The following is a 54,532-nucleotide window of genomic DNA, read 5'->3' as shown; positions in this document are numbered from 1 at the left end:
CGTACGCCGCCGCCACGGCAGCGGCTTCGCGATGCACCTCTTCGGCTTCGCGAGCGACCTCGAACGGGTCGACCTCCTCTTCACCTCGCTGCTGGTGCAGGCCGCGCACGGCCTCGCCGGCACCCCGGTCCCGCCGGACGAGCACCCCGCCGCGTTCCGGCGCTCGTGGCTGGCCGGGTTCGCGCAGGTGATCGGGGAGCGGTTGCGCGCGGCGGAGGCGGAGGCGGCGACCGACTCGGGTGAGCCGTCCGTCGCCCTGGTCCTGGCCGACCGCTCCGACCGGGTGCAGCGCCGGCTCGCGGAGGTCTACCCGCGGCTGCGGACGGCACCACGGCGGCGGCTGGCCGGGACCGGGTTCCGATCCGGTGCTGCGGCCGGCCATCGCGCCGACCTGGGCGGTCGCGGTGTCACCACCGGCCCCCGCCCGGGTCTCGGCAGCTGAGGCGTGCGCTGCCGGCGCCGTACGGCGGTGCTGAGGCGGCGGCGCAGCCGTTGGGTGCGCCTCGTGGTGCTCAGCCGGCGGCGCGCTTCGTCACGAGGCTCGCGTAACGGGACAGCAGCTCGTGCCAGCCGGCGGTGAGCGCCTCGCGGTAGCCCTCCGCCGCCGCGCCGTGACGGTCGAAGTGCCGGTGTTCAAGCTCCGCCCGGGTGCCTCCGGACGGGTCCGGCTGGAACAGAACCTCGACTTCGCTGGCCTGGGCCGGGTCGGGAACCGGGACGCGGTCCGCGCCGATCTGCCAGGTGAAGACGAGCCGCCGGGGCGGGTCCCAGGTGAGCACACGGCCCCAGTCGTTCCGGAAGCCGTACGGGCCGATCTCGTAGAGCATCCCGCCGGCCCGGGGCTCCATGCCCAGCTCGGTGAGGAGACCGGGCCCTGACCACGTGTATTCCGTCACCCACCATTCGGTCATCGCACCGGTGAACAACTCGAATGCCTGCTCGGCGGAGGCGGGAACGAGGAGCGAGCTACGGAGCGAGAACCGTTCGACGTCCTGCCGGATGTCGGCGGGATCGACCATCTCCTGTCCCATAGGCCCGGACCATACCGGCTGATGCCCGGGTGTGCGACTTCGCGCGGCTGCCCGGTTCCGGACAGACCGGGACCGCTCCGGTACGGGATGGGCGGACGGAATGCGGGTAAGCGCGCCCGACGGTCCTTGGCAGCCGGCGGGGTGGAAGCGGAGCGGGGAGCATGAGTGACGAGAGGCAGCAGCGCGGCCCGGACCAGCCGGCCGACGGGCCGACCCGGTGGCTGAGCGCCGAGCCGGCCCGGCGGGACGTGGGTGGGGAACCGGCCCGGCGGGACGTGGGCGGGGCAGCGCGCCGGCGGGACGTGGGCTCGGAGCCGGACGTCCTGCTCGATGTGCCGGAGGTGTCGGTCGACTCGATCCGCCTGGCCGTGGAGGGACTGGACGCCGACCTCTCCCTGCGGGCCCGACTGGCCAACCTGCTCCAGCTCGACGCGGGTGTCCGCGTCCACCTTCAGAAGGTCGAGCTGGACATCACCGGGGTGCATGCGGAGGCGCTGCTCAAGGTACGCCTCGAGAAGGTGGGTGGAGATCCTCGACCGGGCGCTGAGCACCATCGATCGCAACCCGCAGATCCTCGATGCCCTGTCGCGGACCATCACCACTTCGATCGACGACGTGAACCGCGCCGCGCAGCAGGTCCTCCAGCACGGTGACCAGCTCTCGGCGACGGGCCGCCAGCTCGCCGGCGTTTCCGCCGAGGCGGTCCGCGCTACGGGTGACGTCGCCCCTGCCACCGCCGAGGCCGCCCGAGGCGTCACCGAGGCGACCCGCGCCGGCGAGGCCGCCCGCCAGGCTGTCGGTGGGACCGGCCGGGCTGCAGGCGGGGTGAGTCGGGCCGCGGGTGGGGTGAGCCGGCCCGCGGGCGGCCCAGGGGCCGCCCGCGGCGGCGGAGCAGCGGCTCGCGGGGTCGGCGGGCCGGGTGAGCCGGAGGGCGGTGGCGCCACCGACGAACTGGGCCAGCAGACGGGGGCAATTGGGGCCGTCGCCGACCGGACGCTCCGGGACCGAGCCGCCGAGCAGCCGGCTGGTGGTGGAGCCGGGCCGGGTGGCGCAGGTCGGGGTGAGCGGGGCGGAGACGCCGGACGCAGCCGAGGTGGAGCGGGCGGGGGACCGCAGAAGGAGCCGGGAGCGGGCGGGGGACCGCAGGAGGAGTCGGGCGAGGGACCGCCGAGCGCCGTGCAGCTGGCCGAGCAGGCCGGCGAAACCCTGCGGCAGGTGGGCCGCAGCGTGTGGGAGGCGATCCAGGGCGGGATAGGCCAGCGCCGGAACAACTGACCCGGGCGGCGTTTCCCTTGATCCGCTCGATGCCACCGGCATCGCGGCATCCGACCGTCCGGGAAGCCCCGATGCCGCCGATCCCGAGTCGATCTTGTGTACGTACCGCCGCGATCAGGCGGCTATCGGGGATCTCGGAAGACCTCGGCCCCTCCGGGGGCCGCAATCTTCCAAGGTGTGCGATCGACCTCGACGTCCCTCGGATGATGGCCGCATGAGTCCGGATGACCTGGACCGGGAAAGCAAGAGCGCCGACCGGCGTTTCCGCTGGTCGGCGCTCTAATAGCCCGGCGAAAGGCTATGTGGCCAGGGGCGGGGTCGAACCGCCGACCTTCCGATTTTCAGGCACCCGCATTTCCGCAGGTCATAGAGCCGCCGCACCCCGCCGTGCAATGGCCCGTGCAACTAGCTCCGCATCGTGATGTGCCGGGGTTGCCGTGCGACATCTCCGTCTCGGAGGGGCTGGGCAAGCTTGCGACCTTGACATCCCTTGAATGATGGCCGCATGAGCGTGAACGACCTGGGCCCGGAATGGATCGCCTTGCGCCTCGTCAGCGTGGTCCTCGGCCTTGTCGTGGTCATACTCGGCGTGCGTGTCGCGGTGACGCGACGTTTCCCCACGGCCTGGGTGCGGGTTGCGCGTCTAACGGCCAGCCAGCGATCCCAGCCCGTCCGCCGCGGTGGCTTCCTCGCCCTGCTCGGCACGGGCTTGCTCGTCCAGCAGGCACCGTTCCTCATCCCCGTGCCCCACGCGGTCGGACGGGCCCTGTTCGCAGTGGCACTGCTTCTCGTCGTGACTGCGGCGGGATGGTTCGCCCTGCTTCGGCACTAGCCATCAACTAGCTCCGCATCGTGATGTGCCGGGGCAGCCGTGCGACATCCCCATGCGCGGCCAGCTCCGACAGAGCCTTGGCGATCTCCCGGTCACGGCCGTCGACGGCGTGCAGGTACCGACGAGCAGCCGCCATAGACGAGTGCCCGAGTCGCTTCATCAGGTCGGCCAGGGTCGCGCCTGTCTGCGCGGCGAGGGTCTGACCGGTGTGCCGCAGATCGTGGAAGGTCAGATCATCAAGACCCACCTTCTTCCGCGCCCGGACGAACGCCTGATACAACGTGTTGCCCCGCAGCGGCGTCCCATCGCGGCTCACGAACAGCCGATCCGTGCCCGCGTACTGCTCTAGGTGCAGCCGGACCAACGGCACCACGTGCGGCGGAATGACAATCGTGCGCTTCCCCGCATGAGACTTGGGGTCCTTGTCGAACGCTTGACCGGGCGCGTGCAGGGGTTCGACTCGGGCTTTCCGAACGGTGATCGTGTGCTCGGTCAGGTCCACGTCCGAGACGCGCAGGCCGGCGATTTCACCGCGGCGCAGGCCGCACCAGGCGGCGATGAGAACAGCGGTGCGGTAACGCGGGTTGATGGCGTCGACCAGGGCGACGACCTGAGCGGGCGTAGCGACTGGCCGCTCAGCGACGGGCACAGTGCCCGCACCGGGAATCTGGCACGGGTTGCGGGCGATGATGCCCTCACGCACAGCAGTGTTCATGACCATGCGCAGGAAGCGGTACGACTGAGAGATAGAGGTACGCCTTGCCCTTGCCCCGCAGGGCGGCAGCATGCCACTCCCGGACCCGACTGGCCGTGAGTTCCCGAAGCGGCACTTCGACCAGGGGTGCCAGGTGCAGACGGAGGTTCCGTTCGCACGTTTCCCGCCACCGAACGCCGATCTTCGGACTGTCCCGCAGAATGGCCCGCGCGTAGTTGCCGAACGTCTCCGACGCCGCGCGATCGTCCAACCAGACACCGCGCGATATGTCGGCCTCCACCAACGTCAACCAGCGGTTGGCAAGCTGACGGCAGCTCATAACAGCCAGCTTGAACGCCTTCGCAAGTCAGGCGCGCGGACCGCCTGGTGGACATTCGTCCTCGGGTCCGTGATCGGGTTCCTACTGAACCTGCTCGCGGGCATGATCATGGCTTAGCGCACGGGGTCGCCCCGCTCGGCCCGACTGACAAGGCCCGCGCACTGCCGAATTCGCCTCTTAAGGATCAAGGCGGCCCGCAAAGCGGGCCGCGCCGGCCCGGCCCCGGCCTGCTGGCGACCTCCGGCCGGCATCGGCCGGCCACGTTGGTGTCCCTCCGGCTGTAGTTGGCACCACCGTGGCACCTGTCCGGATTGACTTGGCATCTACCCCAAAGGGCCCGCTGTTGCTCAGGACCCCGTAGCTTCCGCCCGCTGTCCACCCCCGGGGCACTCCTCGGGCGGGGCGTATGCGCGAATGGTGCCGTTGTGCCGCGCAACTCTTCCGTCAGAGGTAAGGGGTACGAGGCGTTTACAGACGGGGCAGTAGCCCCGCTGGTGCTGCGAGCGCTGAGTCACCTTGCCTCCTCGGGTCGGTCGTTGCACGTCTTCAGTTTCATCCGCCGAGCCATGCCGCCATCGTCGCCCATCGAGGCTCGGTAGCGGGCTGGCGACGGAAGGTGCCAGGTTCGGCCGGACGGGACGGGACGGTCGGCGGACTGCAAGAGTTGTCGCCCTCCGGGCGGGGATCTTCGACAGAGATGGGGGAGGCCCGTCCGGACGGTGCGGTAGTCGGTGGTTGCGTGGGTCGCCATCTCCACCATGAGTCCCAGGCAGAGCCGAGCAGGCCAGGGCCAGGGTGCCAAGGTCGTTCGTCCGGTAGGGCGCTCCACCTTGTCACCCTGGCCCTGGCCCGCTCCACGGTGTGTGGGACTCACGGCGGAGATGGCTCTGAGGCCGCCGTGTGGGGAAGGGCACAGCGTGCGATCTACGTGCGATACCGGGCGGCAATCGGCGGCCAAGAGGGGTCAGCCACGGGTAACACCGCTGGATGCCCGATGAGGGCATAAAGCAAGATCCCCACCTGCGTTTCCGCTGGTGGGGATCTCTGTAGCCCGGCGAAAGGCTATGTGGCCAGGGGCGGGGTCGAACCGCCGACCTTCCGATTTTCAGTCGGACGCTCGTACCAACTGAGCTACCTGGCCGTGCTCGGCTCATGCTACCCGGCCGTCGGGGTCTCCGCCGAGCAGGGCCACATGCTCCGATACGCAGAACGCCGCGCGTGATGGCGCGGCGTCAGCGCTGGCGGTCCTGACGGGACTTGAACCCGCGACCTCCGCCTTGACAGGGCGGCGAGCACTCCAACTGCTCCACAGGACCTAGCTCGCCCGGCCGAAGCCGGACCTGTGCCCCCAACGGGATTCGAACCCGTGCTACCGCCTTGAAAGGGCGGCGTCCTGGGCCGCTAGACGATGAGGGCGGCCCCGCCATCATTGCACACTCGCAACTTCAAGCGGACTTGCTCCCATCCGGCCCCGCCGGAGGCCTGGAAAGCATACGTGATGCCCCGCCGGTCGACCAAACCGGTATGGCTGGAGCCACAACGGGCCGGAGAACCGCAGCTCAGGCGCTGTCTAGCGGAGCCGGACGACCCCGTACCGGGTCTTGAGGTCGGTGATCAGCCGGGGGCACGCGGCCAGGGTGGCGGCCCGGTCGCCGCCCCCGTCGTGCAGCAGGACGACCGCTCCCGGCCGGGCGGCCACGTGTACCCGTTTGTTGATCGTCTCGGCCGGAGGTTTCCCCCAGTCCTGCGGGTCGACTGTCCAGTGCAGCGAGCGCATCCCGAGCTGCTTGGCCACCTGGACCACCTCGGGTGTCCAGCGCCCGCCGGGCTGGCGGTAGAACGGGATCCGGGCGCCGGGGGCGGCCGCCCGGATGGCCCGGTGGGTGCGTTGCAGGTCGGCCCGGATCTCGGCGACCGGTCGCCGGCCGAGGTCGACGTCATGGTTCCAGCTGTGGTTGCAGAGCTGGTGGCCCTCCCGCACGATGCGGCGGACCAGATCGGGGTGGCGGCGGACCTGCGTACCCACCACGCAGAAGGTGGCCGTGACGCGCGCCGCATGCAGCCGGTCGAGCACCTTGGGGGTCCAGACCGGGTCCGGGCCGTCGTCGAAGGTCAGCGCGACGCCGCGTACGCCGGTGGTGCGCTGGAGCCCCGCGGGCAGCGCGGTCGGCAGCGGCCGGAGGGGCCGGGCGGCCGGGGGCTTGCGGGTCGGTCGGGGTGCCGCGGTCGGTGTCGGCTCCGCGGGAAGGGTGCCGGAGGCCACCGGGCTGGGGTCGGGGGCGGCCCGCAGCCGACCCGTGTCGTCGCCGCAGCCGCCGGTGAGGACGACCAGGGCCAGACCGGCCGCGAGGAGAGCGCGCAGGCGCATCGTTCGCTCCCGAGGGGGTGTCGGGGTCGGCGGACCTCCCGGAGGCTACGGGACGGTTCCCCGCATCGGACACCCCGGCGGGACCTGCGTCACACCAGTGTGCCGGTTACGTCACAGCGGGTGACCGCAGATCGGCCTGGCGCCCCGGCGGGCCGACGTACCGGGACGGAGGGCGGTGGACGGGTCCTACTCGCCGGCCGACTGGTCCAGCGAGTCCCGGACGGCCACCGCGAGCGAGACCGCCTCGGCGAGGTCGACCGGCCGCACCACTCCCGCCGGGAGCGTGTCGGCCCGCCACCCCGGCCCGGCGGCGAGCACCAGCAGCGGCCGGCGGGGCGTCGCGAGCAGCGCGGTCAGCTGCGCGGGGTCGGCGGTGACGGGGGTGTGCGACCACACCACGACGGCGGCCGGGCCGGTGCGGTTGACCGCCTCCAGCAGCGCCTCCACCGGCACCCGGGCGCCGAGCATCCGGTACGCGACCCCGACCTCGGCCAGGGCCGCGCCGAGCGCCTCCAGTGGCAGGCTGTGCTGCTCCTCGTCGGCGCAGGAGAGCAGGATGCGCGGTGGGCTGCCGGGCGCGTGGGCGCGGGCCGCCGCGGCGAGCGCCTCGGAGACGCACCGGGACACCAGGTGCTCGACCTCGATCAGGGCGGCCGTGGCGGCGTGGCGTTCGCCGATCCCGACGAGGACGGGACGCAGGAGTCCGTTCCAGGTGGCGACGACCCCCTCGACCTGGATGGCGCGGGCGATCGTCTCACTGATGACGACCGAGTCCAGCCGCATGGCGGCGCGGGCCAACCCGCGGGCGGCCGGACCGGCCCGACCGACCGGGATGGCGCTGCCACCCCCGTCGCGGGTGCCGACGGCGCGGACCTGGGCACCGGGCACGGCCGGTACCGCCTCGGGCGCCTGGCGCGCCCAGCGGGCAGCCTCGGCCGGGGCGATCCCCTGGGCGGTGAGCCGCCGCATGATCTCCAGGCGGGCGAGGTCGGCCGGCGTGTACCGGCGGTGGTGCCCCGGGACGTGCTCGCTCGGCCCGAGCCCGTAGCGCTGGTGCCAGGTGCGCAGCGTCGTCACCGCGACCCCCAGCCGCCGGGCGACGGCGCCGGCGCTCAGCGCCTCATCCGTCACCCGATCGCTCCGGAGCCTCAGAGGCTGTCGGGCCTGACCGGAGCGCGGAGGGGCCGGCCGGACCGGAGGGACGCAGGAAGCGGTTCACCACCCCGCCCAGCCAGGGGGCGTACGCGTACGGGTCGGCGTCGAGATCGGCCTCCAGCTCGACGGGATCCACCCAGCACAGCTCGGCGACCTCGTCCGGGTCCGGGTGCAGCGGGGTGTCCGGCGGGAGGACGCCGCGCAGGACGTGGTCGTACTCGAACTCGACCCGGCCGGTGGCCGGATCCTCGGCGTAGTAGACGTACACCCCGATCTCGGTCAGCTCGACCGGGCCGACGCCCAGTTCCTCGGCGAGCCGGCGGTTGGCGGCGACGGTCAGCGACTCCCCGGGCGTCGGGTGCCCGCAGCAGGAGTTGCCCCACCGCAGGGGGAAGCGGGTCTTCACCGCCGCGCGGCGCTGGAGCAGCACCCGACCCGCCGGGTCGACGAGCAGCACGGAAAAGGCCCGGTGCAGCTTCCCCGGCGGCTGGTGCGCGGCCGACACCGTGGTCCGGCCGGTCGCCCGACCGGTGTCGTCCACCAGTTCGACCAGGTGGGCTTCGCGGGCGGTCACCGGCGGCTCTCCGTCACACGAGCGGCGGCGAGCTTGCCGGAGATCAGCACCATCGGCACGCCGACGCCGGGCTGGGTGCCGGAACCGACGAAGACCACGTTCCCCAGGCCACGGTGCAGGTTCGACGGACGGAACGGGCCTGTCTGGAAGAAGCTGTGCGCGGAGGCGAACGGTGTGCCGGCCGCCATGCCCTGCTCCGCCCACTCGGCGGGGGTGACCGTCCGCAACACCTCGATGCCGTCCCCGAAGCCCACGTAGCCGCGCTCCTCCAGCGTCCCCACCAGCCGGTCGGCGTAGCGGTCGGCGAGGCCGCCCCGCCAGTCGAACGGCGCCCGGTCGAGGTTGGGCACCGGCGCCAGCACGTAGTAGGTGTGCCGGCCGGCCGGGGCCACCGACGGGTCGGTCCGGCTCGGGTTGGTGACCAGCAGCGACGGGTCCCTCATCAGCTCACCGCGCCGGATGACCTCGTCGAAGGTGCCCCGCCAGGACCGACCGAAATGGATGTTGTGGTGAGCGATCTTCCCATAGCCCCGCGTCGACCCGACGTGCAGGACCACGCAGGACGGCGAGTAGGTCAGCCGGCGTGGCCGGGCCGGCGGGAGCAGGTCCCGGTAGGCGACCGGCAGGTCGGGGTTGAGCACCACCACGTCCGCCGGGACGAACTCGCCCTCCGCGGTCCGCACGCCGGTGGCGCGACCACCGGCGGTCTCCACCCGGGTCACGGTGGTGCCGTACCGGAGCTGTACGCCGTGCTTCTCGGCGGCGCCGGCCATCGCGCGCGAGACCGCGTGGACGCCGCCGCGCGGGAAGTACACCCCGGCCACCGAGTCGAGGTACGCGATGACCGCGTAGATCGCCAGCGCGTCATGCGGGGCGAGCCCGGCGTACATGGCCTGGAAGGAGAAGATCCGCTGGGTGCGCGGGTCCCGGAAGAACTGGTTGATCTTCGTCTGGAGTCGCCGGAACGCGCCGTTGGCGAGCAGCTTCAGCAGGCCGCCGGTGAGCAGATCGGTCGGCGCGTCGAGGTTGCGCTCGATGAAGTCGGCCCGCTCCAGCCGCCACAGCTCGCGCGCGTAGTCCACGAAGCGCAGGTAGCCGTCGGCCTCACGGGGCCCGCAGACCGTCGCGATCTCGGCGGCCATCCGTGTGGTGTCGGTGATGACGTCGAGCGTCGAGCCGTCCGGGTAGTACGCCCGGTACGCGGGGTCCAGCGGCGTCAGGTCGAGCCAGTCGTCCAGCTCCTCACCGACCGCGCCGAGCGCCTCGGCGATCAGGTCCGGCATGGTGAGCACGGTGGGGCCGGTGTCGAACTCGTACCCGTCGACGCTGAGCCGCCCGGCCCGGCCGCCGGGCACCGGCTCGCGTTCCAGCACCGTCACCTGCCGGCCGCTGCCGGCCAGGTGCAGCGCGCAGGCCAGCCCGCCGAGACCGGCGCCGACAACCACCACCCGGTCCGTACGCCCGTTCACGGTGCGCACGCGACCACCTCCTTGTGCGAAGTTGCCCATCATGCCCGCCGGTGCGTGGCGGCGGTGGCGAGACCGGTCAGCGCGGTGCGCGCCGTCCCGTCGATCGACCCACGACTGCCTCGTTGGTCATGTGGGCGAGCGTACCCTAGAGTTACGGGTTGCGTCGATTGGTGCGTCGATAAAGGGAGGGCCGGTGGACACTCATCTCGCCGCTGCCTATGACCGATGCCGTGACCTGCACCGGCGTCACGGCCGTACCTACTTTCTCGCCACCCGGCTGCTGCCCGCGTGGAAACGGCGGCACGTGCACGCCCTGTACGGATTCATGCGGTACGCGGACGAGATCGTCGACCGCACCGAGGACCTGCCGCCGGCTGAGCGGGCCGCCCGCCTCGACGACTGGGGCGGCCGGTTCGTCGCCGGCCTGCACGGCGAGCCGGTCGACGACCCGCTGCTCCCCGCAGTCCTGCACACGATCGCCGTCTTCGATCTCGACCCGAACGACTTCGCGTCGTTCCTCAAGAGCATGGCAATGGACCTGACCGTCCACTCGTACCGCACCTACGATCACCTGCTCGACTACATGGAGGGTTCGGCGGCAGTCATCGGCACGATGATGCTGCCGATCCTGGGCAGCTCCGACCCGGCGGCGGCCCGGGAGCCCGCCCGCCAGCTCGGATTGGCCTTCCAGCTGACGAACTTCATCCGGGACGTGGCCGAGGATCTCGACCGCGGGCGCACCTACCTGCCCGACGAGGACCTGGCGCGCTTCGGCGTCACCCGCGACGACCTCCTCGCCGCCCGTACGGCCGGACGCGCCACCGAGCCGATCCGCGAGCTGATCCGGTACGAGGTGACCCGCGCCCAGGCGCACTACGCCGCCGCCGCGCCCGGCGTCACGATGCTCGCCCCCGCCTCGCAGGCCTGCATGCGCACCGCGTACGCGCTCTACGGCGGGATCCTCGACGAGGTGGCCGCCCAGGACTTCGACGTCCTCGTCCGCCGGGCCGTGGTGCCGCAACGCCGCCGGATGGCGGTGGCCGCCCGCGCCCTGCTCACCCCGACCGGCACCCCGGTCACGATCCCCGGGCCGCCGGTCCAATAAGTCCCGTCAGCCTTTCCAGACGGTGACCTTGAGGATCAGCCCGCCGTCACCGACGGTGTTGACCGCCTGCACCCAGGCGTGCCGCCCCTCCGAGGTGGTGAAGCAGTACTGCTGGTTGCCACCGCCGATGTACTTGTGCGCGAAGGTGTCCCGCTTCGCCTCGCGGTAGGTCCGGCAGCGGGCGTCTGCGCCCTCCTCGGGGCCCGCGTTGCTGTCGTCGTACATCGCGCTGTGCCGGGCGCTGGAGTAGAGGATGTAGCCCCAGTCCAGGTAGAGGTCGACGGTGGCGTCCTGGGCGTACCGGCGGACGGCCCGCCCGTCGTCCAGGTCGACCCCGGTCTTCTTGTCCAACTGCACCACGTCGCTGAAGACGGTGCCCGCCGCGGCTGCCGTCGGGGTGCCGGACATGTCGACGGCGGGGCTGGTCGGCGCGGTACCGGCGGAGGTCGGGCCGCCGGGTGTTGCCGCACCGCTCGTCGGGGCGCCGGCAGCCGGGGAGCCGGACGACGGCGCGACGCCGGTCGCACCGACGGCGGCCGGCGTTCCGCTCGGCGGTCGGTCATCCGGGCGGATGACGGCCAGCAGCACGCCACCCCCGCCCAGGAGCAGCAGCACGGCGAGACTCACCGCCGCCGCCCGCCACCGCCGTTGCCGCAGGCGGTACGCCAGCACGCCAGCGAGGGTCAGGCCACCCGCCGTGACCCACAGCGGCCACCACGAATCGGCCCGGAGTGCCTGGACCACACTGATCAGCCCCGCCGCGACGGTGAGCAGGTTGCCCATCAGCATGGACCGGTTCCCGAGGCGCTCCTGCCCGACGGGCTCGCCGGTACCCGGTGTGTCGTTGTCCACGAGCATGAGAGCGTACGCAGCGTCAGGCCGCGGTGGCGGATTCGCCACCGTCCGGTATCCGTCAGCAGCGCCGCACGAAGGTTACGGAAGCAGGAATTCCCCTGTGGATCCTGGTTCGGCGGGCAGCCGGTGCGGAATGCTGACGGGATGGCGGAGCCGCAGATAGTGGACGTGGTCGTTGTCGGGCTCGGTGTCGGTGGGGAGGAGGTGGCCGGCCGGCTCGCCGAGGCCGGGCTGACCGTCGTCGGCGTCGAGCGGAGCCTGGTCGGCGGCGAGTGCCCGTACTGGGGGTGCATCCCGACCAAGATGATGATCCGGGCGGCCAACGCGATCGCCGAGGCGCGGCGGGTCGACGGCCTCGCCGGGACGGCGCAGGTCCGCCCCGACTGGGCGCCGGTGGCGAAGCGGATCCGCGAGGAGGCCACCGACACCTGGGACGACCGGGTGGCCGTGGAGCGGTTCGTCGGCAAGGGCGGCCGGTTCGTCCGCGGCAGCGGGCGGCTCGAGGGGCCCGGCCGCGTCCGCGTCGGCGACCACGTCTTCCAGGCCCGGCACGGGATCGTGCTCGGCACCGGCACCCGCCCGTCCGTCCCGCCGATCGACGGGCTGGCGGACACCCCGTACTGGACGAACCACCAGGCGATCGAGGTCGAGGAACTGCCGGAGTCGTTGCTGATGCTCGGCGGCGGCGCGATCGGGCTGGAGCTGGCGCAGGTCTTCGCCCGGTTCGGCGTCCGGGTCACGGTGGTCGAGGCCCTGGACCGGGTGCTCGCGGTCGAGGAGCCGGAGGCGTCCGAGGTGGCCGCCGCCGCGCTGCGGGCCGACGGCGTGGAGATCCACACCGGCGTGACCGCCGAACGCGTCGACCACGACGGGCAACGGTTCACGCTGCACGCGGGCGGGACGGCGTACACCGCCGACCGGCTGCTGGTGGTGACCGGCCGCCGGGCGCACCTCGACGAGCTCGGCCTGGAGAGCGTCGGCGTCCCGGCCGACCGGCGCTACCTGCCCGTCGACGACCGCCTGCGCGTCACCGACGGTATCTGGGCGGTCGGCGACGTCACCGGCGAGGGCGCCTTCACCCACGTCGCCATGTACCAGGCCGGCATCGTCGTCGCCGACCTGCTGGACCACGCCCGGCACGCCGGCGGCGAGCCGGACCCGAGCGGCACCGCCAGCGTGATGGGCGGCGCGATGGGCGCGGCGAGCACGCTCGCCGCGAGCGGGTCGAGCGGCTCGGCCGGGATGGGCTCGCGGGCCGACTACCGGGCGCTGCCCCGGGTCACCTTCACCGACCCGGAGGTCGGTGCGGTCGGGCTCACCGAGCGGCAGGCCCGGGAGCGGGGGATCAACGTCCAGGTCGGAATGGCGCAGCTCGGCTCGTCGTCACGCGGCTGGATCCACCGCGCCGACGGCTTCATCAAGCTGATCGCGGACGCGGACCAGGGGGTGCTGGTCGGCGGCACGTCCGTCGGGCCGGCCGGCGGCGAGGTGCTGTCCGCGCTGGCGGTCGCCGTGCACGCGGCGGTGCCGCTGGCCCAGCTCCGCCACATGATCTACGCATACCCGACCTTCCACCGCGCCATCTCGGAGGCTCTGCGCGAGCTCAGCTAGCGGACGCGCCGTGGCGTCCCGCTCCGGCGGCGAACCGGGCCGCCCCGGCCAGCGCGTCCGTGGCCAGCGACTCCATGCCGTACTCCAGCTCGGCCGCCAGGGCTTCGGGCTCCGGAAGCGCCGCGGTGGCCAGCACCGACGCCCGGTCGTTGCGCAGGCAGGTCTGCGGGTGCCGGGCGATCTCCGCCGCGAGCCGCTCGGCCGCCGTCCGCGCCTCACCCGGCGCGACCAGCCGGTTCACCAACCCCATCGCGTACGCCTCGTCGGCCGGCACCGGGCGGCCGGTGAGGATCAGGTCCATCGCCCGGCTCTCGCCGATCAGCCGCGGCAGCCGGACCGTGCCGCCGTCGATCAGCGGTACGCCCCACCGCCGGCAGAAGACCCCGAGCACCGCGTCAGCCTCGGCCACCCGCAGGTCGCACCAGAGCGCCAGTTCGAGGCCGCCGGCGACCGCGTACCCGGAGATCGCCGCGATCACCGGCTTGGAGAGCGCCATCCGGGTCGGGCCCATCGGACCGTCCCCGTCCGGCTCGACGCGGTTGCCGCGCGGGGTGCCGATCGCCTTCAGGTCCGCCCCGGCGCAGAACGTGCCGCCGGCGCCCCACAGCACCGCCACCGCCGCGTCCGGTTCGGCGTCGAACGCGCGGAACGCGTCGGCCAGGGCTCGCGCGGTGGGACCGTCGACGGCGTTGCGCGCGTCCGGCCGGTCCAGGATCACCGTGGTCACCGCTCCGGCGCGCTCGACGCGTACCCCCATCGGCACAGCATGCCCCCGGCGGCGCCGGCACGCCAGACAGCGTTCTGGTGCATGATCTTGTGAGGTGTCCCGCGACCGCGGGCGAGCGCAGCGGGAGCCGGCCCATGGACCTGTACGACGTCATCCACCGCCGCCGCGACGTGCGGGCGCAGTTCACCGGGGCGCCGGTGCCCGACGAGGCGCTGCACCGCGTGCTCGAGGCGGCGCACGCCGCGCCGAGCGTCGGCTACTCGCAGCCGTGGGACTTCGTCGTGGTCCGCGACCCGGAGCTGCGCCGGCGCTTCCACGAGCACGTCAGCGCCGAGCGGGAGGTGTTCGCCGCGACGCTGGACGGGGTAGCGGCCGAGCGCTTCGCCCGGATCAAGATCGACGGGGTGCTGGAGTCCAGCCTCTCCATCGTGGTCACCTACGACCACTCGCGGGGCGGGCCGGCGGTGCTCGGCCGGCACGCCATCGCCGACACCGGGCTCTACTCGACCTGTCTCGCCATCCAGAACCTCTGGCTGGCGGCCACGGCCGAGGGGCTGGGCGTCGGCTGGGTGTCGTTCTACCGCGAGGAGTGGCTGGCCGGCCTGCTCGGCATCCCGGCCGGAATCCGGCCGGTGGCCTGGCTCTGCCTCGGCCCGGTCAGCCACTTCGAGGCGGTGCCCGACCTGGCCCGGCACGGCTGGCGGCAGAAGCGTCCGCTCGCCGACGCCGTCCACACCGACCGCTGGGGCGTCACGCCTTCCCCCTAACGGTGGATCCGTCACCGGAGACCGGTTTGCAACCGGTTTCGCCGGGAAGTGGGTACTTGTGCGAGCGTTACTGACGAAGATCGAGCAGGCGTCCCGGCTGGACCGGATTGGTGACCCGCTTCAGCGGGCGGTCCAGGCCACTCTTCGCCCGCGACGCATCCGCGACTTCCTGCACGGCGTCTGGCTGGGGCACCCGCTGCACCCGGCGCTGGTGCAGGTGCCGGTCGGCGCCTGGATCAGCACCGCCGTGCTGGACCTGATGCCGGGTCAGCGGCGCGCCGCCACCACGCTCTGCGCCGTCGGCACGGCCAGCGCCCTGCCGGCCGCCGTGGCCGGGCTCAACGACTGGGCGGCGCTCTCCCGGGACCAGCGGCGGATCGGCCTCGTGCACGCCACCTCCAACACGATCGGCCTGGCCTGCTACGCCGGCTCGGTGGCCGCGCGGCTCGCCGGCAACCACCGCCTCGGCCGTACGCTCGGCTGGCTCGGCCTCAGCGCGGCCAGCACGGGCGCGTACCTGGGCGGACACCTCGCGTACAAGCAGGGTGCCCAGGTCAACCAGAGCATCTCCGAGCTGCACCGGATGAGCGAGGGCTGGCACTCGATCGCCGACATGGCCGCGCTGCCGCAGCGCAAGCTGGTCACCCGGGAGATCGACGACGTGTCGGTGATCCTGTACCGGCACGGCGACGACGTCACCGTGATGCTGGAGCGCTGCCCGCACCAGAGCGGCCCGCTCGGCAAGGGCGAGGTGCAGGAGATCGACGGCCACGCCTGCGTCGTGTGCCCCTGGCACGGCAGCACGTTCCGTCTCAACGGTGGTGAGGTCGTGCACGGTCCGTCCGGGAACGACCAGGTGGTCCTCCCGACCCGCGTCGTCGAAGGCGTCCTGGAGGCCCGCCTCCCCTGACGGCGCGCCGCACCGGGCCACCATGATCGGATGATGGTGTGCCGGTCGACTCCCCGTGTACGGCCCGGCTGAGCATCATCCGATCGGCTGCGACCACCTCAGTCCCGGCGGTGCCGTCCCGTTGGCAGGTCCCGGTACCGCGCACTCGCCAGTGCGCCGCGGCTCCCCCCGACCCGGGCGGGGGCCGGGCGGCGGCGCAGGCCGAGGACGGCGCCGATCTGCGCGCCGATGATGCTCGACACGGCCAGGATCGCCGACACCGCGAGCGGCCGGTTCACCCGGTCGGGGTCGCCGGGCCGGGCCGCCCCCACGGTCATGACCGGCCCGTCCTCCGGGCTCTCCGCAGCTGGCTCGTCCGGAGTCGCCGGGGCAGACCGTTCCGGAGCCGGCCGTTCCGGAGCCGGCCGTTCCGGCACCGGCGCCGCCGGTCGCTGCCGCGTCGGGCGCGCGACCAGCCGACCGGTGGCGTGCGGGCGGACACCTCGGTCCTCGGCCTGCGCCGGCAGCCGCAGCAGTTGCCCCGGGTGGATGCGGTCCGGGTCGGCCAGCCGGTTGAGTCGGGCCAGCGTCCGGTACTCGCCGAAGCTGTCCAGGTACCGCTCGGCGATCGAGCCGAGGTGGTCACCCGTCGCCACGCGGTAGACCGGGGCCCGCCGGGCCGCGTCGGCGGGCGCGGTCCGGCCTGCGGTCGGCGCGCCGGCCTGGATCGCCGTCGGCGACGGGCCGACCCGCGCGATCCCGGTCGGTGGGCCCGCTGCCACCGCCGCCGCGCTCGCCGCCGCCGGGCTGGCGGCCAGGATCAGCGCGACGGATCCGACCAGGGCGGCGGCGGCCCGCTGCTGCCGGCTCATCCCGGGCAGCCGGGGCGCCGGTCGACGCAGCGCCAGCGCGCCCAACTCGACCAGGACCGACAGGGCGAAGGTGGCCCAGCCCGCCCAGCCGGCCAGCGCGAGCGCCCGCAGGAAGAGTTGCCCGTCGTCGCGGCTGGTCAGCACCGCGCCGACCTCGGCGAGCGTGGGCACCTGTTCCGGCAGCGGGTTGCCGGCCAGCGCGAGCAGCGCCACCGGCGCGCCGACCAGCAGTCCGCACAGCAGGACGAGCGCGCCGAACCCGGTGAGGACCCGTCCGACGGTACGAGCCGGTGTGGTCATGGCTGCCTTCCTTCCTACGGCGCGCCGGTGAGCGCCCGGGCGGTCGCCTCGCCGGAGACGGTGACGGTGTCGTCGAAGCCGACGAGGCCGAGCAGGGACCTCTGGTACGTGACGGTGACGCGGACCCGGACGACGGTCTCCCCGTCGACCACCGGGAAGCTGACGGTGTGGCTGGTGGCGCCGGCGGCGGCCAGGTAAGCGGCCACGGCACGCCGCGCCTGTGGTTGGTCGATCCGCTTCGGGCCGCCCTCGATCGCGGTGGCCCGGTCGATCGACTGGCCGCCGGCCCGGGCGGCCTCGGCGGCCAGGTTGTCGGCCCGCTGCAACGAGCGCAGCTGCCCGGCCCCGTCGAAAGCGAGCGCGACGACCGTCAGGATGCCGAGCGCGGTCACCGCCAGGAACACGCTGACCCGGCCCGAGTCGCCCCCGCGCCCGGCGGCGGTCATCCCCGACTCCGGTAGCGGTCCAGCGGCGACGTGAAACTCGCCGTGACCCGCTTGCCGGTGGGCATCCCGGGCACCACCGACAGTTGCAGGTCGGACAGGTCGACCGCGCAGGAGATCCGTACGGTGACCGAGGCGTTCTGGCCGACCGGGCTGCGGAACGCCGCGTCGAAGCTGGTCGGCCGGCCGTTCACGGAGCCGCTGAAGGCGACGGTGGGCGTACCGGCACAGTTGAGCCGGCGCCAGTCGAGCAGCCGGACGGCCGCGTCCCGGGCCTCCCGGCGGGCGGTGCCGGCGTCCCGGGAGATGGACGCGGCGCGCGCCGCGTCGTGGGCGGCGGCGTCGACGGCCTCGGCCGCCACCGCGGTACGCCCCGCGACGCCGCCCAGCACGAGCAGCGCGATGAAGGCCGGCGCGAGGATCGCCACCTCGACCGAGACGGAACCACGTTCGCGGCTCACGGCGTCGTCCACCGTTCCACCGTCCCGTGCGCGCTCTGGCGTACCGGGAAGTCCACGCCGGGGACGACGGAGAGCGAGCGGCCGCGGACCGTGCAGGTCACGTCGGTCGCGCTCGTCACGCAGCTCGGGCCGGGTGAGTCCCAGCCGACCAGCCAGCCGCCGGCCGCCGCCAGGAACCGCCGCGCGCGGGCCTCGCCGGCACCCGCCGGGGCCTGGTGCACCCGCTGCGCGTTGACCGCGCTCTGCGCGGCGTTCAGCGCGGTGGACCGGGCGACGAACCAGGCGGCGACCTGGATGGACCCGAAGAGCAGCACGAAGATCACCGGCATGACCACCGCCAGTTCCACGGGATTGGCGCCCCGGTCCGCACCGCCGAGCCGCTTGACCACGACGGCGCGCACGCCCGATCGCCGGACGGGGTCACCCGCCCGGCGACCGGCGGTCAGTTTCCGGTGCACCGGCTCAGGGCGCGGTCGGAATGGCGTTCATCCAGTTCTGCGCCCGGGCCGCGACCAGCGCGGTGACGGTGAGCGCGGCGGCGACGAGGCCGAAGATGATCACCGCGGTGGGGACGGGGCTGTCGCCCCGCTCGCCGTCGCGGCGCAGCTCGGCGAGCCGCGCGACCAGCGCGACGTGCAGGTACGTGATCAGGGTCATCGGGGTGCTCCTTCTCCGGGTGGCCGTCACAGACGGGCGACGAACGGGTACGTGGCGAAACCGAGCAGGACGAACACGAGCAGGGCGCCGGGAATGTCGAGGCGACTGGTCACCCCCTCCGCCCGGGCCAGGTTGTCGGTGCGGATCTGGTCGCGCAGGGAGTCGGCCCGGCTGCGCAGGGTCTCGTGCACCTGCGCCCCCTCGCTGCCGGACGCGCGCATGATCGCCCCCACGTCACCGAGTTCCGGGATGCCGATGCGGTCGGCGAGGTCCCGCAGCTCGTCCCAGGGGGAGTGCATCTGGAGCTGGGCGATCCGCAGCGACTCCCGGATCCGGTCGAAGACCCAGCCGTCGCACACCTCCGCCGCCCGCTCCAGGGACTGCACCGGGCCGTGCGCCGCGGAGAGCTGCAACGCCACCAGGTCGAGGTACGTGCAGACGGCCGCCCGGAACTCGTCGCGTGCCGCGTCGGCCTTCGCGAGCACCGCCCGATGGGCGAGTAGGACGCACACCAGGGCAAGGCCCAGGCTGCCCAGGACCGGTACGGCCACCGGCAGCCGTACGCCCAGGACGGTGAGCGCGACGCTCAGCAGGCTCGGTGCGGCGAGCCCGATCAGGGCGGACAGCAGCAGCGACAGGGCGTACTGCTCCGGTGTCCGGTCGAGCAGGGCGAGCTGCTGGTGCGGTGGCCGCAGCCAGCGGGCGAGTCCGGACAGCCACTCCAGCCGCCGGTCGGCCGGCGTGACCGCGCGGGCGCCGGGCGGTTGGTGCAGCCGCCGCAGCGCGGGCCCGAGCGCCGGGGTCGCCGGGACGAGTTCCCGGACCACCAGGAAGACACCGAGCCCGACCGCCGCCCCGGCGGCCACCGCGACGACGAGCTGCCAGTTCACGATCACCGGAGCCACCCTTCGTTCGCGACTGCGGGGCTCGCAAGCTCACTCCTCGCCCTCACGCGACCACCTCGTGCGGGTCGGGAGCGGGCAGGAAGCGGGCCGGCCGCTGGGGCTGGCTCATCGAGCGCACCCAGGCCAGCAGGCCGATGAAGGCCGCGCCGAGCACCGCCATGACGAGCTGCCCGACCGGGGTTCCGTACGGGCGGATGTAGTCGGTGTTGAGCAGGCCGTACGCGATCGTGGCCAGCGTCATGCCGGTGAGGAACCGGACCGCGAACCGGGGTTGGGTGCGCTTGGCCTCGACCTCCCGCCGGGTCGCCACCTCGGCGGCGGCGGCCGACGCGATCGAGCCGAGCACGTCGCCGAGGCGGTCGCCCCGGTCCGTGAGGTGCAGGATCAGCGCCGCCACCACCTGGTCGCACACCGGGTCGGCGATCTCGTCGGCGAACGCCAGCAGGGCGGGGCGGGCCAGCCAGCCGGCCTGGAGACGGGCGGCGAGCAGCCGTACCTCCTCCTGGATCTCCTCCGGCGCGGTGGCGACGGTGCCGGTGATCGCGGCCTGGAGGCCCTGGCCGGTGGCGGAGACGTCCTTGAGCCGGCGGGTCCACTCGCCGACCGCCTCGATCCGGGCGATGGCCCGCTGCTCGGCCCGGCCGACGGAGAAGAGCCAGGGGGCGCCCGGCACCGCCACGGCGACCAGCAGTCCGACCACCGGCAGCCCGGTGACCAGGAAGGCCAGCGCGCCGGCCACCACCGCGCCGACCAGCAGCGCCTGGTGGGCGCGCTGCTCGTGAGGGGTGGCCCCGGAGCCGCGCCAGAGCCGGCCGAGTCCCGGCCCGGCGCCCGGGGCGGGTCCCGACGGCCGGCGGGTGCCGACGATCGCGACGACGGCCAGCAGCAGCCCGGCCACGCTGGCGGCGCCGGAGGCGACCGCGACGAGTTCGATGTCGACCACCGGGCTCACCGCCGGCCCAGCCGGGTCTGCCGGGGTCGCCGCCAGGCCCCGGTGCCGGCCTCGATCCACCGGCTCAGCAGCCGGGTGTCGTAGCCGACCCGGAGGAGCTGGGTGCGGATCCGCTCCGGCAGGTGCCGGGGGACCGCCCGCCCGTCCGGTCCCGGCCCGAAGACGGTGGTGGTGGCGATGCGGCTGCCCTCGGCAACGCCGATCACCTCCTCGACGTGCGAGACGAATCGGTGCTTGCGGCCGCCGATCGCGGTCTCGTCCTCGACGGTGACGTAGACGATCAGGTCGAGCGCGTTGCCGGCCATCCGCCGGGCCTGGTCGACCGTCATCTCCCGGCCGTGCGCCAGCGCCAACTCGACGATCCGCTCGCCGACGCCGGCCGGCGTCCGGGCGTGGATGGTGCACATCGAGCCGCGGCTGGTCGTCATCGCCTGGAGCATCGGCACGATCTCCCGGGACCGGACCTCGCCGACGATGATCCGCAGCACGCCCATCCGCAGCGAGAGCGGGATCAGGTCGGCGATGCTGACCTCACCGGCCGGCCGTCCGTCCGGCCCCCGCTCGCCGTGCCCCTCCCGGGCCTCGAAGCTCATCACCGCCCGGTGCCGGTGCCCACGACGGGCGGGCAGCAGCTCGCGGCTCTCCTCCAGCAGCACGTACGGCTCGTCCGGCGGGATCTCGTTCATCAGCGCCCGGATGACCGTCGTCTTCCCGGCTCCGGCCAGGCCGGCGACCATGATGTTGAGCCCGGCGCGCATCGCCGAGCGGAGGAAGTCGCTCAGCAACGGGTCGATCATCTCGTCCAGGTCGGCCCTGGCGCCGGCGATGTCGTCCAGGCTCACGTCGAGCGTGTTGTGCTTGCGGATCACCGCGTACGGGCGGTGGCTGACCAGGAACACCGCGGCGAGCCGGCTGCCGTCGGGCAGTTGCAGGTCGAGGGTGGGCTTCGACGTCGAGAGGGAGCGCTCGGTGGCGCCCGCCCGCCGGGCCGCCGCCTGGAGGATCTCCACCAGCTCGTCGTCGCTGTCGGCGATCGGCTCGGCCCAGTCGACGCCGCCGCCGTGCCGGGTGATGCGCACCTGGTCGCAGCCGAGGATGTGCACCTCCTCGATGGTCTCGTCGACCAGCAGGGTCTGGAGGCGGCCGAGCCCGGCCAGTTCGGCGGTGACCTGGTCCAGCAGGAGACGCTCCTCGCCGGCCGCCATCGGGGTGCCGGCCCGGCGGACCGCGTCCGCGTACTCGGAGACGACCGCGACCGCCAGCCGGGCGCGCTCGGTGTCCTCGGCGTCGGCGTCGAACTCCCGGCCGCGCTGCCAGAGGGTGAGCCGTTCGCTGAGCTCCCGGCGCAGCTCGCGGACCACCTGGAAGTCCACCCTCGGGCGCGGGGGTGCCTCCGGCGGCGGTGCGGCGACCGGCGCCGGATGGTGCCGGCCGTTCGGCGGGGGCAGGGGTGGTGCGATCGACGTGGCGGTGGGCGCGTGCCGGCGGGGGTCGGCGGAGACCGGTTCAAAGCGCATCCGGCACCCCCTGCGGCACCGGCCAGGACAGGCGGGCCCGCCGCCGGTCCAGCAACGCCCCGACCGGCACCTCCAGCGCGCTCGCCGCCCGCATCAGCGGCCGTCCGGCCCGCACGGTGCCGCCGAGGGCCAGCACCCCGGCGGTACGCGGATCGTGCGGCAGCCGTGCGATGACCGGCAGCCGCAGGGCCTTGCTGACCTCGCCGCGCCGGTGCCCGTCGCCGACCAGCAGCAGTCGCAGCGAGCCCGGGGGCACCCGGTGCTCGGCGAAGTCCCGCTCGACCGCCTGGACCAGGGCCCGGGTGGCGGACAGGTCCGGCAGCCGGGCGCCGGTGACCACCAGCACCACCGAGGCGGCGCGCAGGATCGGCCAGGGCGGACCGGCCACGTGCAGGCGTCCACAGTCGACGAGCACGTCGTACGGGGGGTCGCCGCGGTCCAGCCCGGTGAAAAAGTCGGCGAACCGCTGCCACAGCGGGATGACACTGCCCGCCTGCGCGGGATCGACCACGCCCGGCAGCAGCAGCCGTTCCCGCTTCGGGGCGTCCAGGTCGACCAGCTGCGACCAGAACGCCGTCTCCAGGTTGCCGTCGCGCAACTCGCCGACGGCCAGCTCGCCGATGCCCCGGGGCCCGTCCAGCGCGCCGCCCAGGTAGCCGGCGAGCACCGACCCGCCGGCCGGGTCGCACTCGGCCAGCACCAGCCGCCGGTGCCAGGTCAACGCGCAGGCCAGCGCGGAGGTGGTGACGCCCGGCGAGCCCTTGGCGGCGACCAGCGCGATGATCGCCATGCTCAGGCCACCTCGGTGAGGGCGACGGCGAGGCGTTCCTGTGCCTCCAGCGCCGCCACCGCCGGTACGTCCCGGACGGGGAGCGTCACGTAGACCACGACCTCGTCGTCGTCCTCGTTGGTCGTCGTGTCGATGACGGTGGCCTCGAAGCGGGTGACACCGACGACCGGCCGGTCGTCGTTCCCGCCCGGCGTGCTGACCAGCAGCACCTTGTCGCCGGGGTGCAGCTTGCGGGCCGGCACCTGGGACGGCTCGAGACCCAGCGAGAGCTGCTGCTGCCCGGGGCCGAGCAAGGGCTCGTCGGTGAGCTGGTCCATGGTCAGCAACGTCCCGGGCACGAGCGACACCTTCGCCCGCTTGCCGACCACGTCGTCCCGCCGTCCCACCGGCACCGGGGCGAGCCCCTGGCCGCCGGCCACCTGCACGGCCACCAGGTCGTCCGCGCCGATCGTCCGGCCGACCTCGACCGGGCGGGCCACCGCCAGGTAGCTGCCGGTGGCGCGGACCGAGGTGACGGCGAACGCCGCCCCGAGCCCGCCGAGTGCGATCAGCAGGACGGCCAGGCCCAGCAGTCCGGGACGCATCCGGCGTTGCCGGACCACCCGGGGCGGGGCAACCGGTGCGTCCACCGGTCCGGTTCCGTTGCGCGTCGCGAGGCTCACTCCGCCACCACCTGTAGTTCGTCGATCTGGATCGGGACCGTGCCGCTCGTCCGGGTGACCGGGATGACGCCGCTCTCGCCGCCACCGCTCCAGGTCACCGACCAGTACGTGGTGGCACCGACCCGGTACGTCCCGGCCTTCGGGTAGCCGCTGTGGTAGCCGCAGTCGGGGGAGCGCTTCCCGGCGTGCGCCCCGGTGGAGCTGTACGGCGTGCCGGGACCGGCGCAGGTCACCCGGACCCCGTTGCCCATGTCCCAGACGATCCGGTCGACCCGCGCCTCGATGGAGACGGTCAGCCCCCGGTCGGAGGCGGACGCGCGCAGCGGGCCGAAGTAGTTGTCACCCCGGCTGGCCCACATCCACACCGGCAGCCCGACGAGCCCGGGGCCGATCTGCCGGCGCGGCGCGATCGCCACCCGAGGCGGGAGCAGCCGGATCGAGGCGAGCGCCCGCCGAGCCAGCTCCTCCGGGTCGGGCGGGGCGCCGTAACCGGGTGGCGGCGAGTCGCGCAGCTCCAGCCGCTGCGAGCCGAGGTCGCCGCCGTTGCAGGTCAGCACGTACCACTGGTGGCCGGCCGGAGTGTCGGCCGGCTGCGGCTCGGCGAGCTTGTAGTAGCAGCCGTCGCCGTTGTTGAACCAGCCGAGCACCTCGTCGTAGCAGGGGATCGTGCGGCCGTTCCACTGGCACGTGCCGCCACCGTCGCCTCCGTCGCCCCCACCGCCGTCCCCGCCGCCCGGTCCGCCGGGTCCGCCGCCCGGAGTGCCCGGGTCGTCGTCCCAGACGTTGCAGTCGTGCTGCCCGGGCGGGCACTCCGCGCCGGGCGGGTCGGCCCAGCCCACGGCCGGCACGGTGGCAGCCGCGAGCGCAGCGGCCAGGGCCAGCCCGCCGAGCGCGGTGCGACGCGACCTCGCACCCCCGGTCAGCACGGCTGGTCCTCGTGGGAGGCGCCGGCGCTGATCAGCCAGCGGCCGTCGGGGTAGCGGGTGGCGGTCGCGGTGGCCAGATGCCGGGTCCCCCGGCTGCCCGGCACCACCCGCTTGTCCCGGGCATAGATCAGCCGCCAGCCGGTCGCGTCCAGGCAGTCCTGGATCTCCACCGTGGGCGGGACGGCGTCCAGGTCGACGGAGGTCACGGTCGGGTCCGACACCAGCGTCCCGACGCGTACGGCGCCGTGCTCCTTGGCCGTCCGAATGGCAAGCCGGACCCGGGTCAACAAGGGATCAGCGAGGAATGTGGACAGTTCCGGATGGTGCGGATCGCTGCGTCCGCTCGCCTTCCGCGACGCGGCGAGATATCCGGAATACGCGGTGAGCGCCAATTTCCGGGCGGTCTGTTCGTCGCCGCCGGATCGTACGCGGGCGGGTGCCGTGCCATCGGCCGCCGTCGCGGTGGTCGCTCCCCGGTCGGTGCCGCAGCCCGCCGCGGCACCGAGCACCGCGACCGTCGCCAGGTACGTCGCAACGCCCCTGAGCTGCCGTCCTCGCACTGTCGCGCCTCCTCGTCGGACTCCCGGCGGCCGGTGTCCCCGGCTGGTCCGGGCATGCGGAAGCGCGGCCGAATGACCACATCCGGACCCTGTGGAAAAGCGCATCCGCATTTACCGTGACTGATCTTTACAAATGCAAATCCCTGTGCCGTCCCGGTTGAATGATCGAGGGTTGCATCGCACCCAAGGGGCGAGCATAGGCTGACGTCCGCCGATGCAACAGAGGCAATTCAAGCGAATACTCTGCGTGATGAAGGGTGGTGGCGGCCGGTGGTGGCGGTCAGGTTGCCGGCCGGTGGCCGGCGGGCGGGTGTCCGTCTCGTGCGCGGGCGGTGCCGCGGTCGCCGGATGGAGGGGCGTGCGGGCCGCGTCGCCGGGAGGAGTGGGGGTGAACGACGGCTCGCGCCCGGTTTGCCCCCCGGGTCGGGCGGGCCGGCCACCGTCTGCCGGCCGTCGACGCCGGGACCGGGTGACCGTTCGGCCGGGCGTCCGGTCCGATGTGGAGGTAAGCCCCGGATCCGGAGCGGCCGTTACAGCAAGGCGAGCCTATGGCTACCCAGCGTGGTCGTGCCGGCAGGTTCGGCATGACCGTGACCGCCCCCCGCCGCGTCGGTCCCGCCTCGCTGCTCGCCGTCCTCACGCTCATTCCAGTGCTCCGGCTGGCGGTGTTGCGGCACGCCGTACCCCCCGGGTCCGCGCCACGGCGCGGTTGCGACGCCTGCGGCGCCCCGATCAACCTGGACCGCCCGTGGCCGGCGCTCGGACCGCGCGCGCGGTGCGGGCGGTGCGCGGCGCGGGTGGGGCCGCCGCCCGGCGCCGTGGAAGCCGCCACGGTCGCGGCCGTCGTGGTGCTCCTGCTGGTCGGGTCGCCGGTCGCCGAGCTGGCCGCGGTGGCGTGGTGGCTCGGCTGGGCGGTGCCGCTCGTCTTCGTGGACGCGGCGGTGCACCGGCTGCCCGACCGGCTGACCGGGCCCGCGGCGCTCGGCACGTGGCTTCTGCTCGGGCTGGCCGGGGCCCTCGGTGCCGGGTACGCGCCGTGGCTGCGCGCCACCGCCGCCGGCCTCGGGCTGGGGCTCCTGCTCGCCGCCACCACCCTCCTGCTCGGCCGGCGCGGCCCCGGCCTCGGCGACGCCAAGCTGGCGGTGGGGGCGGGCCTGCTGCTCGGCTGGCACGGGTGGGCCGTCCCGGTGCTGGGGCTGCTGCTCGCGTTCGCGCTGTCCGGCGCGGCGGCCCTGGTGCTGCTGGCGACCGGACGGATCCGCTGGTCCGGCCACCTGCCCTTCGGCCCGTTCCTGGTGCTGGGAACGACCGTCACCCTGATCCTGATGCCGTGACGCGGTGCGGTGGTGCGTTTGGTGGGGGGCCGGCGGTGGAAACTGTGACGGTTCCTGATCCGCGCAGCCACGGGAGGTGTCGTGCCGTACATCGCCGACCGGCCGCCGACGGTGCCCGGGACGGAGGGCGACGAGCGCTGGCGGGTCCGGCGCACCGCGGAGGACGCCGACCGGCTCGCCGAGACCGAGTCGGTCTTCGCGTTGTCGAACGGGTGGATCGGCTGGCGCGGCACCCTCGACGAGGGCGAGCCGTACGGGATGCCGGGCACCTACCTCAACGGGTTCCACGAGCGGCGGCAACTCCGCTACCCCGAGGAGGGGTACGAGTTCCCGCAGCTCAGCGACACGGTGATCAGCGCACCGAACGCCACCCTGATCGGCCTCTGGGTCGGCGGGGAGCGGCTGGACCTGCGCACCGGCACGATCCGGGTCCACGACCGCGTCCTCGACCTGCGGGCCGGCGTGGTCGAGCGGCACACCGAGTGGGAGTCCCCGGCCGGGCACGGCGTACGGGTCCACAGTGTCCGGCTGGTGTCGCTGCCCCGCCGGGCGATCGCCGCCGTCCGCTGGACCGTCGAACCGCTGGACGTGCCGGTCGAGATCCGGGTCTGCTCCGACCTGGTCGCCAACGAACGGGTGCCGGAACGCTCCGCCGATCCCCGGGCCGCCGCGGTGATCCCCGACCCGCTGACCGCCGAGTACCGCCGCGTCGACGGCCGCGACGGCGTCCTCGTGCACCGCACCGAGCGCAGCGCGGAGCGGGTCGCCGTGGCCGTGGCGCACGAGGTCGACGCGCCGGACGGGTTCGCGTCCGGGCTCGACGAGAGCCCCGACCGGCTGCGCCTCGCCCTCACCGGGACGCTGCGCCCCGGCGAACGGCTGCGAGTGACGAAGTACGCCGCGTACGAGTGCGAGCCGGTCGACGACACGGACCCGGCACCCCTCGCGGACCTGGTCGTCGCGGAGGTCGGTGCCGCCCGCGCGGAGGGCTTCGACGCGCTGCTCGCCGCCCAGCGCGCGGCCCTCGACGCCGCCTGGGAGACCGCCGACGTCGAGTTGGACTGCGACGACGAGTTGCAACAGGCCATCCGCTTCGCGGTGTTCCACCTGATCCAGGCCGGCCGCCCGGACGGCGACCGGACGATCCCCGCCAAGGGGCTGACCGGCAACGGGTACGACGGCCACGTGCTCTGGGACACCGAGGGCTACGTGCTGTCGGTGCTCACGTACCTGGCCCCGGGCGTGGCCCGCTCGGCGCTGCGCTGGCGGCACGCGCACCTGACCGAGGCGCGGGAACGTGCGGCGGAGCTGCGGCTGACCGGCGCCACCTTCCCGTGGCGGACCATCGGCGGCCGGGAGTGCTCCGGCTACTGGCCCGCGGGCACCGCCGGCCTGCACGTCAACGCCGACATCGCCGACGCGGTCCTGCGGTACGTCGCGGCCACCGGCGACGCGGCGTTCCTCGCCGAGACCGGGCTGGAGCTGCTGGTGGAGACCGCCCGGCTCTGGCGCGGCTACGGGCACTTCGGCGACGACGGCGCCTTCCACCTGCACGGGGTGACCGGCCCGGACGAGTACACCGCACTGGTCGACGACAACGTCTTCACCAACCTGATGGCCCGGCGCAACCTGCGCGGCGCCGCCGACGCGACCGAGCGGCACCCGGAGGTGGCGGCCCGGCTCGGCGTCGACCCGGCCGAGGTCGCCGGCTGGCGGGCCGCCGCGGACGCGATGCACGTCCCGTACGACCGCAAGCGGGGCGTGCACCAGCAGTCGGCCGGGTTCACCGATCTGCCCGAGTGGGACTTCACGAACACCTCGGACGACGACTACCCGTTGCTGCTGCACTATCCGTACCTGGAGCTGTACCGCAAGCAGGTGGTGAAGCAGGCCGACCTGGTGCTGGCCATGCAGCGCTGCCCCGGCGAGTTCACCGCCGACGAGAAGGCGCGCAACGTCGCGTACTACGAGGCCCGGACCGTCCGGGACTCGTCGCTCTCGGCCTCCCCGCAGGCCGTGCTCGCCGCCGAGGTCGGGCACCTCGACCTGGCGTACGACCTGTTCGCCGAGTCCGTTCTGCAGGACCTCGCGGACCTCGGTGACAAGACCGCCGACGGGCTGCACTTGGCGTCGCTGGCCGGTGCGTGGCTGGCGCTGGTGCAGGGCTTCGGCGGGCTGCGCGACGACCGCGGCGTGCTCTCCTTCGACCCGCGGCTGCCCACGGCGATCCGGCGGCTCGCCTTCTGCCTGCGCTGGCACGGCCACCGGCTCTCGGTGACGCTGACCGCCGACGCGGCCCGCTACGAACTCCCCGACGCGGGGCCGGACACGACCGTCGAGCTGTGGCACCACGGCGAACAGGTCCGCCTGACCGGCGGGGGCGTGGTGACCCGCCGGATGCCCCCGATCCCCGACCCCGGCCCCGAACCGCCCAGCCCACCCCACCGCCGCCCGGCCCGCCGCGCCACGCCCTAGTTGTCCAGGTCCCCGTGCCGTGGCTGTGCCGGCACGGTCAACGCTGCCCGGTCTCGGCCATCCGCTGGCGGACCTCCTCCAGCGCCTCGAACGCGTACGCCCAGTTGTGGCACTTGAAGCTGCGCAGCCCCTCGATCGGCGTACGGCAGTCGGCGCAGCGCACGCCCGCGAGGGCGTCCGGAATCTCGGTGTTGACGAACTTGCGGTCGCCCAGGATGACCGTCGCGATCATCATCCGGTCGTGCACCCCGGCCAGCGCGGAGTTGACGATGTCGTACCAGTTGACCCGTCGACCGCACTTCGGGCAGTCCGGCTCGTCACCGCTCACCCACAGCGGCGCGCCGATGCTGCGCGGGGGCATGCCGAGCAGCTTCTCGATCCGGCGTACGTCGGACTCGCCGGTCGTCCAGCGGTGCCGCCCCGGCAGCGAGGCCGGCGAGTCGTAGACGGCGCGGAACAGGACCGGGTCGACCTCCACGGTCTCGCGGTGACGGGTCATCGGCGTCCCTCCTCGGCAGTCGGTGCCCCACCGTCCTGCCAGGTGACGGGCAGGGTCAACCGGATCAACGACAGGAGCGACGGCTCGGAGCGGCGAGGTCAGGAGGCGCCGGCCGCGCCCCGGCGGACGGCCTCCCCGGCCAGCCGCGACCGGCGACGGTCGTCGTTGCCGGTCAGGCCGAACTTGTCGTACAGCCGGGAGAGGTGCTTCTTCACCGCGCTCTCGGTGATGTGCAGCTCGGCGGCGATCGCCCGCACGGTGGGCGGCTCGGGGAACGGCGTCCCGCCGACCACGTACGGCCGGCAGAGCACCGTCAGCACCTCCTGCTCGCGGGGCGTCAGCACCGGCGGCGGGGGCGGTGGCGCCACCCCGACCGTACGCGTGCCGCCATGCCCCTCGGGTGCGTGGAACACCAGCCGAGCCGGCCCGATCTCCACCCGGTCCCCGTCGCGCAGGGTCTGCGCCGGGCGCAGCGGCAAGCCGTTGACCGTGGTGCCGTTCGTGCTGCCCAGGTCCCGGATGGACCAGCCGGCGGGGAAGCGCTCGACCAGGGCGTGCAGCCGCGACACCAGCTTGCTGTCGATGGTCACCTCGTTGCCCGACGCCCGGCCGATGGTCAACGCGTCCGCGGTCAGCGGCACCAGGCGCACCGACCCGGCCAGGTGGACCTCGAAGTATCCGCCCACGCTCAGCCGCACCACGGCTCGGTGGTCGCCGTCATCGACTCGCCGGTGCGCCGGTGCGTCACCGTGGCCGTCGCCACCGTGCAGCCGCCGCCGGCCGTGAACGGTACGGTCCACAGCTCGTGCGGCTGCCCCTGCGCCCGCTGCCGCGCGCCGCCCTCCCCGGCGGCCGGGCGGACCGCCAGGTCCACGAGCCAGGTGCCGCCGCCGAGCATGGCGTTGTCCCGGTACTGCTTCCACACCCACACGTACGCCATCGCCGTCCGGCATGTTGGCGACCAGTACTGCTTGACGGAGAGCGCGCGGAGCCCGCCCGCGTACCCGTAGGCGGAGGGGACGACCTGGACGGCGTCGTCGTAGCAGCGGCCGGGAGGTGCGGCGTCCCTGCTGGCCGGCCGGAGCCGGCCGGCGCCCACCACCCGGACGGTCAGCGGTGCCGCGCGCCCGGCCACGGTCACCGCCAGCAGCGGTGTCCGCGCGCCCGGACCCTGCGGCGTGAAGACCACCCGCACCTCGCACCGCTGCCCCGGCGCGAGGCTGTGCGTGGTGCACCCGTCGCCGGTCACCCGCAGGTCACCGCCGTGCGGGCCGGTCGGTGCCACCCCGGTCAGCCGGACCTCCCGGCCGCCGGTGTTGCGGACGGTCACCGCGTGTTCGTCCGAGCTGGCGTGCACCTCCTGCTCACCCACGGCCAGCGCCGCCGGCACCACCAGCCGGTCCGCGGCGGGCGGCGCCGCCGACCCGGCGATGGCGAGGATCGACACCACGGCGACGAGCACCCCGACCGTACGCGCCGACGCGGGCACCCGGCCCGGCTTCGCCCGCCGGACGGTGGCGGTGAGGTCCGCACCGAGGGCGGTCCGGCGGGCGGTCAGCGAGAAGCGGGGTCGGGCCGGCTCGTCCGCGGGGACGGCCGCGGTCCCCTCGCCGAGCACGAAGGGTGTCACCGGCTGACCCGCCGTCCGCTGGGCCTGCCGCAGCTCCTCCGCGAAGGCCGCGACTGTGGGGTGCCGGCGGGCCGGGACCTTCGCCATGGCCCGTTCGAGGGTCGCGCACACCGCGTCGGGCACGCCGTCAGGGCGCAGGTCGGGCACGGGGTCGACGGCGATCCGGCGCAGCAGCTCGGCCTCGGAGCCGGCGGAGAACGGCGGCGCGCCGCGGATCCAGTGCAGCACCGTCGCGGCGAGCGCGTACACGTCCGAGGCCACCGAGGGCGGCTCGGCCCGCAGGACCTCCGGCGCGGCGTGCGGGACGCTCGCGGTGACCCGGCCGCGACCCGCGTCGGGCGTCTCGACGGAGGGCCGCGCCAGCCCGAAGTCGGCCAGCTTCGGCTCCCCGTACCGGGAGATCAGGATGTTCCCGGGCTTCACGTCGCGGTGCAGCACGCCCGCCCGGTGCGCGGTCTCCAGAGCGCCGGCCACCGCGATCCCGCCGGCCACCGCCGCCACCCACGTCGGCTCCGCGGCCTCCGCGCCCGGCGCGGCCGTCGCGCGCCCGGCGGCCAGCCGGTCCGCCAGGGAGCCACCCTCCTCGTACGCCATCAGCAGGTACGGATTGCCGGTGGCGGTGCGGCCGGCCTGGTGCAGCGTGACGATGTGCGGATGGTCCGACAGGCGGCCCAGCGTCTTCAGTTCCCGTTCGAAGCGGGCGCGGGACGGGCCGTGCCACTCCGCCGCCAGCACCTTGACCGCCACCCAGCGGTGGAAGTCCGGCTGCCAGGCCCGGTAGACGACGCCGAAGCCGCCCCGGCCGACCTCCACCGCGCCGGTGCACCCGGCGACGCCGAGGTCCAGCCCGGGACCGCCGGCGGCCTCCCCCGGGCGGTGGGGCGCCGTCTGCTGCGAGTGGACCATCGCCGGACATTATGCCGCAGGAGTACGGCGGCCCCGACGAGCTGTGACCAGGACGGCACGCGGCCCGGCGGACCCCCCTTCTGTCCGCCGGGCCGCGTGGGCACCCTCGAAGCGGCGTTTTCCGCCATGGCGGGTCCGTCGCATTTCAGCAAAGCGCTGATGCTCGAATGGCGGTAGGTGACTGAAGGGGGAGCTTTTCCTCCCCATCCATTCGGCTCTATTGCCCGGCGCTGTCCCGGAACGGCAGTATGTGTTGGCCCGGCCGCCTAGCTGGCCCCGCACGAAGTCCCACTTGCGTTTTGGCAGTTCCCCATTCTGCCTCGATTCCGTCGACGCGGTGGCCTTCCTTGCCCAAAGGAAATGTCATGTCACTTGATCCGGTCCCTGGTAAATCCAGCCGCAGATCGTTCCTCCGGAATGTCGCGCTCGTCGGCGCCGGGGCGAGCGCCACGAGCCTCGTGGGCTCCTTGACGGCGACGGAGGCGAAGGCGGCGGTCTTCGCTCACCCGGGCCTGCTGCACACCGCGGCCGGCCTCACGGACCTGAAGGCCAAGAGCACCGCGACCACGCCGCCCTGGTCGTCCGGTTGGACCGCGGTGAAGGCGAACGCCCGCTCCCAGGCCAGTTGGACGGCCAAGCCGGTGGCGGCGCTGAACACCGGTGGCTCCGGTGAGAACTACGTGCAGTTGCTGGACGACGCGCACGCCGCCTACCAGAACGCGTTGCGCTGGAAGCTCGCCGGCGTCACGGCGCACGCCGACACGGCTCGCAACATCCTCAATGCCTGGTCGCAGACCCTCACGTCGGTCTCCGGCACGCCGTTCATCGGGCAGACGTCCGGCGTCTACGGCTTCCTGCTGGCCAACGCCGCGGAGCTGGTCCGCGATCACACGGGCTTCGACAAGGCGCGCCTCGCCACGCTCCTGACGAACGTGTTCTACCCGGCGAGCAACACGTTCCTGACCGCGCCGCTCGACTCGTGCGCGCCGTCGTACAAGGCCAACTGGGAGCTGTCGCACATCGCCTCGGTCCTGGCGATCGGCATCTTCTGTGACGACCTCACCAAGGTCGACCAGGCGACCGCGCTCATCACCGGCACGCCCCGGCTCATGAACTCCATTCCGTACGTGTGGAACGGCGGCGACTCCGACCGGTACTCGGTCACCGGGCTCAGCCTGCTCGCGGCGATCTGCGAGATGGCCTGGAGCCAGGGCCGCGACCTGTACGCGAGCCACGGCAACCGGCTGCTCGCCGCCGCCGAGGAGCTCGCGCTGTTCCAGCCCGAGCCGTCGGAGGCCCCGGCGCTCGGCACCTGGGGGACCTCGGCGACCAGCCCCGCGTGGGCGCTCATCCACAACCACTACGTCACCCGCAAGGGCCTGTCGGCGCCCTACACGGCTGTCCTGGCGAACAAGGCGCGTACCGAAGGTGGCGGCTTCGACCAGCTGGGGTTCGGGGGGCTCGCCTACTCCCTGTAGCGCGCCCCCGATATCCGCCGGCCACCGAACAGAGAGAAGTTTCCGCCATGAAATTCGTCACCCGAGCGATGTGGGGCGCCCGCCCGATGGGCGAGAACGACGACCCGCCGATCACGTCCACCCGCGGTGTGAAAATCCATTACCTGGGGTCGCTCTATGCGATCCAACTCCACCAGGAGTGCGCGGCTAAGGTCCGCGAGGTGCAGTTGATGCACCAGAACGACGGATACGCCGACATCGCGTACAGCCTGGCGGTCTGCCGGCACGGCTACGTCTACGAGGGGCGCGGGAAGAACCGCCAGTGCGCCGCGAACGGCAACCAGACCTTGAACCGCAACCACTACGCGATCCTGGCCCTGGTCGGGACCGGCTACGAGTGGTACGGCACGTCCGGATGGGGCATCTGGAACACCGCCGCCACCGGCGAGATGAAGCAGGGCATCCGGGACGCCATCGCCTACCTCCGCTACTACGGCGGCGCAGGTAACGAGATCCTGGGCCACCGGGACGGCTACGCCACCGCATGCCCCGGCACCCACATGTACAACCTGGTCAGGAGCGGCGAACTCGACCCCGGTGCCAACAGCGGTCCCATCGAGTACATCACCGGGCCCGGCGACACGCTGGGATCCGTGGCTGCCAAGTTCAACGTCCCCTGGTCAGCCCTCGCCGCCTTGAACGGCCTGCCCATGGTCGTTATGCCGAGTTACGCGTTCGGGATCGGCACAAAGCTCCTTATCCCGGCCCACAGCTCCGAGTTGGACCCTCAGGGCGGCATCAGCGGCCCTGTCGGGGACTACGTCCCCTTCCCTGGCACGGAGTGGTTCAAGGGCCGGCCGAACAGCCGGATCATCATGGCCATGGGGGTCCGGCTGGTCCAGGAGGGCTGCAACCCCTACCGCGTGGGCCCCGGCTTTCAGTGGTCGGACGTGGACCGGGACGCCTACGCGATGTGGCAGCGCAAGCTCGGCTTCACCGGCGCGGCCGCCGACGGCTGGCCCGGCCAGACCAGCTGGGACCGGCTCAGGGTCCCCGCTGACGGCGTGACGCCCGGCGCCACCGGCTACCAGCCGTACCCGGGCGCGTCCTTCTTCACGGTCGGCACCAACAGCTCCATCATCACCGCGATGGGCGTCCGCCTGGTCGCCGAGGGCTGCGGCGCCTACCTGTCCGGCCCGGGACCGCGCTGGAGTGAGGCCGACCGCAAGTCGTACGCGAACTGGCAGCGCAAGCTCGGCTACAGCGGCGCCGACGCCGACGGCATCCCCGGCCCGACGACGTGGGCGCAGCTGCGGGTGCCCCACCAGGGCGGCGGCTCCTACGAACAGGGCGGCGCGACCGGCGGCGGCACCTACGAGCCGTACCCGGGTGCGGCCTGGTTCCAGGCGATCCCGAACAGCCCGATCATCACCGAGATGGGACGCCGTCTGGTCGCCGAAGGCTGCGGCAAGTACACCTCCGGCCCCGGCCCCCAGTGGACCGACGTCGACCGCCAGTCCTACGCCGCCTGGCAGCAGAAGCTCGGCTACACCGGCGCCGCCGCCGACGGCTGGCCCGGCAAGAGCTCCTGGGACCAGCTGCGCGTCCCCCGCTACTCCAACCAGTACGAGCCGTACCCGGGCGCGGACTGGTTCAAGGCCAACCCGAACAGCGTCATCGTGACCAACATGGGTCGGCGCCTCGTGGCCGAGGGCTGTGGCCTGTACCGCGTCGGCCCCGGTCCCCAGTGGTCCGACGTCGACCGCCAGTCCTACGCCAAGTGGCAGCAGAAGCTCGGCTACAGCGGTGCCGACGCGGACGGTTGGCCCGGCAAGTCCACCTGGGATCAGCTCCGCGTCCCGAAGAGCTGAGTGCCTCGACGGGGTGAGCGTTCAGGAGGAGACCGCACCTGCGGTCTCCTCCGCACCGTCGAGAGCCAGTGGGTCACCGCTGACGACGAGCGGGGCAGTGCATGAGGACCCCGGCTGACACCTCGGCCGGCACCTGACGTGATCTCACCGATGCGGTCCGGCAGGAGTCCGGCCGCCGGCGCATCGACTAGCTACGCCAGGCTCAGCAGGTAGCGGTAGCTGCTCACCGACACGAATCGACCCGGACCTGCACACCGCACCATGGCGGCAAGTCCGCTGCCCACACCTGCCAGCCGCCCGTCCGGTTCAGCCAGCCGTCCCGGCTCGCAGCGTCGCGGCCGTCCGGGCGGGGTCGTAGTCCGGTGCCACTCCGTCGACGATGATCAGCGCGCCGTCGATGTTCCGGGTACGCAACGGCAGGATCTCCTGGTAGGCGGGCGAGTCGTACCAACCGCGGGCTGCGCCCCGGTCCGGGAACTCAAGAATGACCACCGTGCCGGGCCAGTCGCCCTCGACCACCTCGACCTCGGGAACGTGCACCCGGAACCGCCCGCCGAACGGCTCCAGGGTTGACTGGACCCGCTCCATATAAGTGAAGACGTCCTCGTTGAGCTGCGGGTTACGCAGGTGGACGAGCACAAAGGCGGGCATGGTTCCTCCCTGTGGGTACCGTCCGCCCGGCTGGACACCGGGGCGCTGCCCTCAACCTACCGGCGCGGCCTCGGTGCCGACCGCCTCTCGACTCAGACTCGTTCGAGCACCACCACAACCTTCCGGCCGGTCCTGGCTTGGTACGTGTACTGATGCGGTGATGAAGACCTCGGCCGACACCTGGCGTGATCTCACTGAGGCGGTCCGGCAGGAGTCCCCTCGCCGCCGCACTGACTAACTACGCCCCGCTCAGCGGACCGGTAGCGGCAGCTGCTCAACCACACCTGTCTGCCCGGACGTGCGCACCGCACCACGACGGCAGGTCCGCCGCCCACACCCGCCAGCCGCCGGCATCTCGCCGCGTCTCGAACCGCCACGGGTGTGCCGCATCGAGGGAAGATGCTCACCGATCGCTACTGGGCGGAACTGTGGGGCGACTGGCGGGAGGCGGCCGGCTGGCCGAAGGACGGCACCTTCCACTCCCTGCGCCACTTCTTCGCCGCCACGCTCATGAGCAATGGCTTCGAGCCCCAGGACGTGCAGAAGGCGCTGAGGCACGCCAACCTGCGGATCACTCTGGAGACCTACGTCCAATGGCTGCCGAAAAGAGACCGGCCGCGCGGCGTGGTGGGCCAGCTCCTCCGGCAGGCCGACAGCACGGAGCGAGACCGGCGCGGGGCAAGATCAGAGCTAGGTTGTGCCCTGGTTGTGCCCGATGATCTTCGGTCGGTGTTGTCGCAGCTCAGCGGCGGTCAAAGGTGGGCCGCCAGGGACTCGAACCCTGAACCTATGGATTGCCGGCGAGCCAGCCGGATCGGGTGCGGTGCGAGGTCACCCGGCCTGTTCACGTGCGTCTCGGCCGGATACGGCTGGCACGGTTGCTGTACTTCGCTGCTGTACTGCCGGCATCGACCGGTCCGCCACCCTGGTCCAGCCGACGAATCGGCGGTGCAGCACGCCAGCCGGCGTCCAGGGCATGTCCTCGGTGGCTTGGACAAGGTAGGAGCCGAGGTAGAGGGCCAGCGACACCGGAGCGTCCGCGTACTCCGCCCGTAGCTCGCGCTTGCGGGTGGGGCAGGGCCACGGCAGGTTGCGGCCTCCGCAGCTCCACAGCGGCATCACCGGGCCGTGGGTGGTCACTGCACACCGCCGAGAATGCGGGCGGTGATCGTCTGGGCCTGCCGGCTGGTCGCCCAGTCCACCCGCGAACACGGGTACGGGGCCCGGCGCGACCACCAGGCACAGCAGCCAGCGCACATGCCGTCGAACCCTCGGACGTGCACGGCCAGGATCGCCTGCTTCTCGTCGTCTTTCACGACGCCTCCTCTCCTGGCCAATGGCCACGGTTAATCGGGATGCGGTGTCGGGCATAACAGGGCAGATCGGTTCCACAGCGGCAGATCCGCCGCCATTTCCGCCAGGACCAGACGGGCCGGTGCCGGCGGGCAAGGGTGAGGGCGACGGCTACCAGGTACTCCTCGTACGAGATGCGCGGCACCGGATCTCTCCTCGGGGCATGAGTCGACGGCGCGGCGGCCGGGCCTGCGCTGGTCATCCGACCGCCGCACCTGCTCGTTCACCGTAACGACGTAGGACTGTAGATACAATAAGATGTAGAACTGTTGGACACGTAGCGTCACATTCGTGATCGACCCCAGCGCGGATCGGGCGGTGTTCCGGCAGCTCGCAGATCTTCTGCGAGACCGGATCACGTCTGGCGACCTCGCGCCCGGAGCGTCGCTACCAAGTGAGTTGCGGCTGGCTCAGGAGTATGGGTTGAGCCGCACCAGTGTGCGGCAAGCGATAGCGCTACTACGGTCGGAAGGGCTCGTGATCGTAGAACCGCCGCGCGGCACCTTCGTCCGGGCTGCAGAGCCGACCGAGACGGTGACCCTTCTCAAAGGCGACACTGCCTCGGCCCGGATGCCGACGCCTGCTGAACGCCGTGAGCTGGAGATCGGCGAAGGCGTCCCGGTGCTCGTGGTCTTCCGCGCCGACGGTTCTCGCGAGCTGTACGCCGCCGACCGCGTCCGCGTCGGCCGCTGATCTGCGCATTACGAGTCGGTCCCCGGGTGCTGGTCCGCCGCTTGGCCCTCGCTTCCGGCATGGTGCTAGCGTCCGCGATCGTCCGTTTAGGGTCGCGGGTTTGGCTGCTCGCTTGGCTGCTCGGTCCCCCGGTCATGCGGCCGGCTCCCCTCGCGGCGCTGGACATCCGTCGGCGAATGCGACCGCTATCCCGGCACATAAGTGAAGTCGTCGCCGGTCCCGGATGCGGCCAGTCTCATCGCCGTTAGCGTCCTGTCCGCGGAAGACCGCCTTGCGCAAAGGCCGTGAAGGTTTGCAGCGCCCGAGGCGAGATCAGGTGCGCGATGTCATCGACAAGCAGGTCGAGACGGGTTCCCAGGAGTTCGGCGCTGTGGTTCACGGTGGAGAGGACGATCAGATTGTCCCGGTAGTCCTCTAGGCCCCCTTCCGCCATAGCCATCGCGATCAAACCCCGCCGAAGCGTATCCACCGACCCCCTACACGGCCATCGCCGCCATACGCTGGCCGTAGACGCTTAGCACACCGGCCGAATGCCGGTCTACGGCGTCGAGCATGCCTTCGCGCATCGCCTGTGGTCCCGTCATGTAGGTATCCACCACCGAATCGACGACCTCGTCCAGCGGGTGCGGGAGTCGAATCCTCAGGTATCCGTTGAAGTCCTTGCCAGCGAGGCGCCGAACCGAGGGCATTCCGTCTCCTCCCCTCGTGAGGGTGACAAAAGCTGCCACCTCGACGCGCCGCGCCACGCGCTCGGCGGCTGGCTACTGTGGGCCCACCTGACGGAGCTGCAGCCCCGCCTGAATGGTACCGACGACATCTCGCTTACAAGAACTGCGCGCCTTGTCCGGCCAGATCCGCCTTCGTCCGTGACCTCGGACCAGCGTCCGTGCTCGTCCGTCGACCGCCGTCCTCCTCCAGATCGGTTGCTGTCGCCGTTGCTGTCAACGGTTGCCGGCTACACTTGTCCCGCTTCGCCCTCGGGGAGGAGTGCCGCGTGACTGGTGCCGAGGAACTGCTCGAGCCCGCGCACCAGGCATGGGAGGAACATCAGGGTGACCGATTGTTCGTCGGCGCCACCGTGGTCGGTGACTAGGCACTCGCCGTCGAACCCAACGGCTACCTCGGCACCCTCGACGAGGTGATCGTTCCGCTCTCGAAGGGCACCCGGCTCGTGTCGCACTTCCGCAACGTCAACACGGTCGATCACTTCTTCTGGCTGGATGACGCAGACCTTCGACTGCATTTCGAGCCGCTGTTCCCCACCGGCCGGGACGGCAGTGACCCCGACGGCCTGATGGAGGTGATGCGGCAAGTCGGCTTCGATCTGAGCGAGGACGATGACGCGAGCTACGAACTCCATACCGAGGCGCCGTTCGCCCTCGCGGAATACCTCACCGGGATCCGACTCACTCCAGAGATCCTTGAGGCAGCGACATACGTGTGCGGCACCGCCCCGGTACTTGGCAGATGCTGACTGCGGCTTGCTCGACTGGCTGCTGTACAAGATCGAAAAAGGCCGTCTCCCACCACAGGAAACGGCCTTTGACCTGGGGTGGAGCTGAGGGGATTTGAGCCCATTACACCCAGGGCAGCAAGCGAACACCATCAATCGGACTGTTTGGCGCTGCGACCAGGGCGGGGGTTGTCGAGACTTGCCGACGCTTGCCACCCCAAGTCGCTATCGGATGCACCGGATGGGTGCCAGACGATCTTGGCGGCACCCGCGTCCGTCCATGTTTGGCGAGCAACCGAGGCACCGATACGCGGTCTAGGAATTCGCGGCCGTGCCGCCTTGGCACGAGGTGCGCATGAATCCGCCGCCCAGGTCACAGAAGCCGGCCTGAGACCGACACTATGAGAGTGAGGGGACGGCGTATGCGCGATTGGCAAGGGTCTGTGTGCGATAAGGGACGGGAAGATCCGGCAGAGCGAGGAGACGATCACACGCCCGGAGGGATTCGCCCGTCTCACCGACCCAATAGGCCGCGATCGAATACTCAAACAGGATGCCCCAGCGATACACCCAAGGGCTGACGAACAACAGGTCGTTTGGCGCCGGTCGGTCTAGGCCGGCACGTGTCATCGCGTACGCGGCGTGGTGGTGCCCCCTTTGTCGCAACCGCGAGCACAGTTCATAGCACGCTTCGAGGCGCTGTGGACGTGCTTCCCAAGCGCGAGTGAGAGTGTCCATCGCGCCCGGCCAGTCGTTACTTTCTGCCCTGAGAACTCCAGACTGAAGCAGTGCATAGTAAACCTCTTCGGCCCAGCCGCCCATCTGCGCTCGACGCTCGTAAAGCGTGATCGCCTCGCTGATTCGGCCCATGTCGCGCATTGTCTGGGCGAGGTAGAAGACATTCCTGGGGTTGTCAGGGTCGCGTTCCAGTTCGGCGCTGAGCAGTTTCGCGTCACGTTCGAACTTGTCATGGCGAGACCCGCCGTCGGCATGGTCCTCGATCACGAGCGCGTCAATGTTCTCCTGGCGGTCCGGCCCGTCACAGGTCAGATACTCATGGGTAACTCCTTCATATTGCCAAGGAAGATCACCACGGACGAGGCGCTTGACGCGGTACTCGGTAGTCCCCTCGTGACGCAGCATGTAGGCATCGGCGGTCAGCGGTGGCAGGAGTCCATCCTGACGGACGACGAGGTCGGCGTCGAGGAGGAGCAGGTACTCGGCACGACCGCGAGCGTGTGCAATGTTCAGGCTCCGGTTGTAGCCGAAGTTCACCCACGGCTCCTCGTATAGCTCGCCAGGAATATAGTCCAGTGTGGATCGAATGAGTCGCTGCGTCCCGTCGGTCGAGCCGGTGTCGGAGATGACCCAGGTGTCCACCAAGCCACGTACGGATTTGAGGCAGCGTTCAATCACCCTCGCCTCGTTCTTCACGATCATGCACAGGCAGATGGACGGCTTCATGCCATCACCTCCTCGGCGGCTGCGGGTTGTCCGCTCACTGTAGGACCGACCTTGCGGTTCGGCCGCGGCACATCGGGGCAGGTCACCCGAACCAGTATGAAGGGATAGGAACGTGTGTGATGCTCACTTTCCGCACAATAACCTGAGGCGGCAGAGGTGTGGAACTCCGGGAATCCCTTCCGGGCTGCCTGATGCAGGGAGAGGAGCATCGAATGAACCCGAACCGTTGGACGAGGTCGAGGTTGGGTCCCTTCACGGGGCGCGGGCGCGGTCGGTGGGTTACCGGTGGTGCCCTGGCGTCACTTGCGTTCGCACTCGCCGGCGTGGCCGCCACTGCCGACGCCGCAGCGGCCAGCGCTCGGGCCGACGACAGGAGCGCTGATGGAAATGACGGCTGGGTCGGGAACTACGACGACTGGGGCGGGAACTACGAGGACAGGGGCGGGAACTACGAGGATCAGAAGCACCACAAGCGGTGGTGGCTACACAAACGCGGCCCCACTGGCCCTACGGGTCCGACCGGCCCTGCTGGTCCGACGGGAGCGACGGGTCCTGCGGGACCTGCCGGGGCCACCGGGCCCGCCGGACCGACCGGTCCGACTGGGCCGACTGGGCCGGCTGGGCCGGCTGGGCCGTGCGCCGACATTGACAGTTACGCTCCGTCGAATGCCGAAGAGTTCAGCGCGGTGGTCTCGAATGGAGTGACGTATGCGGGGCGGCGCGATCTTCAGCCCACCGAGGGCCCTTACACCTGGATCGACCTGAGCAACAATGATGGCTATCCGGGGACCTCGGCCTGTGGCGCCGCCATCTCCTCCCAAGGCAATGACGCTTGGGTCAAGGTGCTGACCACCAGTGGCCAGGTGTGGCAGACCCACTGCGACGTAACAGGAACGACCTTCGTCTGCAACGAAGACTGGGTCCAGCAGACGACTCCGACACCGACGCCCTAAGTGGTCCGGTTGTGGTGGGGGCCCGGGTGTGTCACCCGGGCCCCTCAGCCCTCTCTCAGATCAGGCCCCCGAGGTGCGGTGGTGCCCAAGGCTCGCGAACCTGTTACAGCTCGGATGCCGATCCGACCGGCGTAAGAACGCGCTACGGCACTCCAGCCTGCGAATCACGCTTGAGACCGCCGCAACATCATCAGCAGCGCACTCCGTGACGCGAGCGGAAGCGCCAGCAGGGTCCGAAGACCCAAGAACCGAGCTGATTTGTACCGGATCTGCACCCGGTGATCTTGCTGGCAGCGTTTCCGCTGCTCTAACGGTGTTACTGGTGGAGCTGAGTGGACTTGAACCCCATAGACCCACGGTAGCGAACGAACATCATCAATCGACTTCGGAAGTAGCCCCGCCAAAGGCGGTCCAATTGGTCAGGGGGACCGGTGATCGTTCCCACGACAACGGCCAGGTCGTCACGCTAATGCGCCCGGCCTCCTAGCCATCCCGTCGGCCTTCGTCCGCACACCGTGGAGTGGGTAGGGCCTGCCTGGTCAAGGTGGAGCACCCAGCGGCTGAACGACCTTGACCAGGCAGGCCCTACCCACTCGGCTCCGCCCGGACGAAGGCTGTCGGGATGGCCGCACCATCCCGGAGTGCCCGAGGACCCCGCCGGAGGCACTGACCTTGTGCCAACCAGCATCCAAGCCCCGGATCTGCCAACAACTATGGCGGCCCGGGGCTTCGTCGTATGTCGCGCCGCCGGCGGGCTATCACCGACGCGCTGGCGGCCGAAGGCCAGAGGCGCGGCGGCGGGCCATCGGCCCGGCCCAGGTTCGGCGGCGCGAGCGGCCCGCGACGCGGGCCGCCTTGAAGACGTACAGAAACTTTGCACAACATCGCCGGCAGTCCGCCGGCAGTCCCGTGTCCGGTCTCGGGACCTGGGTGACAGATCTGTCTCGGGACGTGGTGACACTTTCTGGCTAGCCAGGTGGTGAGGGCGGCTCGGGTGGGCGTCCTCGGGCACGGGCTGCGTCGGATACGGCGATCCCGGCCAGGACGAGAGCAGCGGCGGCGGCGACCAGCACCGGCGGCAGGAAGATCGTTGCCGGCGAGATGGCGGCGAGCACGAGGACCCCGGCCACGCGGTCTCGGGACACCCGGCCGAACACCACGTACTCGAAGGTGGCCCGTCCGGCGAGGAACAGTGCGGGTCCGCCGAGGATGACGGCGACCCACGCCGGTTGTGTGTGCCCGAACGGGTCCTCGATGACGAGCTCGTCGCCGACGGAGATCGCGACGATGCCGGCGACCATGACCAGGTGGGCGTATATCGCGAGGACGGCAATGCGGAGCGGATCAGGGGCGGCGGCGACGGCCCCGCCCAACGCCTCCCCGGCACGGTGGATGTAGATCCGCCACAGCAGCACCGTGGTCGCGAACGCCACCACGGCCGCCGCGCTGCGGTCCGCCTCGAAGCCGTCGCTGGTGAACGCCAGCCCCGTCACCAGGATCAGCTCGCCGAGCGCGATGATGAAGTACTGCCGATGCCGCTCGGCCAGGAACTCGCCCGAGATCGCAAACTCCGCCGCACTCGCGCGGCCCAGCCCTGGCGTGGGCCAGCCGAGTCTGGGCGCCATATAGTCCACGGCCACCGCTAGCGCCCACAGCACCCCACGCGGCCAACCCTGCACGACAGCGCCCGCGATCCACGGCACCGCCGACACGCCGTACCAGAACAGCACCCGCACCTCGGGACGCTGCCGCTCGTCGCCACGCGTAACGATCACGAGGAAGAGGCTGCGGCCGACCTGGACGGCCACGTAGGCGCCTGCGAAGACCAGGCCATGTTCGCCGAACGCCTCAGGCACCGCGGCCGCCAGCACCAAGCTGCCGAACATGGACCCGATGACCAGCAGCTGTATCGCCGGCCGTCGCGGGTCGAACCTGTCGCTTACCCCCGCCGTCTGGGTCCACACCCACCACACGGCGAGCAGCAGCACCAGCGTCTGGAAGGCGTCGCTCCAGCTCAGATGGCCCAGCAGCCCTTGCGAGAGCCGGAAGAGCGCGAAGACAAACACCAGGTCGAGGAACAGGTCCAGGAACGTCGCCCGCTCCTCCTCCATTCCCCGCACCAGCTGGGCTGCACCATCCGTCATCGGTTCGCCCCGTTTCTGCCGCTTCTGTCAGCCTCTGAAACAGTCGTACCACCCGGCAGCGCTGGTGGAGGTGGATGTGCTGCTGCGGCCTGGGGTCGAACGGCCTCGCCCGTGGCGGGCGACGGTAGAGGCCGATCAGTTCCTTCCAGCCGTCGCCGCCGGTTCTGATCAGCTCGTCGACCTTGGCCAGGCGTCGGGCCAGTGCCACAGGTGGCGGAGAGTTAACCAGGTCCTGATACCGATCTGTCACGCAGGTCCTGAGACCGGACATCGCCGGCGGCCCCGGCCGCACCGTCGCCGGGTCGTCCAACCGCGGGAGGATGGTGTGGTGCCGAGGCGCTCCGTAGGCTGTCGCTATGGTCGCCCTCGTCGATGCTGCTCGGGAGATTGCTCGACTCAAGCTTGAGGCCGCGTTACCTCGCCGTTGGAGTCACGTCCAGGCCGTAGCCGCCAAGGCTCAACAGGTGGCCGATTCCGTGCCCCGTGAGGACCGCGACGTGCTTGTCGCATCGGCCTGGCTACATGACGTGGGCTACAGCCCTGACCTAGTGGACACCGGCTTTCACTCGCTGGACGGTGCCCGATGGCTCAGGCGGGAGCACCTTGACGAGCGCATCGCGGCGTTCGTGGCGCACCACTCCTGCGCCTGGTTGGAGGCGGAGGAACGCGGACTGGGTCACGTCCTGGCCGACGAGTTCCCACGCGAGGAGTCGCCCGTGACCGATGCGCTCTGCTTCTCGGACATGACAACCGGACCGGACGGCCAAGACTTCGAAGTACTCGACAGGCTCGCCGAGATCCGGTCACGCTACGGACCCGATCACCTGGTCACCCGATTCATCACACGCGCCGAGCCGGAAATCGTTGCTGCGGTAAGGCGGACTCAGGGCAGGCTCGCCGGCTTCGCCTCTCAGCCGATGTAGGGCTCGCTGCGTTCCTCGTAGCCATGCTTGATTCGGAGCATCGTCGACGGGTGGACCGAGAGTCGTCCCAGGTCCTCACGCGTCACCCATCGCACCTCGGTTGACTCCTCGCTCGGCGTCGGTTCGCCAGAGAGTGGCCGCGCTCGGAAGCAGAGTGAGAACTGCTGCCTTACCTCGCCGTCGGTGTACTCGATGACGTGCGCCGGGTCGGAGTAGACGCCAACCAAATTTGTGACCTCGACGATCACGCCGGTTTCCTCACGGGTTTCACGTACGGCCGTCTCGGCGACGTACTCGCCGACCTCCTGCCCCCCGCTGGGCAGGGACCACAGGCCGTTGTCGCTGCGCTTGATGAGTAGCAGCCGGCCCTGTTTGTCGGTGACGAAGACGGAGACTGCAACAACGATGCTGTTGGCCGCTGGGGCGTCCGGGTCGTGGTAGTGCTCAGTCCTCGCCATAGCTCTAGGCTGCCACCTCCTTAACCCAAGCTGGGTTTGAGGCGGACATGACGCGGTCGAAGCTGTCGGCGTAGGTGCCGAAGAGATCGCCGCCGGCCAGCTTTCGAAGATGCATGACCGGTGCGTGCGGTGCGGGGAACCCGAGTATGTGCGCGTTGACCAACATCTCATCGTCGAAGCGGTAGACCGAGTTGTACAGAGTCGTCTCGTGGTGACGCACTTCGACCCCCTTCACACCCTGCAAGCGGTCGTAGTACTGCATCACGTTGCGGATCTTCGCCGCCATGACGTCGGGCGCGCCTTCTTCGATGCTCCTTCGCTTGACTACGTCGGAGTCGGGATCGCCCAGCAGTATGCGAATCTTCACGCCGGCTGCGGCCTTTTCCTTGAGCGTGTCGATCAGTTTGGGCTCTTGCTCGACCAGGAACAGTCCGGCATAGGCCAAGACGTCGATGTTGCGCTCAGCCCTGTTGATTAGCCGGTGCCAGAGATCATGAGGCACTGCGATACGACGGGAGTAGAGCTGGATGAGCTCCGACTGACCGATCCGGGCGGCTTTCTCGGGCGAGACTGCGTCCGGCCAGAGGTATTCCTCTCCTTCACGAACCATAGCGGCGATGGCATGCCGGTGACGCGGGTACGGTATCCGGTCCTGCGTGATCCACCGCTCGACCGTCTTCGGGTCGACGTCGAGCCTTTCCGCCACGCTCGCTGGCGTCAGACCGTTTCGCAGGATCGCATCGCGTAGGCGGTGATTCGACATCGGAACCCCTAGGGACGTCTGGGACGACTCCAATGTAACGGAGACGTCCCTAGATGTACAGGAGGTTGGTGAGGTCGTCACTGCCATCCGAGAACTATATGGACAGAGGCCAAGAGCAAATGTCCACCGGGGACAGGCTCAACCACCGGCCAGACACAGGAGGTCTGTTGTGAAGCTGTACGTGGACACCACGAGCAAGCAGGTGACGGCGTCGAAGGACCCGGAGCCGAAGAACGACCAGAACGGCAACCAGAAGTCCGAGAAGAACACGGGCCGGCTCATGTGGTCCACCCAGGTCTTCGTCCTCGACGAGAACGGCGGCGAGGTCATCACCATCACCACGGCGGGTGAGAAGCCGAGCGTGAAGGTGGGTGACTTCCTCGCTGTCGAGCAGTTGGAGGCCATTCCGTGGGCGACCAACGGGCGCGCACCAGCGCGGCGGGCAGAGGGAGTTCCCGGTGTCTGCCGCCTTTGCCGCGGATCAGGACGGTGCGGTGCCCGGCGTTGTGCCGCAGGTCGGCCAGCCTGAGGCCGGTGACCTCAGAGACGCGCAGGCCGAGGCCGGCGAGCATGTGGATGACGATCCGGTTGCGCTCGGCGGGCCATCGGCGGGGGGACTGCCATCCCCAGCGGTCGACGTCGGCACCGGCGGCGCGAAGCAGGGCACGGACCTCGGCGACGGTGAGGCCGACCGTCGTCGAGTGGTCGCGGTTGACCGGGGCGCGGTCGATGGTGGCCGCGGGGTTGCGGGTGGCGATGTCGGCGTCGACGAGGTACCGGTACCAGCTGGAGATGCTGGCCAGCTTCCGGTTGAGGGTGGCGGCGCTGAGCGGGAGTTGCTCGTCGCGCAGCTCCGCGAGATACAGGTCGACGTCGGGGCGGGTGGCCTGCAGGGGGTCGAGGCCGGCGCCTTCGAGCCAGGCGAGGTAGTCCGCGAGGTCGCGGAAGTAGGCGCGGCGGGTGTGCGGGGAGCGGCGGCTTCGCAGCCAGGCGGCGGTGACCGGGGCCGGATCCCACCGGGCGTCCGGGTTGCCGGCGGGCAACGCGAGGGCGGCGACGGAGGCGGCGATCTCCTCGATCAGCGACGGCTCCGGGCCGGTGGTCGGCACCGGGGGTGATGCCGGCGGCATCACCTGCGGGACCGACCCGGCCGGGATCAGCCGTCCGAGGCCGCGACCGAGTCCGCCTCGGGGGCGCGGGGCGACGGCGTCGTTGGGGGTGGTCACGGCGTCGAGAGTAGAGCCCGGGCGCTAGTGATAACCGCGATTATCATGTGTCACCTTGAACGTGTCGGGAGTCGCCGGGATCCTGCGGAGCAGGGCGGAGTCAGCCATCCATCCATCCACCTCTCGAATGGAGAGGTGTGACCACGGAAGGGCTGCCCCCGTTGACGAACGCCACCATCCGCGGCCTCTGGCTCGCGATCGCCACCCTGACCGCCGCCATCGTCGGCGCCACCGTGCCGGCCGTGCCGATCCGGACGGCGTCCATCACCTCGACCTCGATGTCGACTCCCGCCAGCCGTGACAGCGCGGTCACCGCGTCGGAGTCCTCGGCGCGGGCTTGGCGGATCCGCACCTGCGGAAGCGGTGACCAACCATCGACCAGGTCCCTCTCCGTCAGGTGCTCGACCTCGGGCCGCGGTGGCGCTGCCGCATGTAGACGGGCGTGCGGAATCGGGTGCCGGATCGGCTCTCGCCGACGCATCCTGGAGCTACGCTTCCTACCCACGTTCCATGACCTCCCCAGTCGTGCTGACCGAGGGTCACCGTATCGGCACGCTACGACGTTGCGGGTGGGAGCGGACTGTGGAGGTAGGAATGCAGGGCAGCCGAAATCCGAGTCACCTCGGCGGGTGTGACGGAGGGCTGGTCAGGCTTGCCGAGGAGACGGAAGACCCGGGGCCCCTGGAAATGGTGTGGCAGACCAGCAGCGCGGGGCACAACGTGGAAGTGGACGTGTTCGAACCCTGCCAGCTCGGCGAACTGCGCGACGTAGGTCTTCGCGCATCCGGTCACCGTGTGCAGTGCGCGGGACAACCGGATCTGCCACGTCCCCAGCGAGGCGGCCTCCTCGTCGGTGAGGTCCGCGATGGTGACGACGTGCCGGCGTGGCACGAGGACGAGCCAGCCGGCGACTGCGGCACCGATCGCGTGACTGACCCGCCAGTGGTCGTCGGAGGCGATCCAGTGCTCTGGGCGGCGGGGGGGCTCCTCGGCGTTCTGGGCACACGACAGGCAGGATGACGGCGCTGACATGACGCTCCTCATCGTTGCGGTGGGGATTGGTCACGGCGCTGTTCGGGCCGGAACCGCTGGGCCGGCGGTGGCGGGTTACCCGTGCCGGGTTCGGCGGCCCGTTCACCCGGTCGCTCCGTCAACGGTTGGAAGGCCAGCAGAGCCGCCGAGCGCCGCTGCTGCGGTAGCGTCTGCCAGCCGCGGCTCGGATTCCAGACGGCGTCGTCGGGTGCCGCGGCGAGCGCATCGGCGAAGGACCCGACCCGTGCGCGCATCTGCGCGAAGGGCGGGTAGTGCCGAAGTTGGAGAGATCCTTGGCGTAGTGCTTCGTACTCCCTGGCCCACGGCAGCGGCGTCAGCCCGCCGGCACCCTGCTCGCGAAAGAGCTGGTACGGCACCGGTAGCCGCTGCAGGCCGATGCGGGGCATGTTGTGGTTCTGCTCTGTGGCCTGCCGGAGCTGACCGGCGTTGAAAGGACAGGTCTCGATCATGTAGTAGATGTCGAAAAGGTCCTTGTACCGATGGAAGTCCGGCGGGCGGTCGGCGTTGCGCGAGCTGCGGGGCACACCGGCCAGGTTGCACATCTTGTCGGCCATCGCGTCCGCATTCGGTGTCAGCAACGGCGTCAAGGGCTGGAACCCGGGGATCTGGAGTCCCAGCACCGGGCGCTGCGCCACCTCCGGTGGCTGGGTGACCGCCTTGTACGGGCTCAGGTCAACTTCGATCGTTAGCGGATTGTCCACTGCGGGCGCGCGCAGTACACCGTACCGGGGGTTGATCGGCTGAGCCGTGATCTGTCCGTAGACCTTGCCATTCTCCGGCACTATCCGCATGGCGGAGATGCTGTACCGCACGAGCCCGCCCAACCCGATACCCGCGGCGGTTCCGGGCTCGGCCTCCGGGGCGGCGACCGTCTGCAGGGCGGCGGCGAGGCGCTCGGTCAGATGGCGGCGATCACCGTCCCGGCCCTCGTCACCGACCAGGGCCAGGTCGACGTCAAAAGCCGAGCGGGTCATCACGTACGCCGCGTCGACACCGCGGGCGGATGGGCCGAGGCCGGTCATGGTGCCGGGCGGTACCCGGGCTGGCAGGCCGGTGGATCCGTACAGCATCCAGTCGACCCCGGGCACCTCGTGGAACCGGCTTGCCACGTCCGCCTTCAGCAGGTGCTGCAGTCCGCGGGCCGTGTCGAACTCTGGGATGTCGGCATGTGCGGCGACGTGATGGCGCAGGTCCGCCCAGGTCGGGAACGCCGCGCGGAAATCCGCGTCGATGTGCCCCGAGAGAGGTTCGGTCATCGGTCACCCGTCGAGGTGGTCGGCCGCGTCGAGCCATTGCCGCAGAGTCGCCGACGGGTCGGGGTGATCCGGTGCGAGCCCGGCGGCCAGCGCTTCCTCGGACACATGTCCCGCCGACATCAGCGCCCAGGCAACACGGCCGAGCTCCGAGGCGTCGAGACGGCCCGTCGCCGCCAGGTCACGAAGAGTCTGTGCCGGTGTGGTGACCGGCATGCCATGGCGTTCCGCCCGCTGATGCTCGGCGAGCGCGCCCACGTGAAACAGCACACCGGGCGGCACGGGCCCGGCCGGGCGGTGCGGCACGGTGAATTCAACCTCGGGGCCCGGTCCCGCGCCGACTCCCCAGAGCCTCGCCGCTGCGGCGTGCGAAACGACACCGCACTCCGGGGCGACCCGTTCCCACCCCGGCGTCGCCGGGTCCAGATCCAGCCAGGCCGCGTACAGGCGGGGCACCGGGTGCCGGCCGCCGGCGCGAAACCGCACGACCGTGGCCGACACATCCTCCACCAGACCTGCCGCCGATAGTTGCCGCAGATCGCTGGGCGGTATGACGGTGGCCGATTGCGCGTGGGTGAGGTAGCCGAACTGGCCATCCGCCACGTCGGCCAAACGAACCAGTACATCGAGATCCACGAGTTGATCATATACGCGCCGATCGCCCCCAGTGGCCCTATGAAGCGGCGGCGAGGTGGCCGACCTGGGAGCGGGACGGGCATGGGCTCGATTCAGCCGTAGATCCGTCCGGCGGTTCAGGTGCCCTCGGGCCCGGTCCTCGGGCAGCGCGGCATGTGGTCCGGGTCGACCATCACCTGCGGGCAGTTCTCCTCCCGGCACTTCCACACGCGCCCCATCCACCGGCAACCGGTCGGGCATTCGCCGTGCGCCGGCAGCGGATGGGGGTGACCGGCCGGACAGGCGGCTGGTGCCCACTCCTGCCAGACCCGCTCGCCGCCGCGCTTGCGTACCCATCGCCCCGACACCACGCGGCGAGCGTACGGGAGGCCGGAGGTGCTGATTCCGAGGAATCGATGGCTTCCGGTGACGCTCCTCGCGTCACGCCTGCCGTTCGGCCAGCTTTTTGGCCACCAGGTCAGCGACCTGTGCCGGGTGCGCGTACCAGCAGCTCAGGCCGAACCTAACCGGTTCCCAGCTCTCCCCGTTCCCGCGCGGAAAGCCCAGATCCCAGCTCTCCTCGCTGCTCAACATCAGGTGTCGGCCCTCGCCCAGCTCCCACACCGTCTGCGAGTCGAATACGTTCACCTCGGTGACCTCGATGCCGCGGGCTCGCAGCTGCTCGATCACCCCGGCGATCAGCGTCTCCATGTCGAGCGCCGGGCTACGGTCCGCCGGCAGGGTCACCTCGCGCAGCGGCATGCCAGCCCTTCGCAGCAGGTCGGCGGTCTTGCCCAGTTCCGCCCGAGCCGCAGCCGGTTCCTCCTCGAGTTCGCCACGCTGATGTGCGCCGTCCAGCCACACACCCAGCCCTTCCGCGACCCCGGCCAGGGCCTCGATGTGCTGGCCCAGCGCTGCCACCGTCGCCTCGACGTCGCGGGTGGTCCGCAGCGTGTACGGCTCGCGCAGCACGTCGCCCAACATCCCGGTCTTCTCGGCCAGGTAGCGGGCGCTGGCCACCGCGTAGAGCGCGGTGGTGGCGCCCGGCGTGCGACCCAGCCCTTCCAGGTGCTCGTTGTCGTGGCGGTCTTCGTCGTAGATCTGCTCGTGGTCCTTCTCCGGGCTGAGCACGTGCTCGTCGCGGTAGTGCACCGGCACCCCCGAGACGATCTCGGTCTCGACGTCGGTCTCGGTCTCGGTCATCCTCGTTCCTCTCGTCGGCTGCCCGAGAGTCAGGCGTCGGGCAACTGCGCAAGCACTTCGGGGGGAGCGGGCTCTACATGCAGAGGCTCGGGGTCGCGGTGCCGGTCCGACCCACAACGGGCGAACGGTCCGGCATCGCCGGTCAGGACCGCCAGGTGCGGGTCGAGGTGGTCACGCCACCAGATGCTCATGCCGGTTTGGGGGTCGTTGACGCGTAGAGCTTCCCAGGCTCGCCACAGGGCGTAGAGGCGGGAGAGCGCTTCGGGGTGTGCCCACCAGCGGGGACACCAGTTGATGCCGGGCGTGGGCCCGGAGGCGACCCGTCGCTCCAGGACGAGCGCGAGGTAGCCGGAGACGAAGTGGTCGACGTCGCGGAAGACGGGCTCCGGTGCCTCCGCGTTCTGGGCCGGTGCCGGTTCCTCAGACGTACCAGCGAGCCGGTCGAGCAGATTGGTCAGGTCGACGACCGGGTCGGTGGCCGGTTCGGACGTCGGGCTGGTCATGTGATCGGCTCCGGCGGCGCGTCGGGGGATAGGGGCCAGTCGGTGCGGCTATCGGGGTCCCAGCGGGCGATCGATGCGTGGATCGCCTCGGCGTAGGGGCCGTCCTGCCAGGGGGCGGTGCGGGCGAGCGCGGGCGGGGCGCCGGAGGCGTAGACGACCATGCGGCCGCGGGGCAGGGCGTGCAGGTCGGACACGTCGAGGATGCGCTGCCGGCGGGTGGCGTGGGAGACCGACCGCTGGCCCCATCCGGATCCGCTGCTGCTGGTCGAGCGGGTGGTGACGTCGTGCTCGCCGATGAGCTTGGAGAGTTCTTCCAGCCAGTCGGGGTCGGCGACGCCGCCGCCGTAGGTGCGGACGTTGGCCGCGGACCACAGCTTGCGCATTCCTTCGCGGCCCCAGACGTCGACGCCTTGTGGGTAGGACTGCAGGATGGTGATGATCGGCAGGCCGTGGGAGCCGTAGTAGGAGTACAGGTTGGGCAGCTGGCGTAGCCGGCAGATGTTGGCGGCCTCGTCGAGGATGCTCAGCAGCGGCGGATCGAGGCGGCGGCCGGCGGAGGCGCGGGCGCGTAGTTCGCCGGCGCGCAGGACGGCGTCGGTGAGCGCGGCGACCAGCGGGGCGGGGGAGCCGGGGCCGCCCTGGGACAGCAAATACAGCACGTCGGTGGAGGCCACGAACGCGGCCGGGTCGAACTCGCTGATCCCGCCGCGGGCCGGTGGGGTGACCCAGGCGGTGACGGCGGGTTCGGTGAGGCACATGAGCATCTTCTGGGCGCCGGCGTAGATGCCGCCGCGGGTCTTGTCGGGCATGTTGACCACGCCGGAGACCGCGTCGGCGGGCAGGTTGAAGCCGCGTTCGCGCAGCAGCATCGCGGGCTCGTCGTCGCGGGGGCTGACGGCCCATCGGTAGGCGGCGAGGATGTCCCGGCCGGAGCAGGCGGCCGCCAGCAGCAGGTTTGCCACCAGCTCTTCGGAGCTGGGGTCGAAGAAGGCGTCGCGCTGGACGCCTGGCTCGCGTTCGGCGGCGGCGAAGTGCTCGGCGAGGCGTCGGGCGTCGGTGATGGTGGCCACGGCGCGCAGCGGGTTCCACCACATGCTCTGCTCGGCACCGAGGATGTGCTGCGGGTCGAACGCCCAGACGGTGCCGCGGGCGGCACGGACTTCGCGGGTGGCGTCGACGATGTCGCCCTTGACGCTGGTGACCAGGGTCGGGCCGGGGGCGGCGACGACGGCGGGGATGGCCCGGCTGGTGGTTTTGCCGGTGCGGGGGCCCCAGATGTCGACGGCCATGTCCTCCCAGGACTGGCGCAGTGGCATCCCGCCGGCGACGGTGTGGCCGATCAGCACGCCGAGCTGGTCGGGGTCGGGCCGGTCGAGGCTGGCGAGGCTGGGCCGCAGCCGGAGGCCGCTGTCGGCGACGCCCTTGGGCCCGAGGTGGGCGAGGTCTGTGCGGTTGGCCATCTTCCGGGCGGCGCCGTCGACCCGGGTGCGCCGTCGGCGGGCCCACCGCCAGGCCGTCACCCCCGCGGCGGCCAGCAGCGCCAGTACGGTGACCTCGATGACCGCCACGACGGTGCACGCGGTGGTCCAGGTGATCTGGCCGCGCAGCACCGAGGTGGCTACCCGGATCGGCCCGCCGCCGGTGTATCCGGGTGGCCGGGTGAGCACGACGGGCAGCCATACCGCGCTGGCGGCGACCAGGGCGACGGCGGCGATGCCGCCGACGATGAGGCCGGCGTCGTCGTGGCCGCCGCGCGGCCCGGCGGGGCGGCTCATGTCATCGTCCAGCGGAAGTCGGTGTTGCCGAGCTGCTTCTCCACCTCGGTGGGCTCCAGGTGTACCGGGATGCCCGGCCGGGAGCCGACCTTGATCAGGAAGTTCCCGCGGCCGACGGTCTCGCTGCCCTCGGCGGCCGTCCAGGATGGCGGCGCCGACCAGGACAGCACCTCGCGCCGCTCGGCGTGCGACAGCGGTCGCACCCGGGCGACGGCGTCGAGTTCCTGCTCGGAGCAGGGGCCGATCATCAGCACGGCGGAGCGTTCGGCGAAGCCGCGGGCCTTGGCCCGGTCGTGGGCCGTGGGCAGCGCTTCCAGGTCGGCCAGGGAGTGGGTGATGAAGGCGGTGCCGGTGCCCTTCTGCCGGTTGAGCCGGGTCAGGCCGTCGGCGCGGTCGACCAGGCCGTGCCCGACGCGCAGCGCCCGCCACAGCTCATCCAGGACGGTGAAGAAGGTGCGGGCCGGGGCCAGGCCGAGGTCGGCCATCAGGTGCGCGGCCTCCACCTGGGCGAAGCCGTAGGACCAGGTCGACAGCAGGGTGGCGGCGGTGCGCAGCTCGTCGGTGTCGTCGATGCCGGAGATGTCCACGCACACCGCGGGGGTGTCGAGCCGGATCGCGGTGGTGGTCTGGCCCTCGAAGGTGTCGCCGAGCGGGCCGTGCAGCAGCGCCAGCAGGGTGCGGTGCAAGGCGGCGGTGTCCTCGCGGAACCGGGGGATGTCCTGGTCGGCCTGCCAGAGGGTGACGGCGCGGACCTGCGGCGGGGCGTCGCGGATGACGGTCAGGACGTCGGAGAGCACCGGCGGGGTGTCGGTCTCCCGTTCGGCGAGGTAGCGCAGCGCGGCCGCCAGGACGGTGGTCTCATCGGAGGTGACGGGCCCGCGGCGGATCAGGGTGGCCAGGGCGACGAGCATGTTCAGCCGCCGGTCGGTGACCGCAGCCCGTACGACGGCGCCGGTGCGTTCGTCGACCCGGTCGAGGACCTGCCGCCACGGGCCGGCGTCGAGGGGGTTGATCCGGTCCAGGCCCGGTCCGACCCGCAGCACCTGCCCGCCGAGGGCGCGCACCAGCTGCGCGTAGTCGGGCTTGAGGTCGCCGAGGATCAGCGGGGTCACGCCTTGGGCGGTGAGGCCGAGGACCATC

At 71.7% G+C, this 54,532-nt stretch carries 55 protein-coding genes, 3 tRNA genes and 5 pseudogenes (2 of these 63 only partly in view); 18 read left to right on the top strand and 45 right to left on the bottom strand.

The window, feature by feature from the left end; genetic code table 11:
• Positions 1-442, top strand: the 3' portion of a protein-coding gene (locus ACTMS0_RS03785; protein ID WP_441153650.1) for a DUF2786 domain-containing protein. The gene continues 260 nt to the left of window position 1, outside the view; 442 of the gene's 702 nt are visible here — the last part of the coding sequence; the start codon falls outside the window, past its left edge; it ends in the stop codon at positions 440-442.
• Positions 443-512: 70 nt separating this feature from the next.
• On the opposite strand, the gene ACTMS0_RS03780 is transcribed toward ACTMS0_RS03785, so the two are convergent.
• Positions 513-1,031, bottom strand: a complete 519-nt coding sequence (locus ACTMS0_RS03780; protein ID WP_441153649.1) for an SRPBCC family protein — start codon at positions 1,029-1,031, stop codon at positions 513-515.
• A gap of 522 nt (positions 1,032-1,553) precedes the next feature.
• On the opposite strand from ACTMS0_RS03780, the gene ACTMS0_RS03775 reads away from it, so the two are divergent.
• Together ACTMS0_RS03775 and ACTMS0_RS03770 are read left to right on the top strand one after the other, a co-directional pair.
• Positions 1,554-2,306, top strand: a complete 753-nt coding sequence (locus tag ACTMS0_RS03775; RefSeq protein ID WP_441153648.1) for a hypothetical protein — start codon at positions 1,554-1,556, stop codon at positions 2,304-2,306.
• Between the two features lie 505 nt (positions 2,307-2,811).
• Positions 2,812-3,138: a hypothetical protein gene (locus tag ACTMS0_RS03770; RefSeq protein ID WP_441153647.1), complete on the top strand. Its 327-nt coding sequence runs from the start codon at positions 2,812-2,814 to the stop codon at positions 3,136-3,138.
• Positions 3,139-3,145: 7 nt separating this feature from the next.
• Here ACTMS0_RS03770 and ACTMS0_RS03765 read toward each other — a convergent pair whose 3' ends face one another.
• The 8 genes from ACTMS0_RS03765 to crtI all read right to left on the bottom strand — a co-directional run bounded on the left by ACTMS0_RS03765 (position 3,146) and on the right by crtI (position 9,747).
• Positions 3,146-3,841: a tyrosine-type recombinase/integrase gene (locus ACTMS0_RS03765; RefSeq protein ID WP_441153646.1), complete on the bottom strand. Its 696-nt coding sequence runs from the start codon at positions 3,839-3,841 to the stop codon at positions 3,146-3,148.
• A gap of 1,398 nt (positions 3,842-5,239) precedes the next feature.
• Positions 5,240-5,313, bottom strand: a tRNA-Phe gene (locus ACTMS0_RS03760).
• Between the two features lie 98 nt (positions 5,314-5,411).
• A tRNA-Asp gene (locus ACTMS0_RS03755) sits at positions 5,412-5,488 on the bottom strand.
• Positions 5,489-5,515: 27 nt separating this feature from the next.
• Positions 5,516-5,588: transfer RNA gene (locus tag ACTMS0_RS03750), tRNA-Glu, on the bottom strand.
• Positions 5,589-5,742: 154 nt separating this feature from the next.
• Complete coding sequence (locus ACTMS0_RS03745) at positions 5,743-6,540, bottom strand: polysaccharide deacetylase family protein (RefSeq protein WP_441153645.1); 798 nt, start codon at positions 6,538-6,540, stop codon at positions 5,743-5,745.
• A 186-nt stretch (positions 6,541-6,726) separates the two neighbouring features.
• The gene (locus ACTMS0_RS03740) at positions 6,727-7,671 is read right to left on the bottom strand and encodes a MerR family transcriptional regulator (RefSeq protein WP_441153644.1); all 945 of its coding nucleotides are present in this window, start codon (positions 7,669-7,671) and stop codon (positions 6,727-6,729) included.
• The gene (gene idi / locus ACTMS0_RS03735; RefSeq protein ID WP_441153643.1) at positions 7,661-8,269 is read right to left on the bottom strand and encodes an isopentenyl-diphosphate Delta-isomerase; all 609 of its coding nucleotides are present in this window, start codon (positions 8,267-8,269) and stop codon (positions 7,661-7,663) included. The genes ACTMS0_RS03740 and idi overlap by 11 nt, the downstream gene beginning before the upstream one ends.
• The gene (gene crtI / locus ACTMS0_RS03730; protein ID WP_441153642.1) at positions 8,266-9,747 is read right to left on the bottom strand and encodes a phytoene desaturase family protein; all 1,482 of its coding nucleotides are present in this window, start codon (positions 9,745-9,747) and stop codon (positions 8,266-8,268) included. The genes idi and crtI overlap by 4 nt, the downstream gene beginning before the upstream one ends.
• A gap of 184 nt (positions 9,748-9,931) precedes the next feature.
• Here crtI and ACTMS0_RS03725 point away from each other — a divergent pair, with 184 nt between their 5' ends.
• A complete protein-coding gene (locus tag ACTMS0_RS03725) occupies positions 9,932-10,843 on the top strand; it encodes a phytoene/squalene synthase family protein (protein WP_441153641.1) in 912 nt (303 codons plus the stop codon).
• Positions 10,844-10,849: 6 nt separating this feature from the next.
• On the opposite strand, the gene ACTMS0_RS03720 is transcribed toward ACTMS0_RS03725, so the two are convergent.
• Positions 10,850-11,695: a hypothetical protein gene (locus tag ACTMS0_RS03720; RefSeq protein ID WP_441153640.1), complete on the bottom strand. Its 846-nt coding sequence runs from the start codon at positions 11,693-11,695 to the stop codon at positions 10,850-10,852.
• Positions 11,696-11,842: 147 nt separating this feature from the next.
• Here ACTMS0_RS03720 and ACTMS0_RS03715 point away from each other — a divergent pair.
• Both ACTMS0_RS03715 and ACTMS0_RS03710 read left to right on the top strand, forming a co-directional pair.
• Positions 11,843-12,869 (top strand): annotated as a pseudogene (locus ACTMS0_RS03715) (dihydrolipoyl dehydrogenase family protein); the annotation flags it as partial.
• 77 nt (positions 12,870-12,946) lie between these two features.
• Positions 12,947-13,309, top strand: a pseudogene (locus ACTMS0_RS03710) (NAD(P)/FAD-dependent oxidoreductase); the annotation flags it as partial.
• On the opposite strand, the gene ACTMS0_RS03705 reads toward ACTMS0_RS03710, so the two are convergent.
• Positions 13,302-14,066: a crotonase/enoyl-CoA hydratase family protein gene (locus ACTMS0_RS03705; RefSeq protein WP_441153639.1), complete on the bottom strand. Its 765-nt coding sequence runs from the start codon at positions 14,064-14,066 to the stop codon at positions 13,302-13,304. The pseudogene ACTMS0_RS03710 and the gene ACTMS0_RS03705 sit on opposite strands and share 8 nt — an antisense overlap.
• 104 nt (positions 14,067-14,170) lie before the next feature.
• On the opposite strand from ACTMS0_RS03705, the gene bluB reads away from it, so the two are divergent.
• The gene (gene bluB / locus ACTMS0_RS03700; RefSeq protein ID WP_441153638.1) at positions 14,171-14,803 is read left to right on the top strand and encodes a 5,6-dimethylbenzimidazole synthase; all 633 of its coding nucleotides are present in this window, start codon (positions 14,171-14,173) and stop codon (positions 14,801-14,803) included.
• Between the two features lie 58 nt (positions 14,804-14,861).
• Positions 14,862-15,713 carry a Rieske 2Fe-2S domain-containing protein gene (locus ACTMS0_RS03695; protein WP_441153637.1) on the top strand — a complete coding sequence of 284 codons (852 nt, stop codon included), beginning with the start codon at positions 14,862-14,864 and terminating at the stop codon, positions 15,711-15,713.
• 98 nt (positions 15,714-15,811) lie between these two features.
• Here the strand turns inward: ACTMS0_RS03695 and ACTMS0_RS03690 are convergent, their stop codons facing one another.
• From ACTMS0_RS03690 to ACTMS0_RS03635, 12 genes are read right to left on the bottom strand one after another with little or no spacing between them, the layout of a single operon-like run.
• Complete coding sequence (locus ACTMS0_RS03690; RefSeq protein ID WP_441153636.1) at positions 15,812-16,864, bottom strand: LysM peptidoglycan-binding domain-containing protein; 1,053 nt, start codon at positions 16,862-16,864, stop codon at positions 15,812-15,814.
• A gap of 14 nt (positions 16,865-16,878) precedes the next feature.
• Entirely contained in the window at positions 16,879-17,310 is a 432-nt protein-coding gene (locus ACTMS0_RS03685) for a pilus assembly protein TadG-related protein (RefSeq protein WP_441153635.1), read from the bottom strand.
• Positions 17,307-17,780, bottom strand: a complete 474-nt coding sequence (locus tag ACTMS0_RS03680; protein ID WP_441153634.1) for a TadE/TadG family type IV pilus assembly protein — start codon at positions 17,778-17,780, stop codon at positions 17,307-17,309. The genes ACTMS0_RS03685 and ACTMS0_RS03680 overlap by 4 nt, the downstream gene beginning before the upstream one ends.
• The gene (locus ACTMS0_RS03675; RefSeq protein WP_441154002.1) at positions 17,765-18,214 is read right to left on the bottom strand and encodes a TadE/TadG family type IV pilus assembly protein; all 450 of its coding nucleotides are present in this window, start codon (positions 18,212-18,214) and stop codon (positions 17,765-17,767) included. The genes ACTMS0_RS03680 and ACTMS0_RS03675 overlap by 16 nt, the downstream gene beginning before the upstream one ends.
• Positions 18,215-18,230: 16 nt before the next feature.
• Positions 18,231-18,425: a hypothetical protein gene (locus ACTMS0_RS03670; RefSeq protein ID WP_441153633.1), complete on the bottom strand. Its 195-nt coding sequence runs from the start codon at positions 18,423-18,425 to the stop codon at positions 18,231-18,233.
• Between the two features lie 26 nt (positions 18,426-18,451).
• Entirely contained in the window at positions 18,452-19,318 is an 867-nt protein-coding gene (locus ACTMS0_RS03665; RefSeq protein WP_441154001.1) for a type II secretion system F family protein, read from the bottom strand.
• 55 nt (positions 19,319-19,373) lie between these two features.
• Complete coding sequence (locus ACTMS0_RS03660) at positions 19,374-20,318, bottom strand: type II secretion system F family protein (RefSeq protein ID WP_441154000.1); 945 nt, start codon at positions 20,316-20,318, stop codon at positions 19,374-19,376.
• Positions 20,279-21,799: a CpaF family protein gene (locus ACTMS0_RS03655; protein ID WP_441153632.1), complete on the bottom strand. Its 1,521-nt coding sequence runs from the start codon at positions 21,797-21,799 to the stop codon at positions 20,279-20,281. The genes ACTMS0_RS03660 and ACTMS0_RS03655 overlap by 40 nt, the downstream gene beginning before the upstream one ends.
• Positions 21,789-22,589 (bottom strand): ParA family protein, encoded by an 801-nt coding sequence (locus tag ACTMS0_RS03650; RefSeq protein ID WP_441153631.1) that lies wholly within the window; start codon positions 22,587-22,589, stop codon positions 21,789-21,791. Before ACTMS0_RS03650 ends, ACTMS0_RS03655 begins: the two co-directional genes overlap by 11 nt.
• Positions 22,590-22,591: 2 nt before the next feature.
• Complete coding sequence (locus ACTMS0_RS03645; RefSeq protein WP_441153630.1) at positions 22,592-23,251, bottom strand: SAF domain-containing protein; 660 nt, start codon at positions 23,249-23,251, stop codon at positions 22,592-22,594.
• Complete coding sequence (locus tag ACTMS0_RS03640) at positions 23,248-24,177, bottom strand: hypothetical protein (RefSeq protein WP_441153629.1); 930 nt, start codon at positions 24,175-24,177, stop codon at positions 23,248-23,250. The genes ACTMS0_RS03645 and ACTMS0_RS03640 overlap by 4 nt, the downstream gene beginning before the upstream one ends.
• Complete coding sequence (locus ACTMS0_RS03635) at positions 24,171-24,737, bottom strand: hypothetical protein (protein WP_441153628.1); 567 nt, start codon at positions 24,735-24,737, stop codon at positions 24,171-24,173. Before ACTMS0_RS03635 ends, ACTMS0_RS03640 begins: the two co-directional genes overlap by 7 nt.
• A gap of 584 nt (positions 24,738-25,321) precedes the next feature.
• Between ACTMS0_RS03635 and ACTMS0_RS03630 the strand changes: the two genes are divergently transcribed.
• Both ACTMS0_RS03630 and ACTMS0_RS03625 read left to right on the top strand, forming a co-directional pair.
• Positions 25,322-26,071 (top strand): prepilin peptidase, encoded by a 750-nt coding sequence (locus ACTMS0_RS03630; protein WP_441153627.1) that lies wholly within the window; start codon positions 25,322-25,324, stop codon positions 26,069-26,071.
• Between the two features lie 81 nt (positions 26,072-26,152).
• Positions 26,153-28,546 carry a glycoside hydrolase family 65 protein gene (locus tag ACTMS0_RS03625; RefSeq protein ID WP_441153626.1) on the top strand — a complete coding sequence of 798 codons (2,394 nt, stop codon included), beginning with the start codon at positions 26,153-26,155 and terminating at the stop codon, positions 28,544-28,546.
• A gap of 37 nt (positions 28,547-28,583) precedes the next feature.
• Here the strand turns inward: ACTMS0_RS03625 and ACTMS0_RS03620 are convergent, their stop codons facing one another.
• From ACTMS0_RS03620 to ACTMS0_RS03610, 3 genes are all read right to left on the bottom strand, one after another.
• Positions 28,584-29,045, bottom strand: coding sequence for a hypothetical protein (locus tag ACTMS0_RS03620; RefSeq protein WP_441153625.1), 462 nt, complete (start codon positions 29,043-29,045; stop codon positions 28,584-28,586).
• Between the two features lie 98 nt (positions 29,046-29,143).
• The gene (locus ACTMS0_RS03615; RefSeq protein ID WP_441153624.1) at positions 29,144-29,743 is read right to left on the bottom strand and encodes an FHA domain-containing protein; all 600 of its coding nucleotides are present in this window, start codon (positions 29,741-29,743) and stop codon (positions 29,144-29,146) included.
• A complete protein-coding gene (locus tag ACTMS0_RS03610) occupies positions 29,734-31,581 on the bottom strand; it encodes a protein kinase domain-containing protein (RefSeq protein ID WP_441153623.1) in 1,848 nt (615 codons plus the stop codon). The genes ACTMS0_RS03615 and ACTMS0_RS03610 overlap by 10 nt, the downstream gene beginning before the upstream one ends.
• 467 nt (positions 31,582-32,048) lie before the next feature.
• Here ACTMS0_RS03610 and ACTMS0_RS03605 point away from each other — a divergent pair, with 467 nt between their 5' ends.
• Positions 32,049-33,059 carry an alginate lyase family protein gene (locus ACTMS0_RS03605; RefSeq protein ID WP_441153622.1) on the top strand — a complete coding sequence of 337 codons (1,011 nt, stop codon included), beginning with the start codon at positions 32,049-32,051 and terminating at the stop codon, positions 33,057-33,059.
• A gap of 47 nt (positions 33,060-33,106) precedes the next feature.
• Entirely contained in the window at positions 33,107-34,909 is a 1,803-nt protein-coding gene (locus ACTMS0_RS03600) for a peptidoglycan-binding protein (RefSeq protein WP_441153621.1), read from the top strand.
• Between the two features lie 306 nt (positions 34,910-35,215).
• On the opposite strand, the gene ACTMS0_RS03595 is transcribed toward ACTMS0_RS03600, so the two are convergent.
• On the bottom strand, positions 35,216-35,560 hold the full coding sequence (locus ACTMS0_RS03595; RefSeq protein WP_441153620.1) for a DUF1330 domain-containing protein: 345 nt from the start codon (positions 35,558-35,560) through the stop codon (positions 35,216-35,218).
• Positions 35,561-35,959: 399 nt separating this feature from the next.
• Here ACTMS0_RS03595 and ACTMS0_RS03590 point away from each other — a divergent pair.
• Positions 35,960-36,142, top strand: a pseudogene (locus ACTMS0_RS03590) (tyrosine-type recombinase/integrase); the annotation flags it as partial.
• A gap of 249 nt (positions 36,143-36,391) precedes the next feature.
• On the opposite strand, the gene ACTMS0_RS03585 reads toward ACTMS0_RS03590, so the two are convergent.
• Both ACTMS0_RS03585 and ACTMS0_RS03580 read right to left on the bottom strand, forming a co-directional pair.
• Positions 36,392-36,700, bottom strand: a complete 309-nt coding sequence (locus ACTMS0_RS03585) for a hypothetical protein (protein ID WP_441153619.1) — start codon at positions 36,698-36,700, stop codon at positions 36,392-36,394.
• Positions 36,697-36,876, bottom strand: coding sequence for a hypothetical protein (locus ACTMS0_RS03580; RefSeq protein ID WP_441153618.1), 180 nt, complete (start codon positions 36,874-36,876; stop codon positions 36,697-36,699). The genes ACTMS0_RS03585 and ACTMS0_RS03580 overlap by 4 nt, the downstream gene beginning before the upstream one ends.
• Before the next feature lie 328 nt (positions 36,877-37,204).
• Here ACTMS0_RS03580 and ACTMS0_RS03575 point away from each other — a divergent pair, with 328 nt between their 5' ends.
• Complete coding sequence (locus ACTMS0_RS03575) at positions 37,205-37,606, top strand: GntR family transcriptional regulator (RefSeq protein ID WP_441153617.1); 402 nt, start codon at positions 37,205-37,207, stop codon at positions 37,604-37,606.
• 244 nt (positions 37,607-37,850) lie between these two features.
• On the opposite strand, the gene ACTMS0_RS03570 is transcribed toward ACTMS0_RS03575, so the two are convergent.
• Together ACTMS0_RS03570 and ACTMS0_RS03565 are read right to left on the bottom strand one after the other, a co-directional pair.
• Positions 37,851-38,054: a hypothetical protein gene (locus ACTMS0_RS03570; RefSeq protein WP_441153616.1), complete on the bottom strand. Its 204-nt coding sequence runs from the start codon at positions 38,052-38,054 to the stop codon at positions 37,851-37,853.
• A gap of 28 nt (positions 38,055-38,082) precedes the next feature.
• The gene (locus tag ACTMS0_RS03565) at positions 38,083-38,295 is read right to left on the bottom strand and encodes a hypothetical protein (protein WP_441153615.1); all 213 of its coding nucleotides are present in this window, start codon (positions 38,293-38,295) and stop codon (positions 38,083-38,085) included.
• 419 nt (positions 38,296-38,714) lie between these two features.
• On the opposite strand from ACTMS0_RS03565, the pseudogene ACTMS0_RS03560 reads away from it, so the two are divergent.
• Positions 38,715-39,080 (top strand): annotated as a pseudogene (locus ACTMS0_RS03560) (DUF6461 domain-containing protein); the annotation flags it as partial.
• A gap of 378 nt (positions 39,081-39,458) precedes the next feature.
• On the opposite strand, the gene ACTMS0_RS03555 reads toward ACTMS0_RS03560, so the two are convergent.
• Positions 39,459-40,523 carry a glycosyltransferase gene (locus ACTMS0_RS03555; RefSeq protein WP_441153614.1) on the bottom strand — a complete coding sequence of 355 codons (1,065 nt, stop codon included), beginning with the start codon at positions 40,521-40,523 and terminating at the stop codon, positions 39,459-39,461.
• Between the two features lie 212 nt (positions 40,524-40,735).
• Here ACTMS0_RS03555 and ACTMS0_RS03550 point away from each other — a divergent pair, with 212 nt between their 5' ends.
• Positions 40,736-41,476 carry a hypothetical protein gene (locus ACTMS0_RS03550; RefSeq protein WP_441153613.1) on the top strand — a complete coding sequence of 247 codons (741 nt, stop codon included), beginning with the start codon at positions 40,736-40,738 and terminating at the stop codon, positions 41,474-41,476.
• A 968-nt stretch (positions 41,477-42,444) separates the two neighbouring features.
• Here ACTMS0_RS03550 and ACTMS0_RS03545 read toward each other — a convergent pair.
• Positions 42,445-43,620 (bottom strand): low temperature requirement protein A, encoded by a 1,176-nt coding sequence (locus tag ACTMS0_RS03545; protein ID WP_441153612.1) that lies wholly within the window; start codon positions 43,618-43,620, stop codon positions 42,445-42,447.
• A gap of 356 nt (positions 43,621-43,976) precedes the next feature.
• Here ACTMS0_RS03545 and ACTMS0_RS03540 point away from each other — a divergent pair, with 356 nt between their 5' ends.
• Positions 43,977-44,543 carry an HD domain-containing protein gene (locus ACTMS0_RS03540; RefSeq protein ID WP_441153611.1) on the top strand — a complete coding sequence of 189 codons (567 nt, stop codon included), beginning with the start codon at positions 43,977-43,979 and terminating at the stop codon, positions 44,541-44,543.
• On the opposite strand, the gene ACTMS0_RS03535 is transcribed toward ACTMS0_RS03540, so the two are convergent.
• A complete protein-coding gene (locus ACTMS0_RS03535) occupies positions 44,531-45,001 on the bottom strand; it encodes an NUDIX hydrolase (protein WP_441153610.1) in 471 nt (156 codons plus the stop codon). The genes ACTMS0_RS03540 and ACTMS0_RS03535 overlap by 13 nt on opposite strands.
• Before the next feature lie 4 nt (positions 45,002-45,005).
• Positions 45,006-45,764 carry an XRE family transcriptional regulator gene (locus ACTMS0_RS03530; protein WP_441153609.1) on the bottom strand — a complete coding sequence of 253 codons (759 nt, stop codon included), beginning with the start codon at positions 45,762-45,764 and terminating at the stop codon, positions 45,006-45,008.
• Positions 45,765-45,933: 169 nt separating this feature from the next.
• Here ACTMS0_RS03530 and ACTMS0_RS03525 point away from each other — a divergent pair, with 169 nt between their 5' ends.
• Positions 45,934-46,293 carry a hypothetical protein gene (locus tag ACTMS0_RS03525; protein WP_441153608.1) on the top strand — a complete coding sequence of 120 codons (360 nt, stop codon included), beginning with the start codon at positions 45,934-45,936 and terminating at the stop codon, positions 46,291-46,293.
• On the opposite strand, the pseudogene ACTMS0_RS03520 reads toward ACTMS0_RS03525, so the two are convergent.
• From ACTMS0_RS03520 to ACTMS0_RS03475, 10 genes and pseudogenes are all read right to left on the bottom strand, one after another.
• A pseudogene (locus ACTMS0_RS03520) lies at positions 46,250-46,894 on the bottom strand (tyrosine-type recombinase/integrase); the annotation flags it as partial. The gene ACTMS0_RS03525 and the pseudogene ACTMS0_RS03520 overlap by 44 nt on opposite strands.
• A gap of 196 nt (positions 46,895-47,090) precedes the next feature.
• Complete coding sequence (locus ACTMS0_RS03515; RefSeq protein WP_441153607.1) at positions 47,091-47,471, bottom strand: hypothetical protein; 381 nt, start codon at positions 47,469-47,471, stop codon at positions 47,091-47,093.
• A 74-nt stretch (positions 47,472-47,545) separates the two neighbouring features.
• On the bottom strand, positions 47,546-48,022 hold the full coding sequence (locus ACTMS0_RS03510; RefSeq protein WP_441153606.1) for an HIT family protein: 477 nt from the start codon (positions 48,020-48,022) through the stop codon (positions 47,546-47,548).
• Between the two features lie 8 nt (positions 48,023-48,030).
• Positions 48,031-49,299 (bottom strand): nucleotidyl transferase AbiEii/AbiGii toxin family protein, encoded by a 1,269-nt coding sequence (locus ACTMS0_RS03505; protein ID WP_441153605.1) that lies wholly within the window; start codon positions 49,297-49,299, stop codon positions 48,031-48,033.
• A gap of 3 nt (positions 49,300-49,302) precedes the next feature.
• The gene (locus ACTMS0_RS03500; protein WP_441153604.1) at positions 49,303-49,932 is read right to left on the bottom strand and encodes a hypothetical protein; all 630 of its coding nucleotides are present in this window, start codon (positions 49,930-49,932) and stop codon (positions 49,303-49,305) included.
• A 116-nt stretch (positions 49,933-50,048) separates the two neighbouring features.
• On the bottom strand, positions 50,049-50,282 hold the full coding sequence (locus ACTMS0_RS03495; RefSeq protein WP_441153603.1) for a hypothetical protein: 234 nt from the start codon (positions 50,280-50,282) through the stop codon (positions 50,049-50,051).
• A 70-nt stretch (positions 50,283-50,352) separates the two neighbouring features.
• Positions 50,353-51,114 (bottom strand): hypothetical protein, encoded by a 762-nt coding sequence (locus tag ACTMS0_RS03490; RefSeq protein WP_441153602.1) that lies wholly within the window; start codon positions 51,112-51,114, stop codon positions 50,353-50,355.
• A gap of 29 nt (positions 51,115-51,143) precedes the next feature.
• The gene (locus tag ACTMS0_RS03485) at positions 51,144-51,617 is read right to left on the bottom strand and encodes a DUF4913 domain-containing protein (RefSeq protein WP_441153601.1); all 474 of its coding nucleotides are present in this window, start codon (positions 51,615-51,617) and stop codon (positions 51,144-51,146) included.
• Positions 51,614-53,392, bottom strand: coding sequence for a TraM recognition domain-containing protein (locus tag ACTMS0_RS03480; protein ID WP_441153600.1), 1,779 nt, complete (start codon positions 53,390-53,392; stop codon positions 51,614-51,616). Before ACTMS0_RS03480 ends, ACTMS0_RS03485 begins: the two co-directional genes overlap by 4 nt.
• On the bottom strand, positions 53,389-54,532 hold the 3' portion of the coding sequence (locus ACTMS0_RS03475) for an ATP/GTP-binding protein (RefSeq protein WP_441153599.1). Its footprint extends 332 nt past the window's final position; only the last 1,144 of its 1,476 coding nucleotides appear in the window; its start codon lies off the right edge, out of view; the stop codon is at positions 53,389-53,391. Before ACTMS0_RS03475 ends, ACTMS0_RS03480 begins: the two co-directional genes overlap by 4 nt.

Origin of the sequence: Micromonospora sp. H33 (assembly GCF_052068455.1) — a bacterium.
Classification (GTDB): domain Bacteria; phylum Actinomycetota; class Actinomycetes; order Mycobacteriales; family Micromonosporaceae; genus Micromonospora.
This window is presented reverse-complemented; position numbering and strand designations above follow the sequence as displayed.

Coding starts and splice junctions, on each gene's coding strand:
- ACTMS0_RS03780 (WP_441153649.1), bottom strand. CDS start 1,031: ATGGGACAGGAGATGGTCGATCCCGCCGACATCCGGCAGGACGTCGAA.
- ACTMS0_RS03770 (WP_441153647.1), top strand. CDS start 2,812: ATGAGCGTGAACGACCTGGGCCCGGAATGGATCGCCTTGCGCCTCGTC.
- ACTMS0_RS03745 (WP_441153645.1), bottom strand. CDS start 6,540: ATGCGCCTGCGCGCTCTCCTCGCGGCCGGTCTGGCCCTGGTCGTCCTC.
- ACTMS0_RS03705 (WP_441153639.1), bottom strand. CDS start 14,066: ATGGGGGTACGCGTCGAGCGCGCCGGAGCGGTGACCACGGTGATCCTG.
- bluB (WP_441153638.1), top strand. CDS start 14,171: ATGGACCTGTACGACGTCATCCACCGCCGCCGCGACGTGCGGGCGCAG.
- ACTMS0_RS03690 (WP_441153636.1), bottom strand. CDS start 16,864: ATGACCACACCGGCTCGTACCGTCGGACGGGTCCTCACCGGGTTCGGC.
- ACTMS0_RS03685 (WP_441153635.1), bottom strand. CDS start 17,310: ATGACCGCCGCCGGGCGCGGGGGCGACTCGGGCCGGGTCAGCGTGTTC.
- ACTMS0_RS03670 (WP_441153633.1), bottom strand. CDS start 18,425: ATGACCCTGATCACGTACCTGCACGTCGCGCTGGTCGCGCGGCTCGCC.
- ACTMS0_RS03655 (WP_441153632.1), bottom strand. CDS start 21,799: ATGCGCTTTGAACCGGTCTCCGCCGACCCCCGCCGGCACGCGCCCACC.
- ACTMS0_RS03650 (WP_441153631.1), bottom strand. CDS start 22,589: ATGGCGATCATCGCGCTGGTCGCCGCCAAGGGCTCGCCGGGCGTCACC.
- ACTMS0_RS03630 (WP_441153627.1), top strand. CDS start 25,322: ATGACCGTGACCGCCCCCCGCCGCGTCGGTCCCGCCTCGCTGCTCGCC.
- ACTMS0_RS03620 (WP_441153625.1), bottom strand. CDS start 29,045: ATGACCCGTCACCGCGAGACCGTGGAGGTCGACCCGGTCCTGTTCCGC.
- ACTMS0_RS03610 (WP_441153623.1), bottom strand. CDS start 31,581: ATGGTCCACTCGCAGCAGACGGCGCCCCACCGCCCGGGGGAGGCCGCC.
- ACTMS0_RS03600 (WP_441153621.1), top strand. CDS start 33,107: ATGAAATTCGTCACCCGAGCGATGTGGGGCGCCCGCCCGATGGGCGAG.
- ACTMS0_RS03595 (WP_441153620.1), bottom strand. CDS start 35,560: ATGCCCGCCTTTGTGCTCGTCCACCTGCGTAACCCGCAGCTCAACGAG.
- ACTMS0_RS03565 (WP_441153615.1), bottom strand. CDS start 38,295: ATGCCCTCGGTTCGGCGCCTCGCTGGCAAGGACTTCAACGGATACCTG.
- ACTMS0_RS03555 (WP_441153614.1), bottom strand. CDS start 40,523: ATGAAGCCGTCCATCTGCCTGTGCATGATCGTGAAGAACGAGGCGAGG.
- ACTMS0_RS03550 (WP_441153613.1), top strand. CDS start 40,736: ATGAACCCGAACCGTTGGACGAGGTCGAGGTTGGGTCCCTTCACGGGG.
- ACTMS0_RS03545 (WP_441153612.1), bottom strand. CDS start 43,620: ATGACGGATGGTGCAGCCCAGCTGGTGCGGGGAATGGAGGAGGAGCGG.
- ACTMS0_RS03540 (WP_441153611.1), top strand. CDS start 43,977: ATGGTCGCCCTCGTCGATGCTGCTCGGGAGATTGCTCGACTCAAGCTT.
- ACTMS0_RS03535 (WP_441153610.1), bottom strand. CDS start 45,001: ATGGCGAGGACTGAGCACTACCACGACCCGGACGCCCCAGCGGCCAAC.
- ACTMS0_RS03530 (WP_441153609.1), bottom strand. CDS start 45,764: ATGTCGAATCACCGCCTACGCGATGCGATCCTGCGAAACGGTCTGACG.
- ACTMS0_RS03515 (WP_441153607.1), bottom strand. CDS start 47,471: ATGCGTCGGCGAGAGCCGATCCGGCACCCGATTCCGCACGCCCGTCTA.
- ACTMS0_RS03510 (WP_441153606.1), bottom strand. CDS start 48,022: ATGTCAGCGCCGTCATCCTGCCTGTCGTGTGCCCAGAACGCCGAGGAG.
- ACTMS0_RS03505 (WP_441153605.1), bottom strand. CDS start 49,299: ATGACCGAACCTCTCTCGGGGCACATCGACGCGGATTTCCGCGCGGCG.
- ACTMS0_RS03490 (WP_441153602.1), bottom strand. CDS start 51,114: ATGACCGAGACCGAGACCGACGTCGAGACCGAGATCGTCTCGGGGGTG.
- ACTMS0_RS03485 (WP_441153601.1), bottom strand. CDS start 51,617: ATGACCAGCCCGACGTCCGAACCGGCCACCGACCCGGTCGTCGACCTG.
- ACTMS0_RS03480 (WP_441153600.1), bottom strand. CDS start 53,392: ATGAGCCGCCCCGCCGGGCCGCGCGGCGGCCACGACGACGCCGGCCTC.